This window comes from Pantoea sp. Taur, from assembly GCF_009830025.1.
Lineage (GTDB): Bacteria > Pseudomonadota > Gammaproteobacteria > Enterobacterales > Enterobacteriaceae > Pantoea > Pantoea communis.
The window spans coordinates 57,672-115,342 of the sequence record NZ_SZZZ01000015.1 but is presented as its reverse complement, the minus strand read 5'-3'; the positions used below and the strand labels follow the sequence as shown (position 1 = coordinate 115,342).

The following is a 57,671-nucleotide window of genomic DNA, read 5'->3' as shown; positions in this document are numbered from 1 at the left end:
AGTGTGTTTTGTTGAAGATGTGCTGCAGATTGAACGCGTTAACGACAAGCAGGCAGTCGCCATGCAGCAGCAGCTGATGCAGCAGTTAAGTGATATCAAAAACAGTTCGGACGTGCAGGCGCCGCTGGTGATGCAGCAGTTGGGTTTACTGATTGCCCTGCTGCCAGAAATTGCCCGCCTGCGCCGCACATTATCCAGTCATTAATTTAACGTTGCTCCACCGCATTTTTGGGGTGGAGCGTTTTGACATACCACGCGTAGAGCTCATCTCTAATCGCTGCAGGCAATGCGGCCTGGTGATGTCCGGAAATCGCCCCTTCCAATGCCATTAACGTTTTCAGCCCGATATGTTTGTTAACGGCACGCAGTTTGAGCCAGCTCTGGCGCGATCCCATTTCATGCAGCACTTTCACAGAACTGATGCCCACTTTATGCAGCATCATCTCCATGCGCAGGCTAAGGTTAGGCAGATCCTTTAGCCGTAAGGTCACTGTCCGGTTTGCTAACTCATGCTGTGCTGCGTGCAGCGCACTGGCCGACAACCGCAAGAGTTGCTCAGGATCCTGCCAAAGCTTCGCATCCACTTTGAAGTAATTCAGTTGCACTGGTATGCCGCGTTTGCGATAGACCAGCGGTTCAAGAGCACGTTGGGTGTGGTAAGTCTGCAATGCCTCACTGGCACGCAGGTAAAGCGCGTCTTCATTGATATACGCAAAAATGACCTTTTCTACTGTCAGAGCATAGCCACCAAATTGCGTTCGGGATTCGATCTTTCCCAGCGGCGCCAGCTGTGTTTTGGATTGTTTAACGAGTGGATTGTTGGTTTTCATTACAGCTCCTTTCCGTGAATTCTCATTCGAGAAAATTCCTTAAAATCCTGGGTTTTCATCTGGTTAGAAGATAGAAAAAACCCATTAGCTGTTCAATGAATAAAAGCATTTGCTGTGTGCGATGTGCACAATTTGCGAGGTGTTTTCAGAAATTGAGGTTGATCTTTATCCAGGAAGACATTACTGTACATCCATACAGTTCATTACTGAGTGATTAAAACATGCGTACTCAATTCTCTGGCCTTGCTGATCGTTCTCAACGTTTTGCTTCTACAAGCCTGACGCAGCCTTCTCTGGGTGGAATTACTGAACTACGTTACAGCGAACAACCTGGCATGATGCAGTTACTGCTGTTGCCGGTGTTAAAGCAACTCAGCGAACAGTCCCGCTGGCAGCTGTGGTTAACACCAGCGCATAAGCTGAATCGCAACTGGATGCAGCAGTCAGGATTACCGCTTGAGAAAAGTATGCATATCACCGAATCTGAACGACTCACGACAGTGGAAAGTATGGTGAAGGCTCTGCGCACGGGAAATTATAGTGTGGTTTTGGCCTGGATTCCGTACGAATTGAATGATGAAGAGCGGTTTGAACTCGAAATGGCAGCGGCAGAAGGTGAAGCACTAGGTTTAATTATGCGTCCGCAAGGTCACGATCGCGTCTTGTCCAGACAACCAAATACGCCAAAAATTCCCTCAGATTTGTTTCATTAAGTAAAACCAGGAATTTTCTCACGCTTTTTTTTCTTAAGGATGCCGCTAAGCCACTGATTCTTTTCCCGCCAGCTTTGACAATGGTTTAGCCGCATTTTCTCAATTCGCTGGCGAAGATTTTGCCATGTGATTTGTTAAAATGTGTGTATAAATCCCTGTTTTTTTGCTGGCTGGCCTCACATCATACTTGTAACTTTCCAATCTCGTTGTAGACTTTATCTCGCCAGGGTGCTCAATAACCTCCGTTTTTTCGGTAGAGTCAAAAGCGAGCGTTTAGACCCGGCGAAGGATTAACACAAAGAGCAACCTTTTTGCTCATTGCCTATTTGGATGATAACGAGGCGCAAAAATGAAAAAGACAGCTATCGCAATTGCAGTGGCACTGGCTGGCTTCGCTACCGTAGCGCAGGCCGCTCCTAAAGATAACACCTGGTACACCGGTGCTAAACTGGGCTGGTCTCAGTATCACGATACTGGTTACTACGGTAACAACTACGTGAACAACAACGGTCCAACTCACGAATCTCAGCTGGGTGCTGGTGCATTCATGGGCTACCAGGCTAACCCATACCTGGGCTTCGAGCTGGGCTATGACTGGTTAGGCCGTATGCCTAACAAAGGCAGCGTGACCAATGGCGCGTTCAAGGCACAAGGCGTTCAGCTGGCTGCTAAACTGAGCTACCCAATCACTGACGACTTCGACGTGTACACCCGCTTGGGCGGCATGGTATGGCGTGCAGACTCTACTCAGTACAATGGCACCACTGATAGCCGCATCAGCAACCACGACACCGGCGTTTCTCCGCTGGCTGCTGTTGGTGTTGAATACGCACTGACCAAAAACTGGGCGACTCGCCTGGACTACCAGTGGGTTAACAACATCGGTGACGCAGGTACCGTTGGTGCGCGTCCAGACAACAGCATGCTGAGCGTCGGCGTTTCTTACCGTTTCGGTCAGGATGAAGCAGCAGCACCAGTTGTTGCTCCAGCACCTGCTCCAGCGCCAGTTGTTGAAACCAAGCGTTTCACTCTGAAGTCTGACGTACTGTTCAACTTCAACAAAGCAACTCTGAAACCAGAAGGCCAGCAGGCTCTGGATCAGCTGTACAGCCAGCTGAGCTCAATGGATCCTAAAGACGGTTCTGTTGTAGTACTGGGCTTCACTGACCGTATCGGTTCAGAGCAGTACAACCAGAAACTGTCTGAAAAACGCGCTCAGTCTGTAGTTGATTACCTGGTCTCTAAAGGTATCCCTTCTAACAAGATCTCTGCACGCGGTATGGGCAAATCTAACCCAGTGACTGGCAACACCTGTGACAGCGTGAAAGGCCGTAATGCCCTGATCGACTGCCTGGCGCCAGACCGTCGCGTTGAAATCGACGTGAAAGGTATCAAAGACGTTGTAACTCAGCCACAGGCTTAAGTTATCACGCAATAAAAAACCCCGCTCTTGCGGGGTTTTTTTATCTCTTTTCAACTGGCTAACAACACCATCATAGTGCACACATTAGCGCTATTCGTTCTCTGATCCGCCTTTACCCAAAATCGCCTGCAGATCCTGCTTAAGCGTTGACATCTGGCTGGCATACTTCTCTTTGCGCTCGGCATCTTCAATCAACTGCACAATGGTTTCTGATAGCGTGTTGCTGCGACGCTGTGCCAATCCTGCCAAACGCTGCCACACCAGATATTCCAGATCGATCGACTTCTTACGCGTATGCTGATGTTCCGCATTAAAATGCCGCTTACGGCGCGCACGAATAGTCTGCTTCAGACGGTTCTCGAGATCGGGGTGAATGTGCTGAGCTATCCATTCCGCTACCTCTACTGGACTATTTTCCATCGCCAGTAAGGCATCCACCGCAGCCTGCGCGGCGCTGAGCTCAAGATGACGGGTGATCAATTCACCCTCCCGATGCTTTTTCACCAGGTATTTCCACTTCCATCCACTTTCAAGATTTTCGAGTTGCTGGTATTTCATCGGAATCTCATCGTGATCACGTAACAAACTAAGAATAACAGCTTTTTTCCCGGATGCAGCAAGGAAAAACATGTAGCGGTCATCACATTTCGGGCTGGAACTCCACAGTGCTTAACAAGGTTGATTCCTGTATAATCGCGCTTTTCCTAAATCTGACTAATGCGAATATTTTGACCAGCACTCAAATTACGTGGCAAGCCCTGCAGCCGGATAGCATCCGCTACCAATCCATTTTCTCAAACGTCTCACTGGAAGATAGCGATAGTCTTGCCGCGGTTCAGCCGCGTCTGCTGAATGCGCTGGCGCATTTGCATCATCAAACCTTAGGTTTTCCTCTGTTGCTATTACGCAGTCAGGAAAACAGCGATTATCTCGCGTGCATCGCCGAAGCCGCACAGCGCTTCCAGCCCGAAGAGATTGCGCTGTATGGCGGTGACTATCATGTCATGGGCGACACGGTCAGCCTGATGCCGCCCAGCGATGCTAACCGGCCATTCACCAGTCAGGGCGGTGTTCACTTTGCCGACTGGATTGAAGCAGAACAGCTGTTTGGTTGTGTGCGTCAGTACAAAGATCGTATTCAGCCCGAGCCGGGATTGATTCATCAAGCCAATGGCGGCACTTTAATCCTGTCCGTGAATACGCTACTGGCTCAACCACTGCTATGGCTGCGTCTGCGTAAGTGCATCGAGCAAGGCCACTTTGACTGGTATTCGCAGGACGAACGCCAACCGTTGCCAGTGGCCATCCCTTCCCTGCCGCTGCAACTGCGCCTGGTACTTTGTGGCGATCGTGATGCGCTAGCCAGCTTCCAGGAATTGGATGCAGAAGTGCATGAAATGGCACTCTACAGCGAGTTCGAAGAGAACCTGCAGATCACTGATGAAGAGGACATGACCTTCTGGTGCCAGTGGACGCTCACACAAGCTGAACAAGCCGGCCTGGACCAGCCTGCAGCCGATTTCTGGCCGCTCTTGATCAATGAGGCGGTTCGCTTCACGGGTGATCAAGAAACCCTGCCGCTCTGCCCGCGCTGGTTACGCCGTCAGCTGCAGGAAACCGCGCTGCACGGTGACATCATCAATGCTGAAGCATTGAAAGAAGCACTGGAAGCGCGCGAATGGCGTGAAAGCTACCTGGCCGACCGCATGCGTGACGAAATTCTGCTCAATCAGATTATGATTGAAACTGAAGGTGAAGTCGTGGGGCAGATTAACGGTCTGTCTGTAGTGGAGTTTCCAGGTCATCCGCGTCCGTGGGGCGAGCCGTCACGTATCACCTGTGTTGTTCATCCGGGGGATGGTGAATTCACTGACGTTGAGCGTAAAGCCGAGCTGGGCGGTAATATTCATGCGAAAGGCATGATGATTATGCAAGCTTATCTGATCGCTGAACTTGAACTCGAGCAACAACTGCCCTTCTCAGCCTCGTTAGTGTTTGAACAATCCTATTCCGAAGTGGATGGTGATAGCGCCTCACTGGCCGAACTCTGCGCGCTGATTAGTGCACTGGCCAATCAGCCACTAAGCCAGCATATTGCGGTGACCGGTTCTGTGGACCAATTTGGTAATGTGCAGCCTGTTGGCGGCCTGAATGAAAAAATCGAAGGCTTCTTCAGCATTTGCCAGTCACGCGAGCTGACCGGTAAACAAGGCGTTATTCTGCCAGCCAGTAATGTGCGCCATTTGAGCCTCAGCGAAGCTGTGGTTGATGCGGTGAAGCAAGAGCAATTCCACATCTGGGCAATTGAAAGCGTGGATGAAGCGTTACCCTTATTAACCGGCATCGCATGGCAAAGTGAGAGCGGCGAGTCACTGCTCAATACCATTCAAGAACGTATTGCACAGCTGAACCAGCAGGAAATTCGTCATCGTCCGTGGCCATTGCGCTGGCTCAACTGGTTTAACCACAGCTGATTGATTTGCCCAGCGTACAACTGTTCGCTAATATTCGGGCTTCACTAAAAGAAGGCATATTGAGAACATGGTAGATAAACGCGAATCCTATAGCAAAGAAGACCTGGTTGCCTCAGGTCGCGGCGAACTGTTTGGCGAAAATGGACCGCCGCTTCCCTCTGATAACATGTTGATGATGGACCGCGTGGTCATGATGACCGAAGACGGCGGTAAATTTGACAAAGGTTTTGTGGAAGCCGAACTGGATATCCGCCCTGACCTGTGGTTCTTCGATTGCCACTTTAAAGGCGATCCGGTCATGCCTGGCTGCCTCGGCCTTGACGCCATGTGGCAGTTGGTTGGTTTCTACCTCGGCTGGTTAGGCGCTGAAGGTAAAGGACGCGCACTGGGTGTGGGCGAAGTGAAATTCACCGGTCAGGTACTGCCAACCGCGAAGAAAGTCACTTACAAAATTCACTTCAAGCGCGTGATCAACCGCAAGCTGGTAATGGGCGTGGCTGATGGTGAAGTCTTCGTTGACGGTAACCTGATTTACACCGCGACAGATTTGAAAGTGGGCCTGTTTAAAGACACCTCTGCTTTCTAATTCCCCAAACGAAAACCTCCGCATTCAGCGGAGGTTTCTTCCTTCAATTATGGACATCCGACAGTGCTAGGCCACCGCCGACCTGTCCTCCATGGCTTGACGCCAACCTCCCAACCAGTAAGACCGCGCATCGATCATTTGATAGGGGCATATCTCTTTTGAGCGGCCAGTAATACCCGCTTGATAGCCTCGTGAGTGTGCACGTTCCAGGCGGTCTCTTTTCTGTCTCTTCATGCCTCGATTCCCTCATTTCAGGTCTGGTGGATTCTGGGTGGAAAGAAAGAGTGGCGATATAATGTTCAACCACAGTAATGTTCTAACTCCTGGCAGAAGAAAGATCAATGCGCAAAATTCACGCCAATGTCATCATTTTGACGTTAAAACGACATCTATAATTGTCAATTCCGTGTATATCTGGCTGATTAGACGATAAAAAAAGCCCCTGATTTGATGTCCGTCACACAACGGCAAATCAGGGACTTAGCATAAGCATCGAACAAATCTTAATTTAGCGAAATGACACTTTTTGCGATTTGTTGTGCTGTTTGCTGCCAGCCGATAGCCAGAGTACGCACCAGCGCATCATAGCCATCTTCATTTTGCGGCAGAGTCAGATTAAAGCCATGTTTGATTAAGCGCCCTTGATGTTGCAGGAGCCATTCTCCGCTCACCACAACCTGGCCATCATAGCGACCCTGGAAACCGGTCACATTTACCGTCAAAGTATCGTGGCTCTCACCTAATGGAGCACTGGCAACAATTCGGCCCGGCAGTGCTTTGCTGAGGTTGCTGATCAATGTCTGTTGTAGTTGTTGATCCAGCGGACTGGCCCACAAGTTATTGGCAGCAATCACATACTTTACATCGCTGGTTTGATACACCAAACCATTCCCTGCCATATAATCCGGAACCGATACCTGCTCGACCCAAATCATTGGCTGGTTGCCGCTGGATGCGCTGTCTACACGCGCGACATTGCTGCCCGCAGGCAGTTGATAATAGGTGTTTTCGATGGTGCTGCTACACCCTGCCAGGAGCAGCGTCGCAACAATAATCAGCCCTTTTTTCACTGTTTCGCCCTCTTTGGCTGGGAATCCTGGCCCGGTTTGGCTTCAAACACCAGTGCATTGCTCTTGGTATTGAGCGTTTTCAGCACCGGCTGCAACTCGCGTAACACCTGATCAAGTCGCTGCATGTCACCCACCAGTTTGTTATAAGCCGGTGACCCCGGCTGCAAGCCTTTCATGCTGCGATTCAGTTCGCGCAAGGTCTGCTGCATATCTTCCGGCAGCGTTTTCATCGCTGGGCTGGCAGTAATGTGATTGAGGTTATCCAACGTTTTCTGCAGCTGCTGCATCGTACGCTGGCTCTCTTTCAGGGTGCCTGTCGCTTCGGTGATCATCGGGTTCAATGGCAGACCGTTGATCTTATCCAGCGCTGCTGTGAGCTTCTGCTGAATCTGACTTAATCCACCACTGACCGTTGGAATCACCTCCAGGCCCGCAATCTCATTTGGACCTTTATACGCCGGTGCGTTGTCATAGAAGTCCAGATCGATATACAGCGCACCCGATAAGAGGTTACCGGTTTTCAGCGTAGCGCGCAGACCCCGCTTCTTGCCATCCTGCAGATGCTGCTCAAGATTGAAATCTCCGCCCAGACGGCTGATAAAGCGATCCGGTTCGATACGAATCAATATCGGAACACGATAATCGTTATTCAACGCCTGATTGACACCTGGAATGGTGTAAGGCACTTGCGAGACGGTACCCAGACGAATGCCGCGGAACTCAACCGGTGCGCCTACCTGCAAGCCACGAATCGAATCGGTAAAGAACAGCAGGAAATCGGTGTGGGTGGTATATAACGAATCCTGGATGCTGCGCTGATCGTCAAACAGATGGTATTCCGCTTTATTTTCGGCGATCTGCCCCAGCTCCGCGCCATCTGGCACATCAAAACTAACGCCACCGCTAAACAGCGTAGTCAGTGAACCCATTTCCACCCGCATGCCCGAGGCAGACATATCGACGGCGATACCGCTGTCTTTCCAGAAACGGACATTGGTCGTGATCAGACGATCGTACGGAGCGGCGATGAACAGTTGATAGGTCATCATGCGTTTATCGGTATCAAAGGTGCTGGATTCCACCGTACCCACGCGATAGCCACGGAACAGCACCGGATCGCCCGCATTAAGCTGTCCGGCTTTTTTACTGTCGAGTGTGATGCGAATGCCTTTGGCATCCGGCGGTGCCAGAGGTGGCGCATCCAGCAGTTGATAGCGCTCCGGTTGATCGCCCTTCGTACCTGGCTGCAATTCAATATAGGCACCCGAGAGTAATGTGCCGAGACCGGTAATCCCTTCGCGCCCGATTTGCGGTTTCACCACCCAGAATACGCTGTCGCCATGCAACAGTTTTTCCATCCCGGAATTGAGGCGTGCTTTGATCTCCACATGGTGCAGATCGTCAGTTAATACTGCACTTTCCACTACGCCAACATTGACACTGCGGCTCTTAATGGTGGTTTTTCCGGCTTCTATACCCTCAGCGCTTTCGGTGATCAACGTCACCTCCGGACCCTGATGGCTGAAATGATAAAATAAGATCCAGCCACCAATGAATAGCGTGACGATGGGTACGATCCAGACCGGTGACCAGCGTTTAATCTGGTCGACCTTAGCAGTCCCGTGATGGTTGTCCGTCAAGACGCGGCTCCTTTCGTTCAGTTTCCCGTAATCGATCCCAAATCAGGCGCGGATCAAACGTCATCGCTGCAAACATGGTAAGAATCACTACCATGGCAAACAGCAGCGCGCCTGGCGCAGGGTAAACACTCATTAGCTGCCCCATCCGCACCAACGCGGATAACACAGCGATGACAAACACATCAATCATTGACCAGCGGCCAACAAATTCCACCACCTCATACACCACGTGCATCTTCTCATCATCACGCCGGCCACGACCACTGGCGTGCCAGCAAAGCCAGGCAATCGCCAGCATCTTGAGTGAAGGCACCATGATACTGGCGATAAAGATCACCAGCGCCACTGGCCAGGAGCCATCGCTCCACAGCAGAATCACCCCGGCCATAATGTTCGAGGGATACTGCGAGCCAAGCGTCTCGGTGACCATAATCGGCATGATGTTTGAGGGAATGTAGAGCATCACCGAGGTGATCAAAAGTGCCAGCGTCCATTGCAAGCTGTGCTTACGTCGCGGTGCAGCGACCACGCCACAGCGGGGACACTCAGCCTGCCCGACAGATAAGATAGCGGTACAGCAAGGGCAACTGCGCAATCCCTGCTTCAACCCACTGATTCCGGCTTGCGGCACCATCGGCAATGCCGGGAGTGGACCCATGCACTGCCACACCCATCGCCGATCTACACACTGAAATGCGCGCAGCTGTAATACACAGAATAGACACCACGGCCAGAAACTGCTGCCAAGGCCAATTTCGCCGTAGGCCATCAGTTTCACAAAGCTCACCAGCACGCCCGCCATAAAGATTTCGGCCATGCCCCAACTGCGCAGCTGGAATAAAATACGCGCCAGCCCAAGGCGCAGACTGTGCGGCATACGCACGCGATTCACCAACAGCAGAATGGTGATCATGCAGAATGCGGGAATCCCCTGTACAAACAGCAGAAACAGTGTCGCCAGGCTGCGGTAATCTTCACGATCCATCACCGCGGGAATTTCGAGCAGCGAGATTTGGCTGCTCAGCCCGGCCACATGCATATTGATAAAGGGAAATAGATTCGCCAGCACCAGCATAAACAGTGCCGCGAAAGCGTACCCGGTGGGACGTTTTCGCGGCTCATGCCAGTTAGCGGTCAGCGTGGTATGACAACGTGGACAGCGCGCACGACTGCCCACCGGCACGGCAGGCAATTTTACGGTTAAATCACACTGTGGACAGAGCATCCACTGGTGCGCCTGATCCGTTGCACACATACTGACTTCCTCTGTGTTACGCGCCGTTTTTCAGCGCTTCCAACTCTTCCCAGCGCTCAAACGACACTTCCAGCTCTTTTTCCGTCTGCGCTAACGCATCCAGAAGCGGTTGAGTTTTGTCGTGCGGCTGGCTGAAAAAGTCCGGATGGCTCATTTTCGCCTGCAGTTCGCCGATACGTGTTTCCAGTTGCTCCAGTTTTTGCGGCAGCTGTTCCAGTTCACGCGTCAGGTTATAGCTGAGTTTGTTCGCGCTACGTTTTGGCTCCTGATTTTTCTCTGCCGCTTTGGGCGCAGCGGATGCGGTTTTCACCGTAGCGGACTTGGTTTGCTTATAGGCGCTACGCTGCAACTGCGCATCGTGATAGCCGCCGACAAAGGCACCAATCTCACCGTTGCCTTCAAAGATCCAGCATTCGGTCACGGTGTTATCGACGAATTGACGATCGTGGCTCACCAGCATCACGGTGCCCTGATAACCATCCACCAGCTCTTCCAGCAGCTCCAGCGTTTCGACGTCGAGGTCGTTGGTCGGTTCATCGAGAATCAACAGGTTGCTGGGTTTCAGGAACAAACGCGCTAACAGCAGGCGGTTACGCTCACCACCGGATAACGCACGCACTGGCGTCATCGCACGCTTCGGATGGAACAGGAAGTCCTGCAGATAGCCCAGCACATGGCGCGGCTTACCGTTCACCATCACTTCCTGCTTACCTTCCGCGAGGTTATCCATCACGGTACGATCCGGATCCAGTTCAGCACGGTGCTGGTCGAAGTACGCGATCTCCAGCTTAGTCCCGCAGTGCACGCGACCACTGTCCGCTTTTAACTCATCCAGCATCAGACGCAGTAAGGTGGTTTTACCACAGCCGTTCGGGCCAATCAGGGCGATCTTATCGCCGCGCTGCACCTGAGTGGAGAAATCGCGCACCAGCGTTTTGCCATCCACGCTGTAATTGACGTTTTCCATCTCAAATACAATCTTACCTGAGCGAGCGGCTTCGCCGACCTGCATGTTGGCTTTGCCCATCACATCACGGCGTTCTGAACGTTCACGACGCAGCGCTTTTAATGCGCGCACGCGGCCTTCATTACGGGTACGGCGCGCTTTGATGCCCTGGCGAATCCAGACTTCTTCCTGCGCCAGCTTGCGGTCAAACTCCGCGTTCTGCATCTCTTCGACGCGCAGTGCTTCTTCTTTACCCAGCAGGAATTGATCGTAATCGCCCGGCCAGGAAACCAGTTTACCGCGGTCGAGATCGACAATACGCGTCGCCATATTGCGGATAAACGAACGGTCGTGCGAGATAAACACGATGCTGCCGGTAAAGGTCTTGAGGAAGGTTTCCAGCCAGTTGATAGTTTCAATATCGAGGTGGTTAGTCGGTTCATCAAGCATCAGCACGCGTGGATTGCTCACCAGCGCACGGCCCAGCGCGGCTTTACGCAGCCAACCACCGGAGAGTGAGGAAAGCTCAGTGTCAGCTTCCAGACCAATCTGCTGCAATACGTCATTGATACGGCTATCGAGCTGCCACAAATTCTGATGATCCAGAATGGTTTGCAGACGACCCATTTCGTTGAGGTTTTTCTCGCTCGGATCTTCCATCACCAGATGAGAAATCGCGTGATAAGCTTTCAGATGCTCAGCCTGCTCCGCAACGCCCTCCGCCACAAAATCGTAGACTGAACCGGTAATGTTGCGAGGTGGGTCCTGTTGCAGGCGCGCCACCACTAAATCTTGTTCGTAAATAATGCGGCCATCATCCAGCGGTTGTTCGCCGTTAATGATTTTCATTAATGTGGATTTACCGGCACCGTTACGGCCCACCAGACAGACGCGTTCGCCCTCTTCGATGTGCAGTTCGGTGTTATCCAACAGCGGCGCATCGCTGAATGAGAGGTAAGCGCCATGGATACTGATCAGTGACATAAAACTTATTCCTTACCGGCGTGGCTAACCAGCCAGCAGTTGTGAATTTGACGGTTGCGTGCGAAATCTTGCGACAACGTTTTTTGGGTAATTTCCTGCGCCTGTAAGCCCAGAGCGGCTAAACCGTCCAGGTCCATTTTGAAACCGCGCTTGTTATTCGAGAACATAATGGTGCCACCGCGACGCAGCAGACGTTTCAGATTCTGCATCAGCATCATGTGGTCACGCTGCACGTCAAAATCGTCTTCCATTCGTTTGGAATTCGAGAAAGTCGGCGGATCGATGAAGATCAAATCAAATTGTTCGTCACTGTCACGCAGCCAGCTCAGGCAATCGGCGTGCATCAGTCGATGCTGACGTCCGGTCAGACCGTTAAGACGCAGGTTGCGCTCGGCCCATTCCAGATAAGTGCGAGACATATCCACGGTGGTGGTGGTTTTCGCGCCGCCTAGCCCGGCGTGCACGCTGGCGGTGCCGGTGTAGGCAAACAGGTTAAGGAAGTCTTTACCCGCGCTCATTTTGCCAAGCATTTGGCGGGCCAGACGGTGATCCAGGAACAAACCGGTGTCAAGATAATCGGTCAGATTCACCAGCAGACGCGCGTCAAACTCCTGTACTTCGAAGAAGTCACCCTTTTCTCCCAGCTTCTGATACTGATTTTTACCCTTCTGACGCTCACGGGTTTTCATCACCAGTCGATTGGCCGGAATCTCCAGCACGCTCAGCGTCGCGCTGATCACATCAAACAGACGCTGACGCGCTTTGTTGGCATCCACGGTTTTGGGTGGAGCATACTCCTGAATCACCACCCAGTCGCCGTAGCGGTCTACCGCGACGTTGTATTCTGGCAAGTCGGCATCATACAAGCGATAGCATTCAATGTTGGACTGCTTCGCCCACTTCTCCAGCTTCTTCAGATTCTTACGCAGACGGTTAGCGAAGTCCTCTGCAATCTGCGCGCTACCTTCACCGCTGGTTGCGGCCAGCTGATAGTTTTTCTGCACACATTCCAGTGGGCCATTTTTGGCTTTGAACTGGCGATCGGCGCGCAGCTGCAAACAGCTCAGCAATTCCGGTGACGCACTAAACAGAGACAGATTCCAGCCGCCGAACTGCTGTTTCATAATGCGTCCCAGCAGGCTGTGCAACGCAATCAACGCGGGTTCGCTTTCCAGACGTTCGCCGTAAGGCGGGTTGCTCAGCACGGTGCCGGTGATCTCCTGGCCCGCCAGCGGGTTCTTCAGCTTAATCACATCCTGCTGGGCAAAAGTGAACAGCTCGAACACGCCAGCACGACGCGCATTGGCTCGCGCAGATTCCAGCACGCGGCTGTCATTGTCGTAACCGAAGAAGCGCGCGGTTGTGGCCGCCGTCCCCACACGGGCACGCTCTTTCGCCTCAGCCAATACTTCCTGCCACACCGCCTGATTATGGTTTTTCCAGCGATTGAAACCCCAATGAGTACGCAGCAAGCCCGGTGCGCGATCGGTAGCCATCAGCGCTGCTTCCAGCAGTAAAGTACCAGAACCGCACATCGGATCGATCAATGGCGTGCTGCTCTGCCAACCAGAACGCATCACAATCGCGGCCGCCAGCGTCTCTTTCAGCGGTGCCTGGCCGGTTTGCTGACGATAGCCACGCTGATGCAGCGCATCGCCGCTCAGATCCAGTGCGATGCTCACGCGATCTTTGTTCAGCCACGCATTAATGCGAATGCCAGGCTGTTCACGGTCCACGCTTGGACGCTCCAGATTCTGACGCGTAAAGCTGTCAACAATCGCATCTTTAATACGCAACGCGCCGAACTGGCTGTTACGGATCACCTCATTGGTGCCGCTAAAGTGAATCGCAAAGCTGGTGCTGCTGTCGAACATCTCGGTCCAGGGAATGCTCTGCGCGCCCACATACAGGTCGAGATCGCTCCAGACGCCAAATTCTCCCAGCGGCAGCAAAATACGCGAAGCCAGTCGGCTCCACAGCAGGCTTTGGTACATCACACGGTCATCGGCACGGAAGTGGACGCCGCCCTGCACCACCTGCAAATCCTGCGCACCCAGCGCGTCCAGCTCAGTTTTTAACAGCTCTTCGAGCCCACGCGCCGTACTGGCAAACAGAGAATTCATATCGTCACTTTTTACTCTTGCTAAAATTGTTGCGCATTATAGCGAATCAGCGTCCTATGTCATAAAGTTAGCTTCTTTTTGTCCTGTTGGAGTTTCGATGATTACGCTTTCTCGCCTCTATATTCATCCGGTCAAATCGATGCGCGGTTTGCAACTGTCTCATGCACAGGTGCTGGAGAGTGGTCTGGCGTTTGATCGCATCTTCATGGTGACCGAACTGGACGGCACTTTTATTACTGCGCGACAGTATCCGGACATGGTGCGTTTTACTCCTGCGCTGTTACCCGATGGCTTATTTTTAAATGCCCCGGATGGCAGCCAGGCGTTAATTCGCTTCAGCGATTTCACGGCACAATTGTCACCCACTGAAGTTTGGGGGAATCATTTCACCTCGCATATTGCGCCCGCTGAAATCAATGATTGGCTGAGTGAATTCTTTCCGCGTCCGGTGCAATTGCGCTGGACCGGTGTGGCTCCCACGCGACGGGTGAAAAAATTTGATGAGGTATCGCTGAGTTTCGCGGATGGTTTTCCCTTCCTGCTGGTGAATATGTCGTCACTGCAGGATCTGCAGCAGCGTTGCCCGGCCAGCGTTCGCGTTGAGCAATTCCGCCCTAACCTGGTGGTCAGCGGCGCAGCCGCATGGGATGAAGACAGCTGGAAACAGGTTAAAATCGGCGAGATTGTTTTTGATATGCCCAAACCCTGCAGCCGCTGTGTATTCACCACCGTGGGTACCGAAAGCGGGCGCAAACATCCCGAAGGTGAACCCCTGGCCACATTACAACGTTTCCGCAGCGGTCAGGACGGCAGCGGAGATATCGATTTCGGTCTGAATCTTATCGCCCGTAACAGCGGCGTGATCCGCGTCGGCGATGAGCTGACGGTTTTGGCTCGTCAGACACCGCGAGCTTACGGAGCGGGCGTGGTGGTGGAAACTCTCAAACCGGCTGCCAGCCAACAGGCAGAAGTGATCATTGGCTATCAGGGCAGTGAATTTACCGGCGACAACCAGCAAGTGCTGCTGGAACAACTAGAGATGCAGGGCTTTCGCATTCCCTACTCGTGCCGTGCCGGGATATGTGGTAGCTGCAAGGTGACGCTGGTATCGGGCGAAGTGAAAGCGCTGAAACAGAGCGCAGTGCGCGCAGACGGAACGATTCTCAGTTGTAGCTGTATTCCAGCAGGCGATATTGTTCTGGCTTAAACGCTTAAACCGCCCGCGCAAAGTGGGCGTTTTGTTCCTGCTGATGCGGCCGCAAACGATCGTTCATGATCTTAATGGCATCGCCTAACTGCATACCTTTACCGGCTACCGATAATGTATTTTGCGCCAGCAGGCACAACGCCGCATTTTCGCCACTCTCGACCACCAGCAATTGCGCCTGTTCGCCGCTATCGGCCAGCGTCACGGCTACCATATCGCCTGATGCGGGTTGCCAGCTCTGGGCATGGCTGGTGAAATGCCAGCTTTTTGGCATCAGCGGTTTTAAAAAACGACTCGCGACTAATGCGTTTAAGACTAATTCAGCGCGCTGATCGCCTTTTAATCCACTCTGTCGGCAGCGCTCTTCAAACGTAAAATACAGGGCAGCGTCATCGACACAAAAACCACTGACATTAAAGGCATCCGGTGTCAGCATTTTACGCGAGAAGCGCGAACGAAATAGCATGCCATCGGCTAAATCCAGCATCATACGATCGTGCTCTGCGTCAAAATACCAACGCCAGTTATCATCAGGTTTGATTTTCATGATGTGCCCTGTGGTTAATCGCTGCGCTAAATGGCGCTCAATGAAAAAATAAAGCTCTAAGGAAAAGCTGAAAAAAACATCAGCAGGACAAAATATAAACGAGCCGAAGGGATAAATAAACCCCCCGGCGCGGGAAAGTGGGAAATGTCTTAGAGATGGGTCACGATATCTTTAATTAAACCTGGGCCTTTATAAATAAAGCCAGAGTATATCTGCACCAATGTGGCCCCTGCGGCCATTTTTTCACGAGCGGAAACCAGTGAATCAATACCACCGACGCCAATAATAGGTAAGCGACCTTGCAGCTCTTGCGACAAGCGGCGAATCACTTCAGTGCTGCGTGACTGTACCGGACGGCCACTTAATCCACCCATCTCATCGGCATATTTAAGTCCAGCAACTAAAGCACGATCGAGCGTGGTATTCGTGGCAATGACACCGTCAATTTCATGGCGCACCAAACTGTCGGCAACCTGGATCAATTCTTCTTCAGAAAGATCCGGCGCGATCTTCACCGCCACCGGCACATATTTAAGGTGCCGTTCCTGCAGCTCTTTTTGTTTTAATTTGATCGCCGAAAGCAGATCGTCCAGCGCTTCGCCATATTGCAGCGTGCGTAATCCAGGTGTGTTTGGCGATGAAATATTGATGGCGATATAACCGGCATGGGCATACACCTTTTCCATGCAGATCAGATAATCGTCTTTGCCTTGCTCCACTGGCGTATCTTTATTTTTGCCAATATTGATACCGAGGACACCTTTGAAACGCGCTTTTTTAACGTTCTCGACTAAGTGATCGACGCCGTGATTATTAAAGCCCATGCGATTAATAATCCCTTCCGCTTCCACCAGACGGAACATGCGCGGCTTATCATTGCCAGGCTGTGGACGTGGCGTCACCGTCCCGACTTCCACGAAGCCGAAACCCATCGCACCAAAGGCATCAATGCACTCTGCGTTTTTATCGAGGCCTGCAGCAAGCCCCAGCGCGTTAGGGAAAGTCAATCCCATGCAGGTCACCGGGCGTGACGGCAGCGACTGGCGAATCAGTCCTTCCAGCGGCGTTCCGCTGATAAAACGTAATTGTTGAAAGGTGAGTTCGTGCGCACGCTCTGGATCGAGCTTAAACAGCGCCGGCCGGACGATAGGATATAACATGCACTCTCCTGAATGGCGGAAGCGAAGAAGTCGGGTGCACGGAAATTTGTGCGCCAGAATGGTAAAGGCCTCTGGCGCAAAAGTAAATTTAATCAGCAGCGGGAGAATTGATCACGGTCAGCGACGTGCAGAATAGCGCCCGACCTGTTCACGAACATTTTGCAATCCGAGGTAAATCGACGGGCAATACCACAGCAGCTTCAGGCGCGCATCCTGTTGCAGCATCTTACTTACCACTTGATTCACCGGAGCCTGCCATTCATTGGGCACGGTCATGTGATTTTTACGGATTTGCGCGAGACAGCCCTTCATCACCGTCTGGTAGTAATCATCCAACAGCAACTCATCAACGGGTTGCTGCTGGTCGCGTAAAAACTGCTCGCTGCTTTGTCGCGCAATGAAGTAATTTTTTACCCACGAAAAGTCACGCGTGCTCTGTGACAATGAACTGAGCATGAAGCGCTTGTAATAGTAGCTTTGGCTGGTGCAGTAGATTTGACGCGCGGCCATATAGAGCGCAAACATCCAGGGCGCATCTTCGTGGTTCTGAATGGGAAGGAACTGCAACGCCAGCTGATCGATTAAACGTCGCGACATGATCGAGCTCCACACCACGCGATGTGCCGACTGGTGTTGCAGCAAAATGTGCAGACTTGCCCTGCCCCCGGGCAATAAACCACTGACATGACGTTGATGAATACGTTGATACTGGCGCTGCGCCACAGGCAGATCAAGAAACATCTTCGCGCCAAAACAGAACAGATCAATCTCCTGATGCCTGGCCTGTACCCGTCGAAAATCAGCAAACAGTTCAGTCGAAACGAAATCATCCGCATCCATGAAATAGACAAAATCACCGGTGGCTGCGGCGAGTCCTTTCATACGCGCCGCGCTGACGCCGCCGCGTTCACCGCTCAGCAGTGTGACCTGCGGATGCGCAGCAGCGAAAGCGGTGAGCCAGGCAACACTGCTATCACTGGAACCGTCATCAATGATAATGATCTCATCGGGCGGTGATGATTGACGTAACAACGAACCCATCGCTTCTGGCAGCCACGTGGCACAGTTCCAGTTTGGCACGATGACAGAAACGGTCGGCACGCGGCGAGATGTCAACATTCTCATCCTCTCTCCTCAACATTGAATAACGGCAAGCGCAGACGCTTTAGCACCAGGCTATGCAGCAAACAGCACACACCAAGATTGATTGCGCCAATCAGGCCTAACCACAGCAGGTTGATCCAACGGTTTTGATTCCAGTCGATAGGCAAGAAGGTGCTTAACCAGGCCATCAGCGCGGATGCCGCCCAAATCAACATCACATCACGCGTGAGCCAGGTGAAATGCAGACCGGGCGCGAAACGGCGGTGTACCAGCCATGCCCAACCCACTAAATAGAAGATGTTTTGCCCCAGCCACAACCATCCGGTACCCAGCGCGCCAAAATGCATCGCGCACCAGATGTTGAGCGGTACCAAAATCAATGCGAACACGCTGAAGCCTTGCATATGCAATTTGAGATTGCCGTTGATGTATTGCAGGTGATAAAGCAGGCCACAGATGGCCTGAATGCCGCTGCCCAGCGCGTAAAGGCTGAGCACAAATGACATCTCATCAACAATCTGGGTTTTCTGTGTCCAGGCCCAAAGCAGCGGTCCGGCATAGCAGGCAATGGTCATACTGAGCGGCGCCATAAATATCGCGACGGCCTGAGTGGTATAGCGATAGAGTTTGAGCGCTTCCGCATCGCCTTCATTACGGGTTTTCATGCCGGTCATGCGCGGCACAATCGCCTGCATGATCGGGCTGCTGAGCAGCAGAATGCCGGTAGCCGCAGTCGCCACCACGGTAAACGAACCGTATTGGCTCAGCGGCAGGGTTTTGGACAGGACCAGTCGGTCAATCTGTGAAATAAAGGTCCAGACCGCACTGGAGTAGGCCGCGCTGAGCGCAAAACGAATAAAGGGCCGCAATACTCCTTTCAGGTCATCACGCTTCTCTTTGCGCGCGGAACGTGGGACCAGTTGGCAGGATTTGTAGATACAGCATGCCGCTTCGGCAATCGATACCAGCAATTGCCAGATAAAGAAGGTCAGCAAAGGGTTAGGGAAAAACTGAATCACCACCACGGCACCAAAAGTACGCAAAGTGGTGATGATCAGGTTAACGCCATTTAGCCAGACCTGATGTTCAAATCCGACAATCACGCTACGATACGGGCTGGTACGCCAGCGTATGGCCGCGGTAATGACCATAATGCCAACCGCAATCACCACATCCCTGGCTGGCAGATGTTGCGCATTGAGCCAATGAGCGGCAATCCACGGCGTGGCAAGCCAACCCAGTAACACAAGGATCAGCGTTGAAATCAGAAAGAATCGCGTCAAGGTGGCAAACAGCGCCGGGAACCAGACAAATTCGGCTTGATTGGCACGATAGCGCGCAGCTTCACGCATCAAGGTAGTAGAAACCCCGGCATCCAGCAGTTGTAACCACGTCAATAAAATAGAAAAGAAGCCGACCAGACCGTAAGCTTCCATTCCTAAATGTTGAATATAAAGTGGTACCACCAAAATACCTGACAGCGTCAGATAGATTTGGCCAACATAGTTGGCAATCGCGTTACGTTTAATCGACATAAGTGTTTTGGTGTCAGGTTTTTCTCAAGGAGAATTAGCGTGGCATAAAAAAAGCTCGGCGCACACGGGACTAATTCTTAAAACCAACGTTGGTCTCATACAACAGAGGTTTTTCTGACTTTCATCAGATTGAAATAGATGTCTGGTTGTTTCAACATGAGTTTTTCCATGACCCCCTGTGCAGGAAACTGCTCTGAAAAATAGTGAATGGCGTGCCGCACATTATCAGAGAGCTTGTCTGTGTGATTTAAATCCTGCTGAATCAGGTTCAATAATCCGCCCCTTAAATAACTTTGCCGATAAGCATTCCTTTCAGGCAGATAATGCGTCATTCGGGTCAATTTTTCATACTCTTGCATAAACTGTTGATAGCTTAACGTGGCACACTCTTTTTCGTCACTGGCGCTATTTAAGGTATCCAGTACCCAGACGGACTCCGTATTAATCAACCCGGCAAGCATCACATCCCGCATGCGATTCAAAGGTGTTGCGGCGTAAACAAGCGCAACACGCAGGATGACGAGGTAATGTTGACACCAATGCTGCCCGGTCTGTAACTGCTGAAAGAGTTGTAATGAAGACTGCAATCCCGTCTTAAGGGTGTGCTGAGGGGACAGAGGTTGGATAAAACAGTTCAACTCAGGACGCTGATCGTTGCATTTAGCGACCTCCAGCAACAGTGCGTCTGCAGGCGTAAAGCCAGCGGGTGCAAACAGTAAGAAGTCATCCTCATTCAAACCTGCAATCCTGTCAGGGTCTGTATTGACCAAATTAAAGCGTTGAGAGGTGATAACCGATTGGAGCTCATAGCAGCGAAGGGTTAAATCTGATAGCAGTCGATCTTCATGCCCTGCGTTCATCGCTGGGCCAGACACATCGTGATCCGGAGAAAAGCGTTCCATATTTTATATCCCCAATAAAAGATGAAAACCTGAACCTTTCCCAATGAAATGCTCAAGTAAAAAATAACAGACAAGCTGATGAAGATTTTTAGCGCAATTAATCTCAACAGATTATAAACAGGCTAAGGGCAGAGAATTCATTTTTTATCGGCCTTCCAGACGTCACCCTAATCTTAATTGTTAAAACTTTCTGCACCAGGGCTAAAGCATCGAGAATAAAGATAACGATTTTTAGCCAGAACAGGAGTAAGGCATGCCTTGTTTTTAATGTTTGCACGCTTTTGGAAACACTTAATCACGAATTAATCCATTATTTACCAGAGTGAAACACCCCTCCTGAAATGACTTACCGCTCAAAAAAAACACTTCGGTCTGTTCACTCCCCCACTACTCTTTCATTCGTAAAAGAAAAATATTCTTTTATCGTTTGAAAGATTCATTCATCCTTCATTTTCTCTCTCAAACACTCTATTAATAAGAAACTTCATCCAAATTAATCATTCCCCTGAGTGATACTCACGCCCGTGCTTAAGTGAGAAGCATTCACCTCACTGAGTTTTCAGAATATCCTTAGCCCAGAACACGGCATGCCATTCTCATAAATATCTCTCTCCCGCCTATCCCATATTTCGGCTTAAGTTTGCCAGATAAATCATTTATACCCGCGCACGCGCTCTGCCAGTATTGAACGTATCAGTTCTCAATTTCAGATAATCAATAACTTTCAGTTATAAGGAGTGACCATGCGAGTTATTACGCTGGCGGGCAGCCCTCGCTTCCCATCGCGCTCTACTGCACTGCTCAGCCTCTGCCAACACGCGTTGGAAGCACGCGGTGTTGAAGTCATTCCCTGGAATATTCACAACTTTCAGGCGGACGATCTGCTCTATGCGCGCTTTGACTCCCCAGCCCTCAACGCGTTGAAAGCCGACCTGGCGCTGGCGGACGGACTGATTGTTGCCACCCCTATTTATAAAGCTTCATTTTCGGGTGCGCTGAAAACCCTGCTTGATTTACTACCAGAACGTGCCCTGGAACACAAAGTGGTGTTGCCATTGGCCAGCGGCGGTAGTGCATCCCATTTACTGGCCGTGGATTACGCGCTCAAGCCGGTATTGAATGCGCTGAAAGCCCAGGAAGTGCTGCATGGGGTGTTTGCCACCGATACGCAAATAGTGAATTACGACCGCCAGCCAGAGCTGGATCAACAACTGGCCGATCGCATTGATGATGCGCTCGACACCTTCTGGCATGCACTGCATCGTCGCCATCAACCTTACGCTCAAGCGGTATAAAGGAAGAATCATGAAAAGGATGTTTACGGGTTTACTGCTGCCAGCCTTTGCTGCGCTATTTGCCCTGAGTGCCAACGTCGTTGCCGCTGATGCCCCGGCGCAATTGCGTGTGGGTTATCAAAAAGGGTCGGTGAGCATGGTGTTAGCGAAATCTCACCAGATGCTGGAACAGCGTTTTCCCCATACACAGATCAAATGGATTGAATTTCCCGCGGGCCCGCAGATGCTGGAGGCGCTGAATGTCGATAGCATTGATTTAGGCAGCACCGGTGATATTCCACCGCTGTTTGCACAGGCAGCAGGCGCGGATCTGCTGTATGTCGGTTCCGAACCACCGAAACCTCAGGCTGAGGTGATTCTGGTGCCCAAAGACAGCCCGATTAAGCGTGTTGCCGATTTGAAAGGTCATAAAGTGGCCTTTCAGAAGGGCTCCAGTTCACACAACTTATTGTTGCGTGCGCTGGAGCAGGCTGGCCTGAGCTTTAAAGATATCCAGCCCACCTATCTGACCCCCGCCGATGCGCGAGCCGCTTTCCAGCAGGGCGATGTCGATGCCTGGGCTATTTGGGATCCCTACTACTCTGCCGCCTTACTGCAAGGCAACGTGCGCGTACTGGCTGATGGCAGCAAGCTCAACCAGACCGGTTCCTTCTATTTAGCCACACGCAAATATGCCGAAGCCAATGGTCCATTTATCCAGCAAGTGCTGCAAACCTTCAGCGATGCTGACGCGCTCACCCGCAGCCAACGCGAGCAAAGTATTGATCTGCTGGCACAAGCGATGGGCTTACCCAAGCCGGTGATTGCCAGCTATCTCGACCATCGTCCACCCACCACGATTACGCCGGTCAGCGCACACACTGCGCAGGCCCAACAGCAAACGGCCGACCTGTTTTATGCCAATCATTTGATGCCGGTAAAAGTGAACATCACTGACCGCATCTGGCATCCGCAGTCCGCCCAGCCATAAGGAATTGAATCATGAGCATATCCGTATTTTGGTTTCTCCCCACCCACGGTGATGGGCACTATCTTGGCACCGCCGAAGGTTCGCGTCCTGTCGATCACGGTTATCTGCAGCAGATTGCTCAGGCCGCCGATCGCCTTGGCTTTGGCGGCGTGCTGATCCCCACCGGCCGCTCCTGCGAAGATGCCTGGCTGGTGGCCGCGTCACTGATTCCGGTGACGCAACGTTTGCGCTTTCTGGTGGCGCTGCGTCCGGGCGTGATTTCACCGACGCAGGCAGCGCGCCAGGCCGCGACGCTTGATCGTCTGTCCAACGGGCGCGCGCTGTTTAACCTGGTCACAGGCGGCGACCCTGAAGAGCTGGCGGGGGACGGCGTGTTCCTCGATCATCGGGAGCGTTATGAAGAATCAGCGGAGTTCACCCGCGTATGGCGTCGCGTTTCAGAAGGTGAAACCGTGGATTACGAGGGTAAACACGTCAAAGTGCGCGGTGCACGCCTGATGTTTAAACCGGTACAACAGCCACGTCCACCGCTGTGGTTTGGCGGTTCATCCGATGCCGCGCAGGATCTCGCCGCTGAGCAGGTCGATGTTTATCTCACCTGGGGCGAGCCTCCGGCATTAGTCAAAGAGAAAATTGATCAAGTGCGTGCCAAAGCGGCGGCACAGGGCCGTAAAGTGCGCTTTGGCATTCGTCTGCACGTCATCGTGCGTGAAACCAATGAAGAAGCCTGGCAGGCAGCGGATCGCCTGATTGCTCATCTCGACGATGCCACTATTGCCAAAGCGCAGGCGGCCTTTGCCCGTACCGATTCTGTCGGACAACAGCGCATGGCTGCGCTGCATGGTGGCCGCCGTGACAAGCTGGAGATCAGCCCGAACCTATGGGCAGGCGTGGGTTTGGTGCGTGGCGGTGCCGGTACTGCGCTGGTGGGCGATGGCCCAACCGTGGCTGCACGTATGCAGGAGTACAGCGACCTCGGCATCGAGACCTTTATTCTCTCAGGCTATCCGCATCTTGAAGAAGCCTATCGTGTCGGTGAGCTACTGTTCCCACACCTTGATTTGGCCATCCCAGAAGTGCCGAAACCTCGTGTGGTGCAAGCGCACGGTGAAGCGGTAGCCAATGATTTCACCCCGCAGAAAGTGTCTCAGAGCTAAGGAGTTCAGGATGGCAAAGTTTCAAAAACAGCTGAGTAATGCCCTACTGCCCTGGGCTTTACCGGTGCTGCTGGTTGCGGTGTGGCAGCTTGCCTCTCAGGTGGGCTGGCTCTCAACACGTATTCTGCCATCACCGGAAAACATCATTATTACGTTCTGGAAGCTGACGGTGAGTGGTGAACTGTGGCGAAACCTCGCCATCAGTGGCTGGCGTGCGGCGATCGGCTTTGCCATTGGCGGCTCGATCGGTTTGGTGCTTGGCTTGATCACCGGCACCTCACGCGTGGGCGAACGTTTGCTGGATACCTCTGTGCAGATGCTGCGCAATGTGCCGCACCTGGCATTAATCCCGCTGGTGATTCTTTGGTTTGGCATCGATGAGTCAGCCAAGATTTTCCTGGTAGCACTCGGCACCTTATTCCCAATTTACCTCAACACCTATCACGGCATCCGCAATATTGACCGTGGATTGGTGGAGATGGCGCGAAGCTATGGCCTGTCTGGCTGGAGTCTGTTTATTCAGGTGATTCTGCCAGGTGCGCTGCCCTCGATCATGGTCGGCGTGCGCTTTGCGCTGGGTCTGATGTGGCTGACGCTGATTGTGGCTGAAACTATCTCGGCCAACTCTGGCATTGGCTATCTGGCGATGAACGCACGTGAGTTTCTGCAAACCGATGTGGTGGTGGTTGCCATCATTCTCTATGCCCTGCTCGGCAAACTGGCCGATGTCGCCGCTCAACTGCTGGAGCGCGTATGGCTGCGCTGGCATCCGGCTTATCAATTGAAGGAGAACGCATGAGCAACGCAACTTTAAGCCCGTCGCGTCTGAACAGCGGCACCCCGGTTGGCGTTAACGGCGTCAGCAAGCAATATGGTGATCGCACCATCCTCAACAACATCAATCTGCATGTCCCGGCAGGGCAGTTTGTTGCGGTAGTGGGCCGCAGCGGATGCGGTAAAAGCACCCTGCTGCGCCTGCTGGCGGGACTGGAATCCACTTCGCGCGGTGAGCTGCTGGCAGGCACTGCGCCGTTAGCGCAAGCGCGCGAAGACACGCGTCTCATGTTCCAGGATGCACGTCTGCTGCCGTGGAAGAAAGTTATCGATAATGTGGGTCTGGGTTTAAAGGGGCGTGAATGGCGGGCTGCCGCACTGGAAGCTCTGGAGGCGGTGGGTTTAGCCGATCGCGCTAACGAGTGGCCAGCGGCACTATCGGGTGGGCAAAAACAGCGCGTGGCGCTGGCTCGCGCGTTGATTCATCGACCCGGTTTATTGCTGCTGGATGAACCCCTCGGAGCGCTGGATGCACTGACGCGTATTGAGATGCAGGGGTTGATTGAATCGCTATGGCAACAACATAACTTCACGGTGTTGCTGGTCACCCATGATGTCAGTGAAGCCGTGGCGATGGCCGATCGCGTATTGCTGATCGAAGAGGGGCAGATTGGGCTGGATTTAACCGTGGACCTCGCGCGACCACGTCGACGTGGATCGGCGCGACTGGCGGAACTGGAAGCAGAAGTGCTGGATCGTGTGATGAAGCGCAGTCCGGCAGATCAGCCGCTGAAATTCGCCCAGCAGCGTTAGTCGAAGTCGAAGTCGAAGTCGAATTCGAAGTCGAAGTCGAAGTCGAAGTCGAGCGGGATATTGCCACTGTTACTCCACGCAACCAGAGGAAGTGGCAGCGAGTTCAGCAAAAAAAGCCGCATCATCGTGATGCGGCTTTTACCTTATCAGGCGTTCAACGCTTTGGTGATCTTCTCGTACAGATCGCCCGACAGCTTATCCAGACCTTTCAGGGTTTCCAGCGCCTGACGCATCAGCGCCTGACGATCGGCATCGTAACGCTTCAAGCGAATCAGCGGCTCAATCATGCGCGCAGCAACTTGCGGATTACGTGTGTTGAGGTCGGTCAGCATCTCTACCAGGAACTGATAGCCACTGCCATCTTTGGCATGGAATGCCGCTGGATTGCCCGAGGCAAAGGCACCAATCAGAGAGCGGATACGGTTCGGGTTGCCCATGGTGAAAGAGCGGTGATTGAGCAGCTTACGCACATTACTCAACACATCCTCCGCTGGACTGGTCGCCTGCAATACAAACCATTTATCCATCACCAGACCATCCTGATGCCACTTCTCATCATAAGCCTCAAGTAAGGCTTCACGGCAAGGCAACTGTGCAGCCACCGCCGCCGAGAGCGCCGCCAGCGCATCCGTCATATTGTTGGCATTATGGTACTGCGCCTGCACCAGCTTATCCGCTTGCTCCACATCAGCGAACGCCAGATAGCTCAGGCAGACATTTTTCAATGCACGCTTGCCGATTTCCGCATGCTCAACCTTATATTCGTGACTCTGATTCGCCAGATACACCGCATACAGTTCATCGCTCAGTTCGGTTGCCAGCGCATGCACCAGCGCCGCACGCACCGCAGAAATCGCCAGCGGATCGATCACCTCAAACAGCTCGGCGATTTCATTCTCGCCAGGCAGTGACAAAATCAACGCGGTTAACGCCGGATCGCCCTGCTCTTCCAGCAACACCGCGCGGAAGGCATCCGCCACGTGCAACGGCAGCGACAGCGGTTGTCCCTGCTGATGGCGCGCGACATTCAGACGAATATAAGTCGCCAGCAAACTTTGCGCCGCATCCCAGCGCGAGAAATCATTGCGGGCGTGACGCATCAGGAAGGTCAGCTGCGCATCGCTCCATTTATAATCGAGCTTCACGGGCGCCGAGAATTCACGCAGCAGCGAAGGCACCGGCTGGAAGTGCACGTTATCGAAAATAAAGGTCTGGAACTCCTCGGTGACATTCAGCACATGATGCACCGGATGGCCGTTATGCTGCAGCGGAATCACCTTGCCTTCGTTGTCGTACAGTTCGATATCCAGCGGGATATGCAGCGGCAACTTCTCTTTCTGCTCGGCCGTTGGTGGCGTGTGTTGTGTCACGTGCAGCGTGTACTGCTCCAGTTCAGGATTGTAGTCATCACGCACCGTCAGCACCGGCGTACCCGCCTGGCTGTACCAGCGGCGGAACTGTGACAGATCAACATTGGAGGCATCTTCCATCGCCTGAACAAAATCGTCGCAGGTGGCCGCACTACCATCGTGACGCTCAAAATAGAGCTGCATGCCTTTCTGGAAATTGGCTTCGCCGAGCAGAGTATGCATCATGCGAATCACTTCAGAGCCTTTTTCGTACACCGTCAGGGTATAGAAGTTGTTCATCTCGATCACCTGATCCGGGCGGATCGGGTGCGCCATTGGGCTGGCATCTTCGGCAAACTGTGCGCCGCGCATCACGCGTACGTTGTCGATGCGGTTAACCGCACGCGAGCCCAGGTCAGAGCTAAACTCCTGGTCGCGGAACACGGTTAGGCCCTCTTTCAGGCTGAGCTGGAACCAGTCACGGCAGGTGACGCGGTTACCGGTCCAGTTATGAAAGTATTCGTGACCAATCACTGCCTCAATACCGAGATAATCTTTATCAGTGGCGGTCTCGGCTTTCGCCAGCACATATTTGGAGTTGAAGACGTTGAGGCCTTTGTTCTCCATTGCGCCCATATTGAAGAAATCCACCGCAACGATCATAAAGATGTCGAGGTCATATTCGAGGTTAAAGCGCTCTTCATCCCATTTCATGCTGGCTTTCAAAGAGGTCATCGCCCAGTCGGCACGATCGAGATTGCCACGATCGACGAAGATCTCCAGCGCCACATCACGGCCGGAACGCGTGGTAAAGCTGTCGCGCAGCACGTCGAAATCGCCCGCCACCAGCGCAAACAGATAGCACGGTTTCGGGAACGGATCCTGCCACTTCACCCAGTGGCGACCATCTTCATGACGACCGCTCTCTAATTTATTGCCGTTGGAGAGCAGGAACGGATATTTTGCCGCATCGGCAATGATGGTGGTGGTAAAGCGCGCCAGCACGTCCGGGCGATCCAGATACCAGGTAATATGGCGGAAACCTTCCGCTTCACACTGGGTACAGAGTGCATCACCCGACTTGTACAACCCTTCCAGCGCGGTGTTGGTATCCGGATGGATGTCATTAATTATGGTCAGGGTAAAGTTGTCGGGCAGTTGGCTGATGACCAGCGCGCCCTCTTCTTCACGATAGTGTGACCAGGGATGGCCATCCACCGCCAGCGACACCAGCGTGAGGTCTTCGCCATCCAGACGCAGTTCGGCATCCGCAGCACCGAGACGCTTCACCTGGCTCACCGCCGTCACGCGCGTGCTGGCGGCATCGAGGTCAAAAGTCAGGTCGATATCGGTGATGGTGTAATCCGGCGCACGGTAGTCGTGGCGATATTTGATTTGCGGCTGTTGCGTCATAAGTCCTTCTCGCATCGTTAATATGTTGACCCGTCAAAGTCTAAGCGGGTTGTGCCTTCGTTGCCACGCACAATGCGTGCCTTCGTGCAAAAGGCTACAATTCATTAACAATGGCACAAATGACCCTCGACCTGCCACCCGCAATTATGGTGTGATCGCGGTCATTACTGTTTTATACTCCTGCGTCTTTATGACTTTGTTGACACCGGGCTCTGCTCCGCGGAAGAGGATGCTGAAACGCACCATGACTGGACATGCTTCCCCGATTTTGACCACGCTGCTTGATACCGATGCGTATAAGCTTCATATGCAGCAGGCCGTTTATCATCGTTACTACGATGTCCCGGTAACGGCAGAATTTCGTTGTCGCGGCGATGAATTGCTCGGCCAGTATGCCGATGAAATTCGCGCGCAACTCGATACGCTGCCTTCTCTTGCCCTGAGCGACAACGAATATCACTATCTCAGCGGCTTACCTTTCTTTGAATCCGATTACCTCAACTGGCTGCGCCAATTCCGCTTTGATCCCTCTCAGGTCAGGGTGCGCAATGAGAATGGCCGTTTGTCTATTCAGATCAGCGGGCCATGGCGCGAAGTTATTCTTTGGGAAGTGCCGCTGCTGGCGCTGATCAGTGAAGTGGTGCATCGCCATCGCACACCGGAGATCGGTGTGGAACAAGCGGTCACTCAGTTACAGCAGAAGCTGGTCGATTTCCGTCAGCAGGTGGGCGATCTCGATATGTCCCGCTTCCAGTTGATGGATTTTGGTACCCGTCGCCGCTACTCCAAAGCGGTTCAGGAAGCGATCGTCAGTACGCTAAAAGCGGAATTCCCGTGGTTAGTGGGCACCAGCAATTACGATCTCGCCCGGCGCTTACAGCTTAATCCGGTGGGCACTCAGGCCCATGAGTGGTTCCAGGCACATCAACAGATCAGCCCGGTGCTGGCGAATAGCCAACGCGCGGCGCTGCAATCCTGGCTGGATGAGTATGATGACCAACTCGGTATCGCGCTGACAGACTGCATCACCATGGATGCCTTCCTGCGTGATTTCGGCCCGGGCTTTGCTCATCGCTATCAGGGTTTGCGCCATGACTCGGGAGATCCCGTGGAGTGGGGTGAAAAAGCCATTGCGCACTATCAGCGTCTGGATATCGATCCGAAGAGTAAAACGTTGGTGTTCTCAGATAACCTCAATCTGGATAAAGCGCTGGCGTTATATCGTCACTTTGGTCAACGCGCCAACGTGGTGTTTGGCATTGGTACGCGCCTGACCTGTGATATTACTGGCGTCACACCACTAAACATCGTGATTAAACTGGTGAGCTGTAATGGCAAACCGGTGGCGAAACTCTCTGACAGCCCAGGTAAAACTATCTGCCAGGACAAAGCCTTCGTGCGCGCCCTGCGTAAAGCATTCGACCTCCCTCTGGTGAAAAGAGCCAGCTAATCATGGATGCAGGGTGCCCGCACCCTGCTCTTTCACAACAAATCTCCCTTTTTCCCCTGCAAAATTGCTTGTTTCCTGATGGCTCGCAAGTAACATAGCAAAACCCCGAAATGGGGCTTTTATCCACTTCTATATATAGAGAGATATTTATGAGCGTAGTGCCTGTAGCGGATGTACTGCACGGCCGTGTCGCGGTTGACAGTGAAGTCACCGTACGTGGTTGGGTGCGTACCCGAAGAGATTCCAAAGCCGGTCTTTCCTTTATCGCCGTTTATGACGGTTCCTGCTTTAATCCCGTTCAGGCCGTCGTCAATAATTCTCTGAATAATTATCAGGATGAAGTGCTGCGTCTGACCACGGGCTGTTCTGTGATTGTCACTGGTAAAGTGGTGGAATCACCGGGCGAAGGCCAGGCCTTTGAACTGCAGGCGACCAACGTAGAAGTCACCGGCTGGGTAGACGATCCGGATACCTATCCAATGGCGGCAAAACGCCACAGTATCGAATACCTGCGTGAAGTCGCACACTTGCGTCCACGCACCAATCTGGTCGGTGCCGTGGCGCGTACACGTCATACTCTGGCGCAGGCGCTACATCGCTTCTTCCACGAAAATGGTTATTTCTGGGTTTCTACCCCGCTGATCACCGCATCGGATACAGAAGGTGCGGGCGAGATGTTCCGCGTCTCTACGCTGGACATGGAAAACCTGCCGCGCGATCCGCAGGGCAAAGTTGACTACGACAAAGATTTCTTTGGTAAAGAAGCCTTCCTGACCGTTTCTGGCCAGCTGAATGCCGAGACTTATGCCTGTGCATTGTCAAAAGTCTATACCTTTGGCCCGACCTTCCGCGCAGAAAACTCCAACACCAGCCGTCACTTAGCGGAATTCTGGATGCTGGAGCCGGAAGTCGCTTTCGCTAACCTTGACGACGCTGCTGCACTGGCTGAGGCCATGCTGAAGTATGTGTTCAAGGCGGTGCTTGAAGAGCGTGCTGACGATATGGCGTTCTTCGCTGAACGCGTAGACAAAGATGCGATTGCTCGCTTAGAACGTTTTGTCACAACCGATTTCGCCCAAGTAGACTACACCGATGCGGTCGACATTCTGCTGAAAAGCGGCCAGACATTCGAAAACCCTGTGTCCTGGGGCGTGGATCTCTCCTCCGAACATGAACGTTACCTGGCCGAGAAGCACTTCAAAGCGCCGGTGGTGGTGAAGAACTATCCAAAAGATATCAAAGCGTTCTATATGCGTATGAACGAAGATGGTAAGACCGTGGCGGCAATGGATGTTCTGGCGCCGGGCATTGGTGAAATCATCGGTGGTTCACAGCGTGAAGAGCGTCTGGATGTCCTGGATGCGCGTCTGGCTGAAATGGGTCTGAATAAAGAAGATTACTGGTGGTATCGTGACCTGCGCCGTTACGGCACCGTGCCACATGCTGGCTTCGGATTAGGTTTCGAACGATTAATCGCCTATGTCACCGGCGTACAAAATGTAAGGGATGTTATCCCCTTCCCTCGTACTCCACGTAACGCTAATTTCTAAAATTCGCGATTAAATATAAGTAATTCATATATATAACGAGGTCGGCACTGCCGGCCTTTTTTTATTTTTGTAAATTTAGAGTTCTCTCACAAAGTTCCCGATATTTTACAAATTGTAATACAAAATTTCTTTTTGATACGTAATTGCGAGATTTGAATCATTTTCGGGCTAGAAATAGCAACCCTGTGATGGAAAGATGCGTGCAGACACAGGAGACATCAAACTTCTTTCAAGGTTCCCGTAAAGGTTTCTTGACGGCAGTGGCAGATGTCCAAATAACTCCAATGAGGGTAATAAAAAATGATGAAGCGCAACATTCTTGCAGTGGTTATCCCTGCTCTGTTAGCTGCCGGCGCAGCAAACGCAGCAGAAATTTATAACAAAGACGGCAACAAACTGGACCTGTACGGTAAAGTAGATGCACGTCACACTTTCTCTGACGACGCTAGCAACGACGGCGACGCCACTTATGTTCGCTTTGGCTTCAAGGGTGAAACTCAGATTACTGACCAACTGACCGGTTACGGCCAGTGGGAATACAACATTCAGGCTAACCACACTGAAGGCGGTGCCGATGTTCAAGACGGTAACAAAACTCGTCTGGGCTTCGCAGGTCTGAAATTCGGTGACGCAGGTTCATTCGACTACGGTCGTAACTATGGCGTTATCTATGACGCAATGTCTTACACTGACCAGCTGCCAGTATTCGGTGACGATACCCTGTACCAGGAAAACGACAACTTCATGATTGGTCGTTCAAGCGGTCTGGCTACCTACCGTAACAGCAACTTCTTCGGTCTGGTTAACGGCCTGAGCTTCGCTGTACAGTACCAGGGCAAAAACGAAGGCAGCCGTGATCCACTGTATCAAAACGGTGATGGCTGGGGTACTTCTGTAGCCTATGACACCGGTATGGGCATCAGCGCTGTTGGTTCATACTTCTCTTCTGACCGTACTTCCGACCAGGTTGCTGACGGTAACGGCGATAAAGCTGACGCATACGCTTTCGGTCTGAAATATGACGCGAACAACGTGTACCTGGCAGCCTTCTACGGTGAATCACGTAACACCACCGCATACGGTAGCACTGCTCGTCAGACCGCTAACAAAACTCAGAACTTCGAAGTGGTTGCACAGTACCAGTTCGACTTCGGTCTGCGTCCGTCCATCGCTTACCTGCAGTCTAAAGGTAAGGACCTGAATGGCAACACCGCTAACGGTGCTACCTTCGCTGGCGGCGATGCTGATCTGGTTAAATACATCGAAATCGGTACTTACTACTACTTCAACAAAAACATGTCTACCTATGTTGATTACAAAATCAACCTGCTGGACGACAACAACTATACCCGTGCTCAGGGCGTAAGCACTGACGACGTGGTTGGTGTTGGCCTGCAATACCAGTTCTAATCTTCGATTAGAGACTTGTTTTGCTTAAAAGCGGAGCCTTCGGGCTCCGTTTTGCTTTTCAGTGATCAGCTTCTCAATTAGCGCCACTACTTTATACACGCGGCTTATTTCTTTTTTATGTCAGCGGTTGGCAAGCGTATCATCTGACGCTAACCTGATAGCTCATTTCGCTAAAGTTCACCCAAACGGAACTGACTCATGTTTGAATCGATCTCTGCCGCACCCGCCGATCCTATTCTGGGACTGGCTGACCTGTTTCGCGCCGACGACCGCCCGAATAAAATCAACCTTGGCATTGGTGTCTATAAAGATGAAACCGGTAAAACACCGGTACTCACCAGTGTTAAAAAAGCTGAGCAGTATCTGCTGGAAAATGAAACCACCAAAAATTATCTGAGCATTGATGGTCTGGCCGACTTTGCTCGCTGCACTCAGGAATTGCTGTTCGGCAAAGAGAGCGCGCTGATTTCAGCGGGCCGCGCGTGCACAGCACAAACCCCAGGCGGCACCGGTGCATTGCGCGTCGCTGCGGATTTCCTCGCGACGCAGACCAATGTGAAGCGCGTGTGGGTGAGCAACCCTAGCTGGCCGAACCACAAAAACGTATTCAACGCGGCGGGTCTGGAAGTTTGTGATTACCAGTATTACGACGCGGCCAACCATAGCCTCGATTTCGCAGGCATGGTCGCTTCGTTGCAGGAAGCCAAAGCCGGCGACGTGGTTCTTTTCCACGGCTGCTGCCACAACCCGACTGGCGTCGATCCTTCCGCGGACCAGTGGCAACAGCTGGCGAAGCTATCGCAGGAAAAAGGCTGGCTGCCACTGTTCGACTTCGCTTACCAGGGCTTTGCACGTGGCCTGGATGAGGATGCAGAAGGTCTGCGTATTTTCGCCGCGTCTCATCAGGAGCTGATTGTTGCCAGCTCTTACTCCAAGAACTTTGGCCTGTACAACGAGCGTGTCGGTGCACTGACGCTGGTTGCCGCCAACAGCGATGTCGCGAAAACCGCCTTTAGCCAGGTGAAATACAGCATCCGTGCTAACTACTCTAACCCACCTTCACACGGTGCCGCTGTGGTCGCCACCATCCTCGGTAACGACGCGTTGCGTACCATCTGGGTGCAGGAGCTGACAGACATGCGTCAGCGCATCCAGCGCATGCGTCAGCTGTTCGTGAATACCCTGGCAGAGAAAGGCGCGAAACAGGACTTCAGCTTTATCATTAAGCAGAATGGCATGTTTTCGTTTAGCGGCCTGACCAAAGATCAGGTTGTGCGCCTGCGTGACGAGTTCGGCGTGTATGCCGTTAACTCTGGTCGTGTGAACGTGGCTGGGATGACGCCAGACAATATGTCTGCGCTCTGTGAAGCGATTGTCGCTGTACTCTAAACAAGTCAGTAGAATGAGAAATGGGCCTTAATGGCCCATTTTTTATTGCAGGAACGGATTACTGATACGCTCCCGACCCAAGGTGGAAATCGGACCGTGGCCCGGCACAAAGGTCACATCATCACCCAGCGGTAACAGCTTAGTGTTAATCGCATTGATTAAATCGCTGTGGCTGCCCTGCGGGAAATCGGTACGTCCGACACCGCCATTGAAAATCACATCACCCGATATCAATAAGCGCCCAGCCCGGTCGAAGAACACAATGTGTCCCGGCGTATGACCCGGGCACAGCAGCACTTCCAGCGTGACATTCCCAACCTGCACCGTTTCGCCCTCTTCCAGCCAGCGATCCGGCGCCAGTGGCGCACATTCCGGCAGGCCAAACATGCGGCTTTGCGTCGGCAAATTATCCAGCCAGAACGCATCCAGCTTGTGAGGGCCAACAATAGGAATTTGATAATGTGCGGCGAGTTCAGCGGCGGCCCCCACATGATCAAGATGACCATGCGTCAGCAGAATTTGCGCGGGGGTTAATCCTCGCTCAGCCAATACGGCAATAACCGTCTCGGCATCACCGCCGGGATCCACCAGCGCTGCCTGCTGGGTTTCGTCATCCCAGATGACCGAGCAGTTCTGAGAAAAGGCCGTAACCGGAATAATGTGGTAATTCATAGCGCTCCATGACCGACACACGCAGCGCTGCCGGTATCAGGACCAGTGCCTTGCAGGCCCGGTATCTATGTGTACGAAGTTGCTGCGCGGGTAATATCCTACACCACCGGCGCGCATAGATAACGCCGCTTTGCGAACATTGCTTAATGAAATTCCCTCGATATGGAAATCCATTGCCTGCCCTTTGGTGTGATAGCTGTGTTTGGCCACGCCAGGACCCGATTCGCGCAGCATGTTGTTAGTGGCCAGCGTACGGTAGCCTGAGATCAGCTGCACCGGTTTGCGGGTGTTGAGCACCATCTGTAAGCGATAGAGCTGATCAAACAGATGCGGATCGATGTGTTTCACTTGATTGGCGCGGTAATCACGGAAGAAGTGATTTAAGCGGGCTAACTCATCCTTGTCATAACTCTTGCCGTTAAAAAACTCCGTTTTAAGGGTTTCACCGGTGTGAAGGTTATTAAGCGTCAATACTCGGGGGCGCGAGGTGGAAAGCGAAGCCAGCGCTGAACCAGGAAGCAGAGACAAACCTGCCGCTGCGCCTCCAATCAGGAGCAATCGACGACGTTGAGAATCAAAATTAGCCATGTAGCGGGGTTACCTAATCTAAAGCGATAAAAAAATGTGTAAAAAGTACACAAGGCCGAACAGTAACCGCAGCCTGGAGGTCAGTCAACCCGCAATGTGTCACAGAATGACCAAAACCCGCGCAAAACCGAAATTTTGCGACGGGCCCTGATCTTTTCGAAGAGAGGTGAAATCTGGAAAATCAATGACTAGAGGAGAAGTTTTCCTGCTTTTGACAGAACCTGGCTACCGGAGCGCGCAGGGTTATCATAATTGTAAATATCTGTACGATATTGCGGCTGTCCATCCGCCGCGACCCATGCGGTTAAATAATAGAGATTAACCGGGATGCGGTGGCGAATCGGCACATAGCGCGTGTCGCCCTGTTTCAGCGTGTCGGTGATGCGGCTGTCATTCCAACCCACATCCTGCAGCAGCAGGTCGGCCAGTTCAGAGGCCTTATTCACGCGCACACAACCAGAGCTCAGTGCGCGAATATCGCGCTGGAACAAGCCATGGTTAGGCGTGTCGTGCAAATAGATGGCATCGGAACTCGGCATATTAAACTTATATCGACCCAGCGAGTTCATCGCGCCTGGAGCCTGACGAATGCGATACGGGAAACTGGCTGCCGAAACCATATGCCAGTCAATCATCGACGGATCGATCACTTCGGCATCCGCACTCCAGCCCGACAGTAAGGTATAGCCGTGCTTGTAGAGGTATCCGGGATCTTGTTTGACCTTCGGCACGATATCCTGACGCACCAGCGTGGTAGGCACATTCCACGGTGGATTGAGCACCACATTGTTCAACGCACTGCGCATCAGTGGCGTTTTACGATCGGGACGACCGACAATCACCCGCGATGACAAAATCGTGGCTCCGTTGTTGTAATAGGTGAGTGAATAGTTGGGAATGTTCACCATAATGCCGTTATGCATATCATCCGGCAGCAGACGCAGGCGCTGGATATTCAGTGCCAGTAACGATGCGCGCATCTGCGGTGACACATTCAACCACTCACGCGTGCGAGGGCCTATCGCCCCATCATCCGCCAGACCTTGCCAGTGCTGGAAGCGTTTTACCCCTTCCACCAGCGCGGCGTCATACACATTGTCACCAGCAGGCGTGGTATTCGCCACCACGTTGCCGGTTGCAGCTGGTGCCTGTGCAGACAAATCATTGACGCTGGCCGCCGATGGACTCACCGCGATCGGCTGATTGCTCTGGCTGACCGGCACAGGTGCTGTCGGCACGGCATCATCAGCTGGCGTCGGTGTGCTGCTGTGCGTTGCTGCAGTCAGCATGCCGGTCCGCTGCAAAATCTCTCTGAGCGCAGGCACATCGTTGCTAATTTGGCCGGGGCGGAGCGTCCCGCTGTCGCGCAGTTGTGGCCATGGGCGGTTATCGGTCAGCAGCGCTTTGAGCGCACTGTGCATCGGCGCATATTGAGGATGTTGCGGTGCCAGCGAGATGATAAACGCGCGACTGCCACCACCGTTTACCGCATTTTGCCACTGGTTAATGGCAGCTACGCCCGGCATCGTCAATTTGTAGGGAACATTACTGTACAGCCAGGTTTCACCCTGCGTCGGCACATTGGCGACAAACTGCAAATAGCCTAACATGGCATCGCTCAGCACGATGTCGCGCGCCATGCCGGTAATCGTGGGATTAGTCAGTAATTCAACCCAACGAGTAAACTGTGGCTGGACGCCGGAAAGCGCCACCTCCGCCAACTGTTGCTGGAAAGCCTGCACCGCTTGCTGATCCTGCCAGAGTGGCGCCATATTACGCGCGGCGTAGATACCGGCTAATCCCGGCAGATAGAAAGGCTGCTGACTGGGGCTAAAAGCCTGCTGAATTTGATGCTGACTCGCCGCCACTGACATGGCGCTATGTGAAGTTCCGGGTAAAGCGGCAATGATCGCGGCATGGCTGGTGGCCAGCGGCGACAATACCAGTGAAACACTGAGTGCGAGTACCGCACGATTCATTCTGCTTCTTCTATTCAGCCACATCCCTGCCCCCTTCTCACCTAAGACACAGCGCCCTGTTTTCGCTATGTACAGCCTTACTCTTATTGTTGAGTATACAAATAAAAAACGGCATCTGCCTCAGTGTGCAGATGCCGCTTACAGATTAAACGGTGCGCTGTTTTTTAACCAGATTCAGCGTCAGGTATTTTCTGTTTCTAAATCGATATCACTGGTGTCGCGTTTTGCTGGCACAGGATCTGCCGAGAATCCACGCAGCCCCACCACATGCACGTGTTCAGTGTTGTTAAACACTTTACGCACCAGCTTGTAGGTGGTGCCTTTCTCCGGGCTGATGTTCTCTGGCGCAGCAATCACCAGCTGCATCTCCAGACGCTCACACAGTTCGAACAGGGTGGCGATGGAGCGGGCATCGAGACGCGCCGCTTCATCAAGGAACAGCAGTCGGCATGGCGAAATATCTTTACCGCGCAGACGACGTGATTCCTCTTCCCAGCTTTGCACCACCATCACCAGAATTGACATACCGGTACCGATCGCTTCACCGGTTGACAACGCACCACTCTCCGCGCGCAGCCAGCCATCGGAGCCGCGGTTCACTTCCACTTCCATCTCAAGATAGTTGCGATAGTCGAGCAGCTCTTCACCGATGGTCTGTGGTGTGCGCTGCCCCATATCAATTTGTGGATTCAGACGTTGATAGAGTTTCGCCAGCGCTTCGGAGAAGGTCAGACGATTGCTGGTAAACAGATCCTGATGCGCTTCATGTTCTTCAGACAAGGTATCGAGCAGCGTAGAGTGCGCTTCACGCACGTTAACATTCAGACGTACACTGCGAACCTGACCAAAGCTCACGGCCTGCAAGCCCTGGTTCAGCTGACGAATACGATTCTGCTCACGCTGAATGGTTTTACGAATGATATTCGCCGCGCTGCGTGAACTGATGGCCAGCGTCTGCTCGCGTGCCGTCAGCTCTTCCGTCAGACGATTCAGCTCAATTTCCATCTGCTCAATGGCTTCAACCGGATCGTCAGTACGAATGATGTCCTGACGAATACGTTCGCGCAGATGCTGATACACTGCGATAAAGAACTGTACTTTGCGTTCTGGACGTTTTGGATCTTCCGACATGCGCAGTACATCACGCAGATGTTCGTTATCCGCCACCGCCAGACGCAGTGCACCCAATGCCTTATCCGACATTGAACGCAGTTCATCTCCGCCCAGATAGGCCATCTCACGACGATGCAGGCGACGCTCCATGCCGTTCTCTTTGACCAGACGCAGCACCGTACACCAGCCTGCTTTAGCGCTGACGACCTGCTCACGAATCTGGTGATAATCACGCTCCAGCTTGCGCAGTTTCTTCTGCAGGCCGTCCATTTCGGCTTCGCAGAACGTGAGCTGTTTCTCCAGCTGATTACGACGAGCACGGTTATGGCTTAATGCGGTATAAAGTTCGTCGCGTCGGGCGCGGGCGCGCTCTTCGGCGCTGGCATCGGCATGCACGCCGATGTCCTGCATCTCCTGCTGCAACTCTTTCAGCATGTCACGCTTGGCGTCATAGGAACTTTTCAGTGATGCCAGCACTTGTGAATATTGTGTCAGCTGCGCCTGATGTTCGCGCAGACGTTCACGCGCACGACTGCGCTCGCCCTCCGCCTGATCCAGACGCTGGCGCAGTTTTTCATTGAGATCGCTGTTGCCGGTCAGCATGCCGGCAGAATCTTCATAGCTAAAGTGGGCGCGACGTTGCACCACCTCCGTCAGGGCAAAGGCCTGCTGACGCGCATCACGCTGCTGCTGCTGTGCTTGCTGGTAATCGCGCTCCAGCTGATCGTGCTGCTGCGGATCGCTTTGCAACACCGACACCAGCGGCTCCAGCTTGCTGATTTTAGCGCCATGCTGATGCAGGAAGCGCGCCGCTTCCTGAGCTTCTTCGACGCGTTCACGGATCTCTTCGCAGCGATCGCCAAGTGAATCATCCAACAGTAGATTCACGCGTGGCAGCAGGCGGTTGAGCTGGCTGACACCCTCTTTAGCCTGCTCAAACTGGGCACGCTGCTGCTGGTTATCATTCTCATGCTGTGCCAGACCCCGTTCCAGCTCGCCACGACGGCTGTTTAGCTGGCGGATCAGCGCTTCAGGATCCTCATCAAAGGCCACCGCTAAATGGCTACCGATAAAGCGGCTGAAGGATTGATGCAAGCGCTGCGTTTTCTGCACGTCAAAGGACAAAGTGGCAAACCGTTCTGCCAGCTGGTCGCGTTCATTGTTCAGCAGTTCCAGCTGGTTTTCACGCGCAGCGCGGCCAAACAGCGGCACTTTAGGGAAGCGAGAGTAGCGCCATTGACGCTCAGCCACTTTCACTACCACGGCGTTTTCCAACTCATCAACACTGAAGACGCTGTCATCAAACGCCTGCGGATCCCCTTCAATCAGATAGAGGTCTTCCGGGCAATCCTCCAGGCCATCCAACAGTTCACGCACCAGAGATAAATCGGGTACCACAATCGCATGACGCGATGGGCCATACAGCGCCGAGAAGTACGGTGCGTCATCCAGTGTGACGTCATCGTAAATTTCCGACAGCAGTACGCCGCCAAATCGTTCCGCTAGTTGCGTCAGGCGAGCATCTTCCGCACCACCAGGTTGACTTAAACGCTCGATCTGCTGCTCGACTTCACGTTTACGTGCCGCCACATTGTCACGTTCAACGGTAGTTTCACGCTCACGCTCCAGCAACTGCTGCATGAACTCAGTGATCTGCTGGCTGTTAGTCAGCGCCTGACCCGTTTGCTCGCTAAGCTGCGTCAGGATTTCCTGCGCGGCCAGCCAATGTGGCGCACGCGCCGTCAGTGCAGTGATGCGTTCACGCAGCTGTTCCAGTTCCTGGCGCATCAGCATGCGGCGTTCACCGGCATCGGACACGCTTTCGTTCAGCTGTTCAATCTGTGCTTCCAGCTCGCGCTGCAGCCCTTCCAGCGCGTCGGCATCGTACTGTTGCCCCTGACGCTTGCAGAAATCGGCTAACAGGCGCTCGGCATCATGCTGCTCGCGCAGGCGCGTTTCCAGCTCATTGAGACGCAGGCGCAGCGAAGAGAGCTGATCGGCATGATGACGCTGGTTAGCGGCATCGCGCAATAAGTCGCGTCCCACTTGCCATGCATCCTGACGGCTCACTTCGCCGGCGATACTGGTCACCAGCGCTAATGCCTGCTCAAATTGACTGTGCGCCGCTTCGGCCACGCTGAGTTTCTGCTCCAGACGTAAAAGTTGCTCGGTGGCTTCTTCTTCGCGTGCCTGGAAGGTTTCCTGCCACTCCGTCGCATTATCGATGGTCAGATCGGGCAACTGACACTGCGCGCGCGCTTTATCCAGCGCCTGCAATGCTTGCTGATACTGAATTGCCCGCGTTTGTTGCACATCGAGCGCCTGCTGGAAATCGGCTAACTGGCTTTTAAGCTCATCCACTTCAATTTCAGCCGCTTCGGCACGCGCTTCATTCTCTTCCTGTACTTCGCGGGCTTCCGCCACCACTTCATTCTGTTCTTCGAGGCGGTAAGTCAGCTCTTCGAGATCGGCATCATAGCGCTCGATCTTCTCCTGCTGACGCATGGCTGTCTGGACCAGATTCAGGTGATCGCTGGCGCCTTGATAGTCGGTTTCCAGATCGCTTTCTGCACCGTTGTGCTCAGAAAGTTCACGCGCCATTTCGATGTGGCGATACTGCTCCGAAGCCAACTGGTTACGGCTGGTAAACAGCTCATTGCGCAGTTGCAGTGCCCCATCGAGGTGAATGCGACGCTCGTTGGCGTGACGCATATAATCTGCCGACACATAGCTGGTGGCTTCAGAGATCAAATGCTTAAACAGGTCGCGATCGGACTGCGTAACGCGAATCGCTTCCAGCGTCATGCGGTTTTCACGCAGCGCGGCTTCCATATCCTGGAAGGCTTTGCGCACGCCACCATTTTCTGGCAACAGATAATCACGCAGTGAACGGGTGATAGCGCTGGAGATACCGCCGTACAGCGAGGCTTCAATCAGACGATAGAACTTACTGCGGTCGCTCGCGGTGCGCAGACGACGCGGCACCACGCCCAGCTCGAACAGGACGGCGTGGTAATCCGTAACCGAGTTGTACTGACGGAACTGCACGCCTTCCTGCGCTTCAACGCGTTCTTTCACTTCCGCCAGCGGTAATACGCGCGCCTGGCGGCTGTTAAGGATTTCGGTCAGCATATCGGTCGGCTGCGAATCGGTCGGCAGGCCATGAATACTGAAGGGTTTGATATCGACTTTTTTATCGCGTCCAGCAACCTGTTGCAGACGCACGCCGACTACCACGCGCTGATGGCGCGAATTGACCACATCCAGCACCGCATAACAGACACCCGCGCGCAGTTTACCGTGCAGACCTTTATCGCGAGAGCCCGAGGTGGCCCCCGCTTCTGTGGTATTACGGAAATGCAGCAAGGTGAGGTCGGGGATCAGCGCCGTGACAAAAGCCGCCATGGTGGTGGATTTACCCGCACCGTTACCGCCGGAGAGCGTGGTCACCAGCTCATCGAGATCAAAGGTACGGGCAAAGAAGCCGTTCCAGTTGATCAGCGTTAGCGAACGAAACTTACCGCGTTCAATCATTCCTGTTCATCCTCCGCGTTATCATTCGCATCGCTTTCAACGTCATTGTCGTTATCTGCATCATCACTCTCGTTGGCCGCGGCTTTGTTCTCCAGCGTCATGGCTTCGCCGTCGCGGATCAGACGCAGCTGTGCTTCACGCGCATCGTCACCGCTGCGCACATCCGCACCGAAGCGGAATACCGACTCCATGATGCGGAACTTGCTGCTGTCGTTGCCCATGTACCACACCATACCTAAGCGGCGCAGGCGGCTGATCGAAGCACGCATTTTTTCCTGCAGCTTGGCACGATCCAGGTCAGAACCGGTCGAACGCTGGTTTACCAGCTTGAGCAGTTTGCTCTCATCCGCCAGTGACAGCAGTTCGTCATACAGCTCCTGCTGGGTGAAAATCCCCTCATTGGCCAGACGCTCCGGGCTGAGGTAGAGGTAACACAGGATCTTACCGACCATCATATCCAGCTCGGACAGCACCGAGCGTGGAATCAGCGTGGTGGAACGTGGACGCAGATAGAAGAAACCTTCCGGCGCGCGCATCAGCTCAACGTTGTAGCGCGCATAAAACTCTTCCAGGTACTCCTGGTAATCCATCAGAAAAGCGTGATTATCCAGCTCTTCAATACCAATGTGGCGTCCCGCGCGTAACTGGCTATCAAGCGCCGGGAAAATCGGGTTTGCCAGTGCCAACGCCAGTTTAACTGGCATCACTTGTTCAATATTTGTCGATGACATGTGCCTGCACCTTGGCTCCGTAATCATTAATAGTCTGCCATTCTGCCGGCAGACCGGCTAAATCAGCTTCGGCGACACCGAGGCGTACTGCCTGATCGATGACGATACGCGCCAAATCAAAGTGGCGCGCACGCGGGTATTGCGCCAGGTAATCGCGCATCACCGTAGCGAGATGGAGCGGCTTTTGCTCCAGCTTATAAATCTGCAATGCTTCTTCGATCATCGCGGCAAGCTGCTCACGAATCTCGTTAAACTCTTCGTACTCCATCTCTGGCGGCAGTTCGCCCATCACTTCGTCATTACGCAGCGTCATCTCTTCATCGCGCATATCGTAAAGACGGTCGGCATTCGCGTAGGTCAATGCCCAAGGCTGGTCGAAGTAGTTCTGCACCGACAGGCGTAAACGTTGCGCGAAGACGCGGTTCTTATCCATGTCGATAGCGGTACGGATAAATTTATGTACGTGGCGGTCGTAGCCAATCCACAAATCGATGGCCTGCTGCCCCCAACTGATGATGCGGTCCAGCTTATTTTGCAGGTCAAAAACCAGCTTATCGACAAAGCCCAAATCCGGGCTGCTCAGCGTAGCATCCTGAATGCGCAACAGATTGGCCTGCAATTTGTCACCCGCCGCTTCCAGCGTATCCTGCAGTTCACGCAGTGTGCCGGAGGTTTCGGACAGCAGCAGTTCACAGCTTGAAATCGCGGCACGCCAGTCTTTGTTGAGCAGGTCCGCAATATCGGTTTTCACCGCTTGTTGCTGCTCATCCATCAGACGTTGCGTCATGTCGATGCTGTCAAAAATCTCGGCCACGGAATATTTCAGCGGGGCAAAGACATTGCGATGCCAGTGGAATTCATCACCGTCTTCTTCAGCGGCATCCGCAGCGCGCTTCAGTTCCTGCGCCACAATCGACAGCTGCATTGACAGGCGCAGCGTGGAAAATTCACGCTGGCGAATGTAGTAGTCGGTAATGCCGATGGCCAGCGGCGTCAGACGGTAAATCGCGTGGCCTTCAGTGAGCTCACTGGTAAAGCGATTGAGCAGACGCTGACGCACCATGTCATTGATGGCGTTGTTGGCACGCACCTGCACGGTTTCATGGGTTTGCTCAAAGGCTTTACTGACGTGACGAAACGCATCGATCAGTTCACCTTCACTCATTTCACCGTCCATGCGCTCACCGTTTAAGGTGGCGATAGCCAGCAAAAAGGCCAGACGTTCTACCGGCAACGCAAGTGAAAAGTCATTCTTGCGCGCCCATGCCACCAATTCGGGGACCGTCTGGGAAAATTCGCTCATAGTTGATCCTTCTACCTGGGTTTGCGCGCGGTCACGTGGATATAGCGCCCTAAACTTAAAAAGGGCTCCTGACGACAGTAGCGCCGTTCCATCTCAATAATCTCTTCAACGCTTTTGACGACGCCGGGCGGTGGCGGTTTCATGTAATCACAAAACACGCGAATGCCTGCACGCTGTTCAATCTCAAAGCCCGCATCACTTAACCAGCGATTAACGTCCTGAGGATCGCGCGGGAAATCCGGTGACAGCGTACGCTTTTTGCGTTTAGTCATATTGGCACGCAGATAGCCGAAATTGCCGAGTTGCAGGGTGCGGAACGTCAGGGCATGCGCATTGTAAAACATCAACGACAGCACGCCACCGGGCTTCAGCGTGTGCCACAAGGCACGCAGCACCGCTTCCGGTTCTGCCACCCACTCCAGCACAGCGTGAAACAATACCAGATCAACCGGCTGATCCAAATGTTCGCCCACCTGCTGCGCGCTAATTTGTTTGAATTGCATGTTGTGGCTCACACCCTCGGTGTGCGCATGCGCTTCAGCCAGCTTCAACATCTCCGCGGAGAGATCGCACAACAGCACCTGATGGCCACGTGCCGCTAATCCACAGGAGATTTGTCCTACGCCACCGCCGGCATCCAGCACTGACAGTGCGCCTTCAGGCAGTGTCGGTAATAGCGCATCCAGTTCGTCCCACAGGATCGCCTGCCGTACCTGCCCTTTGCGGGTGCCATAAATGTTCTGCGAAAATTTGTCCGCCAGATCGTCAAAGTTACGATCCTGCATGATGATGGCTCCACTGTGCTGCATTCAACTTGTGCTATTTTGTCACAGGCTCAACAAGAATGAACCTTTCACGCCACAGTAACTGTCTGGCTGCTGTTTTTTCGGACAAAAGGAGCAAATTTCGATGTTTTTTGCCTTAAAGAAATGGATTGGCGCGATGTTATTACCTTTACCACTGCTGTTGTTGCTCATGGCGGTAGGACTTTTACTTCTCTGGTTTAGCCGTTGGCAAAAAGGCGGCAAAATCCTGATCTCTATTAGCTGGTTGCTGCTTTTATTGCTCAGCTTGCAACCCGTTGCCGATCGTCTGTTGCGCCCCATCGAACAGCATTATCCAACCTGGAACGGTAGCGAACCGGTGGATTATATCGTCGTGCTGGGCGGTGGCTACACCTTCAATCCGAATTGGGCACCAAGTTCTAATTTGCTCAACAACAGCCTGCCGCGCGTAACAGAAGGTGTGCGCCAATGGCGTCGGAATCCACAAGCAAAAATGATTTTCACTGGCGCTGCTGCTGGATACAACCCCCGCAGCAACGCCAGCGTGGCGGCAGAGGTAGCCGAAAGTCTGGGAGTGCCACGTTCGGCGATTATCACGCTGGACCAACCACATGATACGGGCGAAGAAGCGCTGGCCGTCAAACAAACTATCGGCAATCACCCTTTCCTGCTGGTCTCATCGGCGAACCACTTGCCACGTGCGATGCATTTCTTCCTGAGCGCAGGTCTGAACCCCATCGCCGCACCGGCCAATCAGCTCGCGATTACCTCGCCAATCAGCGCCTGGGACCGCATGTTGCCATCGCCAATGTGGCTGGGTCACAGTGAACGTGCGATTTATGAAACCCTGGGCCAGATTTGGCAACGGCTGCGTGGCGATGATTTGCTGTCATCCGAGCCAGGGAAGTAACTGCTCGCGGGCATGATCAAAGCGCGGACGGTCAAACTGTCCGCTGCTTACCAACGTATCGACACAATCCCATAGCTGATACAGCCAGCGCCGCCAGATAAAGCCTTCAGAAACCGGCGCGCGTTGCAGGTAATGCTGCAGCAGTGAGGCTTCAGCCCCGCTATCTGCCAGCCGGATTAACTCATACTCACGCGGAGCCCAGAGAATATTGCCTGGCTGCATCATCGCTATCAGTTGGTCACTGCGTGCATCTTTCAGCATGCTGGATAAACGCAGGTTGCCGTGCATCAGCACGCAGGGATCGTCGAAGTCTTTGAAGAGATTAGTTAACTGCTGTCGGCTGCGGTACAGGATCTGCCGATCTTCCAACGTGAAAAATGGCGGTGACAGATAGCCCAACGTGGCCCACAGCACCTCGATGCGCTGGCGATACCAGGCTGGCCAGTTGTTTTCCTGGACACTATCAACCCTTCCCACTAATCCGTGGCTGTCGATACGGTGCCAGCCGAGTACACCCTCGACAATCTGCTCACACAGTTGCTCCCAGCGCACGGCGGTGCGCGCTGGCGCTTCGGCGGAGACGCCATTGAATCGCGCCATCAGTAGCATTTCATGTACCGGCGGCTGCTGACTCAGCACCAGGCCAAAAACCGCAGGTACTGTGACCAGTCCATCATGGCCCAACATGGTGAGTTTTTTGGCTTCCAGCGCCGCACGGCCTTGATGACGAAAATACTTCGCCACCAGCGGCATCGGTTTACCGTCGTTGTCATAGAGTGCGTACAGCCGCGACTGCGCCTGTTCGCTAATGGTTTCGAGGCGGCTGATACCTTCACCCAGTATCAACGCCAGTTCTGAACGGAGCTGTTCCATGCGTTATCCTCCGCAGTCAATTGACTTCACTATCCTGGAGGTCATGGTGGCGCGAAACTTAGCGCCAGATCAAACTTTATGGCCAGCGCGAGCGGCTGGCCGGTCAGGCGTTAACCCCGCATGGCCGCACGGACACGGACCAGATCCTCTGGCGTATCCACGCCAACACTTGGCACGGTTTGCGCTACGGCAACGTGGATCTTCTCGCCGTACCACAGCACGCGCAACTGCTCCAGCAATTCAATGTGCTCTAACGGGCAAGGTTCCCACGCAATGTAACGACGGATAAAGCCAGCGCGATAGGCGTAAATGCCAATGTGACGCAGCAAAGTGTCACCGATCTGTTCGCGCGATTTCGCATAGCGCTCGCGATCCCACGGAATGGTGGCGCGTGAGAAATAAAGCGCATAGCCTTTCGCGTCCATCACCACTTTAACCGCATTGGGGTTAAACGCTTCTTCAGCGTCGCTAATCGGCACGGCTAATGTCGCCATCCCTGCATCAGCCTGCGCCAGATTATCGGCGACCTGACGCACGATCTCTGCCGGAATCATCGGCTCGTCACCCTGCACGTTGACGATAATGGTGTCATCGGCAAACTGATATTTCTCAATCACTTCTGCCAGGCGCTCGGTGCCCGACTGGTGATCCGCGCGCGTCATGCACACTTCGCCACCGGCAGCGGTTACCGCTGCAGCAACCTCGGGGTGATCGGTCGCCACAATTACGCGATCGGCGCCCGACTCGCGTGCGCGCTCCATCACGTGTACGACCATCGGCTTACCGTGAATATCCACCAGCGGTTTGCCAGGGAGGCGCGTTGATGCGTAACGCGCCGGAATAATGGCGACGAAACTCATGGATGGATCTCTTCAACAGACAGCGTACGCGCTTCCACTTCGAGCAATACCGGAATGCCATCGCGCACCGGGTAAGCCAGGCCGTCTGGTTTACAAATCAGCTCCTGCTGCTCTTTGTTGAAATACAGTTTTCCGTTGCAAACCGGACAGGCAACAATCTCAAGTAAACGGTGATCCATAATTTTCTCCTTTCAGCACCGATTTGTCAGGCGCCTAGCATACCATAGCGCACCCGAAGCACAGTGCGCCGGGCGCGGCATTATTACGATGAACTCAATCGCTGATAACCCAACGATGCGTCCAGGCAGCAAGCAGTTCGGCAGGGACATTTTCAACGATGACCTCATCGGCACCTTGCCACTGTGCAAAGCGACTGATGGCTTTTTGCACATCATTCAGAAAGGCCTGGGTAACACGCACGCCGGGCTCTAGCCAAAATGCACGGATAATCAGCTGCTGTGCCTGGCGGTCCATCTTTGCATCAATACGCGCTTTGAGTGCACCTCGGTGTAACACCGGCAGAACAAAGTAACCATAGACGCGCTTCTCAGCAGGGGTATAGCACTCAATGCGGTAATCGAAATTAAACAACTCCAGAGCGCGACGGCGATCCCATACCACCGGATCGAACGGTGACAACAAGGCCGTGTGGGTGGCGCTGGGCATTTTATCCAGCAGAGGTAACAAGCTCTTATGCAGCCACATCTCACCGAGTTGTTCCACCTCAACGCACACGATTTCGCCTTGTGCTTCGGCATCCTTAATCCAGGATTGCAGGGGTGCACGCTTCAGCCGATAGTAATCGGCCAACCAACTGGCACGAAAAATACCGAGACTGCGGGCACTGTGTCGAAGCATCGCCAGTACCGCATCAGATTCACTCACTGCATGCTGTTCGTCATCCCAATCAGGCATCACGCGGGTGCGCAGATCGTACACCCGCTGGAAGTTACGTCGTTCGACCACCATCAACTCACCCGCGCTGAACAGGTTTTCCAGATGCCGCTTGTGTGGCTTCCAGGCCCACCAGCCGGGTTTGGTGTGCTTATCACTGGCAAAATCGGCCGCGCGTACCGGGCCATTTTCAGCGATATGATTCAGCAAGGCGGCGATTTCCTGCTGATGTTCTTCAACCCACTGCTCGTTATATTTCCATCCCAGCCGCTGCGGCTCCAGCATGCGATGGCGTAGCAACGGGTAATCTTCGAAGGGGATGAAACAGGCTTCGTGCGCCCAATACTCAAAAAGCGCACCGGAGGCCAATGTTTCTTCCAGCCACTGTGTGGGATAAGCGCCAAGGCGGCTGAACAGCACCAGATAAGGACTACGGGCGACGACATTGATGGTGTCGATTTGCAGTAGTGACATCTGCCGCACGCAGGCATGGATATCGGCCAGGCGGGCTCGGCGGCTCGGTGGGCGTAACAACCCCTGAGCAGCCAGGTGTAAATGACGAGCAGTTTGGAGTGAAAGGGACGATGTTGTGGTCATGACTCGATTCCCTTTGAGCAGGTTTAGCGCGAACGGGTGTCGCGCGCAGTCGTGCAGAGTTGGGTCACATCGGCGAGTAAAGCATCAAGGGACGCCCCCGACAGATCGGCATCAACCGGTAGATACCACCAGTTGTCACGTGCAAAACTACGGCATTTCACTGCGTCTTTTTCGGTCATCAGCAGGCATTGATGAGTCTGCGTCAAACGCTGTAACTCTTCTTCGCTATAAGCATGGTGATCGGCAAACGCGATTTCCGCCACCGGCTTGATGCCGTGCTGCTGCAACGTTTTGAAGAATCGCGGCGGATGTCCAATGCCGGCCATCGCCACCGTTTCTGGCAATTGATCGAGGTTCGCTGTCTCACCGTTCACCAGATTGATCGCCTTACCGGGACGCAACGTCATGGCTATCTCACCGGCTTGCGCCTCTCCACCATTGACGATGATGGCATTGACGCTTTGCAGCCGGGATGCGCGCTCACGCATCGGACCTGCGGGCAGCCACCAGCCATTACCGAAGCGACGGACACCATCCACTACCACAATTTCACGATCGCGCTGCAACGCGTAATGTTGCAGCCCGTCGTCGGTAATAATCACATCCAGTTCCTGTGCGGCCAGCAGTCCTTCTACCGCCATACGGCGTTGAGGCGCGACGGCTACCGGCGCCTGAGTACGCTGCGCGATTAATACCGGCTCGTCGCCGGCTTGTGATGTCGGGGTATCGGCCGTCACCAGCAGTGGATACCGCTCAGCCTTTCCACCATAGCCGCGTGAGACAACGCCAACGCGCAGGCCACGCTGTTGCAGTGCCTGAACCAGCCAAATCACCACCGGCGTTTTACCGTTGCCGCCAGCCGTCAGATTACCTACCACAATCACCGGACAGGGCGCACGCCAGCTTTTACGCCAGCCACGCTGATAGCTGAGGCGAATCAAACTGCTGATTACCCCATACAGCAAACTCAGTGGCCACAATAGCAGCCACAGTGGCGAGCGCCCGCTCCAGATGCGTTCAATCATTGACCAAACTGCAGTTTGTGAAGCTGTGCATAGGCACCCTTTTCGGCCAGCAACACGCTGTGCGTACCGCGTTCAACGATACGACCATCCTCAACGACCACGATTTCATCGGCTTTTTCGATGGTCGACAGGCGGTGCGCAATCACTAGCGAAGTACGGTTTTTCTGCAGCTCATCCAGTGCGGCCTGAATGGCGCGCTCGGATTCGGTATCCAGTGCTGAGGTCGCTTCATCAAGGATCAGAATCGGGCAATCACGCAGCAATGCGCGCGCGATGGCAATACGTTGACGCTGGCCACCTGACAGCAACACGCCGTTCTCACCAATCACGGTATCCAGACCGTTATCCATCTTCTTAATAAAGTCCATGGCGTGCGCCATAGTCGCTGCCTGTTCAATCTGCTCGCGGGTGTATTCTCCATTGCGTGCATAAGCAATGTTATTGGCAATGGTGTCGTTGAACAGATGAACATTCTGAGATACCAGCGCCACCTGATTACGCAGCGAACGCAGGGTGTATTCACGCAGATCGTGGCCATCCAGCAGAATTTCACCGGAGTCGATATCGTAGAAACGGGTCAACAGGCTCGCCATGGTCGATTTACCCGATCCTGAGCGTCCTACCAATGCCACGGTTTTGCCCTCGGGCAGTGACAGATTGATATCACGCAGCGCCGGGACTTCACGGCCAGGATAGGTAAAGGTCACATTGCGGAATTCCACATCACCTTTGGCACGTGTGATTTCACGTTTACCGTTATCGATTTCCTGCTCGCTATCCAGAATCGAGAACAGTGTCTGACAAGCCGCCATGCCGCGCTGGAACTGGGCATTAACGTTGGTCAGCGACTTCAGTGGGCGCATCAGTGCGATCATTGATGAGAACACCACGGTGATGGTACCGGCAGTCAGTGTTTCCATCACACTCGGGAAGCTGGCGGCATAAAGAACAAATGCCAAAGCCAGTGAGGCGATCAGTTGAATGACCGGATCCGAGATAGAAGAGGCAGATACCAGTTTCATGCCCTGCTGGCGCATTTTATTACTCACCTGCGAGAAACGCTGCGCTTCAACATCCTGACCACCGAAGATCAGCACTTCTTTATGCCCTTTCAGCATCTGTTCAGCACTGGTGGTGACTTGTCCCATGGTGTTCTGCATGTTTTTACTGATGCTGCGGAAACGTTTTGAAACCGTACGAATCGCAAAGGAAACAATTGGCGCAAGGACAATCAAAATTAATGACAGCTGCCAGCTGTAGTAGAACATCATGATAAACAGGCCGATGATCGAGGCGCCTTCACGTACGACCGTCACCAGTGCACTGGAAGAGGACGAAGCAACCTGCTCGGAATCATAAGTGATGCGTGACAGCAATGTGCCGGTTGATTGCTGGTCAAAGAACGCCACGGGCATGCCCATCATGTGACCAAACAAGCGGCGGCGCATATTCATGACCACGTTGCCCGATACCCAAGAGAGGCAATAACTGGAGATGTAGCTGGTCACGCCACGCACCAGCATCAGGCCAATCACCACCAGAGGCATCCAAAGCATGACGGAACGATCGGCCTTACCGAAGCCATCATCCAGTAAAGGTTTCAACAGCGACAACATTAAGGTATCGCCGGCCGCATTGAGAATCAGCGCCACCGCAGACACAAACAGTCCTGCTTTGTGCGGCGCAATCATCGGCCAGAGTCGGCGGAACGTTTGCCACGTTGAGAGATCTTTGTCTTGATGCATTATTTATTCACGCTGTTTGAAATAGCCGCTCATTCTACCTGGATTCACCTTTGACGCCAAACCACTGATGATACCAGCGAGGTTTTATTTGCTCCCTCAATCCCTTAATCTGCCATTCACCCTGCCGAATACCAATGTGGACCTGCCCGGATTGTGCCGTGTCATACCAGATATAGCCCTGTTGGCGATAGCGTTCCACCACGGCGGCGGCTGGCATGCGCCAGGCGTTATAGCGCGCTACCGATGCCACCGCGCCCTTTCCTGCAACACTACGTAACAGTAATGGCCCCGAAGAGGTTCGGCTACCATGATGAGGGACCTGCATTAACGTGCTGGTGAGCTGGGTTTTCTCTAATGCCACCAATTTTCTTTCTGCTTCTAACTCAATATCCCCGGTGAGCAGCAGGCTGACCGCTCCATCGTCTACGCGTACGACACAAGAGTCATTATTTTGCCCTTGCGTATTCCCTGCGGGCGGCCAGAGTGCCGTAAAGGTCAGTTTGCCCCATTGCCACTGCTCTCCTCGCTGACAGGGTAAATGTCCCGCTTCACCCAATGCACTGCGGATCATCATATTGGGATTGGCCTGATGCAGTGAATTCAGCCCACCCCGATGATCCAGATGCTTATGACTTACCACCACCGTGTTTAGCTGTCGTCCCTTATACAGTAACCATGGCAGTATCACGCGCGCGCCCGCATCATCTTCATTCCAGCGTGGACCCGCATCGTACAACACCACTTCATTACCCTGTGTAATCGCGATCGCCAGACCATGGCCCACATCCAGCACGTCAATCTGCCAGTCATCTTGTTCAGACTGATGACGCCATAACAGAAATGCCAATGCGCAGCCGCAGCAAAGCATCAGCGTGTTATTCAGCAAACCACTGCGCCACATAAATAAACCGCCCCATAGCAGGGCCACTGCCTGCAAGGCATCATTTAACGGCCACCATCCTGCTGGCAAGTATGCCAGGCCCTGCATCACCTGATTGACAGAAAAATCCGCCAACCGCCACAGTACCGAAGCGATGGGTTGTATGGGCAGCAAAAGCGCCAGCAGTATCAATGGCACGGTGAAAAGCGATACCACCGGCACCGCGATGAGGTTAGCGACCAGTGCACTGAGGCTGATTCCCTGAAATAAAAAAATCTGCAGAGGAGCCATCAGTATCATCATGCCAAGTTGTAAGTGCAGCAATCTCAGCGGCAGCCAGCGCCAGGCCTGACGGTATCGATCCGGCAAGGAAAACCACTGGAACCAGATGATTAACATGGCGACGGCAAGAGCAGAGAGCCAAAAGCTTTCAGATAAGACGGTGAGGGGATCAAGCCAAAGCAGTACACCCATGCACAGTGTCCAAATCTGCCAGCCTGTTAACTGCCAGCCAGCGATTCTTATCGTTGTCCACAGTAGTAGCGCGACCAGCGCGCGCTGTGCTGGTGCATGGCTGCCCGACAGCCAGCAGTAGATTGTCGCGGTAATGATGCTCCCCATCAGCGGCAGCAGATAACCGATGGTGTGCGCAGGCTGCAGCAGCTGCAAGCCACGTACTATCATCCAGCCAACGCTGGCCGCTAGCGCAATATGCATACCGGAAATCGCCATTAAGTGTGCGGTTCCGGTCTCACGTAATAATTGTCGCTGAGTTTTGGTCATGTTCTCACGTTCGCCAAAAGCCAGCGCCTGCAAAATGGCCGGTTGTTGCAGGTGTTCAAAAAGAGGTTGATGATGGCGCATAACCTGCGTTCGCAAATTACAATCTACCGATTCCGCCAGCTGGTTAATGATTCTCCCCTGCAAAGGTGTATGGTTTGCCAGCGCAAAACGTTGGGCATCAAACCCGCCTTCATTCAATCGACCATGCACTGCACGCAAGCGTAAGGTCATTTTCCAGCGTTGCCCTGCACAATACCCCGATTCACTTGGCTCCACATTGATACTGACAAACAACGGCGGGAACTGATACCGCTCACCCACACGGATAATCTGGGCTTTAAATTGCTGTTGATTTTCCTTCACATCAACAATACGCAGCGTCACTTCGGCTGGCGCCATTGAAAGCTGGTCAATCACATTCAGCATCTGTCTCGCTTCCAGTAGCGCCCACGCCAGAAGCAGGATACCCATGCCAATAAGACGCAGCCCAGCCCAAGGCAGGGATGCCACAATAAGTGCTAGTAGCACCATCACAGCGATCATTTCCATGGTCGATATTTGAGGTAACAAACCCAATGGTAGCGCCGCCAGGATCATGATTCTGGCTACTGCAATCCCTGTTATACGCATCACTTTTCTCCCGCAATGGGCACCAGTTTGCGTGCAATTGGCAGGAATAGCTTTCAGGAATGGGGAGAGCTGGATTGCGGATGCCAAAAAATCGAAGTGGCTTTCATTGTTGATGTGGGTTTAGGAATCAGATTCACAACAACGAATTTAGAGCAAAAAAAAACGACACCCGGAGGTGTCGCTTTGTCGTTCGGTAACGGCTTAGCCGTAGATATTTGCACGGTCACGCAATTCTTTGCCCGGCTTAAAGTGGGGAACGTATTTACCTTCCAGATCCACTTTGTCACCCGTTTTCGGGTTACGACCAGTGCGCGGTGCGCGGTAGTGCAAAGAAAAGCTGCCGAATCCCCGGATTTCAATGCGCTCGCCCTGTGCCAACGTGGTGGCCATGTGCTCGAGCATCTCTTTAACTGCATCCTCAACGACTTTCGCCGGAATATGAGTATGCTGTCCAGCAAGTCTTTCAATAAGTTCTGACTTGGTCATGTAACCTCCGGTTAATCCTTAATGGGAAAGGTATGACAGCTTTTACCGAAACCGGACGACTTACATCGTCCGGTGCCTCGGGTCGATTACTCGCCTTTAGCCGCTTTGAACGCTTCAGCCATAGCGCTAGAGAAGTTGCTTTCTTCCTGTTTGGTGTTAACAGTGTTGATAGCTTCTTTCTCATCAGCCTGGTCTTTAGCACGAACAGACAGGCTTACAACGCGGTTCTTACGGTCAACGCCGGTGAATTTAGCTTCAACGTCGTCACCAACACTCAGAACCAGAGTTGCATCTTCGATACGGTCCAGTGAAGCTTCTGAAGCGCGCAGGTAACCTTCAACGCCATCAGCCAATTCTACTGTAGCACCTTTAGCGTCTACTGCAGTTACTTTACCGTTAACGATAGCGCCTTTCTTGTTCAGGGTGATGTAGTTGTTGAATGGATCTTCAGCCAACTGCTTCACGCCCAGAGAGATGCGCTCGCGCTCTGCATCAACCTGCAGTACAACAGCAGCGATTTCGTCGCCTTTTTTGTACTCACGAACGGCTTCTTCGCCAGTCGCGTTCCAGGAGATGTCTGACAGGTGAACCAGACCGTCGATGCCACCGTCCAGGCCGATGAAGATACCGAAGTCAGTGATTGACTTGATTTTACCTTCAACGCGATCGCCTTTGTTGTGGGTCTCAGCGAACTGCTGCCATGGGTTGTTTTTGCACTGCTTCAGACCCAGGGAGATACGACGACGTTCTTCGTCGATGTCCAGAACCATAACTTCAACAACATCGCCCACGTTAACAACTTTAGATGGGTGAATGTTTTTGTTGGTCCAGTCCATTTCAGAAACGTGTACCAGACCTTCAACGCCTTCTTCGATTTCAACGAAGCAGCCGTAATCAGTCAGGTTGGTTACACGGCCAGTCAGCTTGGTGCCTTCTGGGTAACGCTTAGCGATAGCAACCCATGGATCTTCGCCCAACTGTTTCAGGCCCAGAGATACACGAGTACGCTCGCGGTCGAACTTCAGCACTTTAACAGTGATTTCGTCGCCCACGTTGACGATTTCGCTTGGATGCTTAACGCGTTTCCAGGCCATATCGGTGATGTGCAGCAGGCCGTCAACGCCACCCAGGTCCACGAATGCGCCGTAGTCAGTGAGGTTCTTAACGATACCTTTAACTTCCATGCCTTCCTGCAGGTTTTCCAGCAGCTGATCGCGTTCAGCGCTGTTTTCAGATTCGATAACTGCGCGGCGAGAAACCACCACGTTGTTACGTTTCTGATCAAGCTTGATAACTTTGAACTCAAGCTCTTTGCCTTCCAGGTGCAGGGTATCGCGAACCGGACGAACGTCAACCAGTGAACCTGGCAGGAACGCACGAATACCGTTCAGCTCAACTGTGAAGCCACCTTTAACTTTGCCGTTGATAACACCGGTAACAGTTTCAGCTTCTTCGTAAGCTTTTTCCAGCGTGATCCAAGCTTCGTGACGCTTAGCTTTCTCACGGGACAGCAGGGTTTCACCGAAGCCGTCTTCAACTGCGTCAAGCGCAACGTCAACTTCGTCGCCAACCTGGATTTCCAGTTCGCCGGCTGCGTTCTTGAACTGCTCTGCAGGGATTGCAGACTCAGATTTCAGACCCGCATCAACCAGGACTACGTCTTTGTCGATAGAGACAACAACGCCACGAACGATGGAACCCGGACGGGTTTCGATTTCTTTCAGTGATTCTTCAAATAGTTGAGCAAAAGATTCAGTCATATTGATAATCTTAGGATTCTTCAATTTAACGTCCACCTGACGTCATTGTCGGATGGGGTTGTTTCACATGCCCAGCACCGGATCCGTGGTACAGGGTTACTTCAATTCAGTTACCGAATAGATTAAATGCCCAGCTTGTGGCGGGCATAATCAAGTGCCTTTTCAATCACTTGCTCAATGGACATACTGGTTGAATCCAGCACCAGAGCATCAGCGGCAGGCACTAAAGGCGCAATTGCACGATTACGATCGCGGTCGTCGCGTTCCTTTATCTCGGATAAAAGGCGATCAAAGTTAACATTAAAGCCCTTCTCCTGCAACTGTAGCATACGACGGTGAGCACGCTCTTCTGAACTTGCATCAAGGAAGATTTTTACCGGTGCATCGGGGAACACGACTGTGCCCATATCACGGCCATCTGCAATTAAGCCCGGCTCTTCACGGAATGCTCGCTGACGACGCAGCAGCGCTTCACGCACGCGTGGGAAGGCAGCAACCCGCGAAGCCGTATTACTCACTTCCTGCGTACGGATTTCACCGGTCACATCCTCACCTTCTAAAATGACCTGCATCTCACCTTCTACGGACAAGAAACGCACGTCGAGGTGAGCGGCCATAGGCACTAATGCTTCTTCGGATTCGATATCCACCTGATGATGAAGTGCAGCCAATGCAAGTACGCGATAAATGGCACCAGAATCCAGCAAGTGCCACTGCAATGACTCCGCCATCGCTTTACACAAAGTCCCTTTACCTGCGCCACTTGGGCCATCAATGGTAATTACCGGGGCGATTGCCGTCATTGTTCTCTCCTGTTGCTGCGTGCTTATTATCAGCCTTCTTGGCTGTTTGAATGCGCGGCATTATACGCTGCCCGCGTCAGGTTAGTTACCCTTTAGCGTAGACAGCGCCAGAATTTTCGACAGATTCAGAAGAATTTCCGCCCAACAAGACCAGAAGAGAGCGAGGAAACCCGGCACAAGCGTACCGGGTAGCGTGATCAAGAGGTCTGGCTGATTTTCGCCAACTGCTGGAAGTAATCCGGGAAGGTTTTCGCCGTGCAGCCAGGATCAAGAATGGTGACAGGCGTGTCCGATAACGCCACCAGCGCAAAGCACATCGCCATGCGGTGATCGTTATAAGTGCCAATATCCGCATGCTGAAGCTGAGCCGGTGGAGTGACACGAATGAAATCGTGACCTTCTTCTACTTCCGCACCCACTTTGCGCAATTCGGTCGCCATCGCCGCTAAGCGGTCAGTCTCTTTCACACGCCAGTTGTAGATATTTCGCATCAAGGTGGTGCCTTCCGCGAACAACGCCGTGGTGGCAATGGTCATCGCCGCATCTGGAATATGGTTCATGTCCATATCAATCGCGGTCAGAGAACCTCGTGTGCAGGCAATATAGTCATCACCCCACTCGATCACCGCACCCATTTTTTCCAGCACATCA

General features: G+C 53.2%; 49 protein-coding genes (2 of these 49 cut by a window edge). 16 read left to right on the top strand and 33 right to left on the bottom strand.

Features of this window, described 5'->3' with window-relative positions; translation table 11 throughout:
- Positions 1–205: the 3' portion of a YccS family putative transporter gene (gene yccS / locus FD744_RS18915; RefSeq protein ID WP_160868979.1), read on the top strand. It extends 1,934 nt beyond the left edge of the window; only the last 205 of its 2,139 coding nucleotides appear in the window; its start codon lies off the left edge, out of view; the stop codon is at positions 203–205.
- A gap of 1 nt (position 206) precedes the next feature.
- Here yccS and FD744_RS18910 read toward each other — a convergent pair whose 3' ends face one another.
- A complete protein-coding gene (locus FD744_RS18910; RefSeq protein WP_038647753.1) occupies positions 207–830 on the bottom strand; it encodes a TfoX/Sxy family DNA transformation protein in 624 nt (207 codons plus the stop codon).
- A 221-nt stretch (positions 831–1,051) separates the two neighbouring features.
- Between FD744_RS18910 and sulA the strand changes: the two genes are divergently transcribed.
- Both sulA and ompA read left to right on the top strand, forming a co-directional pair.
- Positions 1,052–1,543 (top strand): SOS-induced cell division inhibitor SulA, encoded by a 492-nt coding sequence (gene sulA, locus FD744_RS18905; RefSeq protein ID WP_097119300.1) that lies wholly within the window; start codon positions 1,052–1,054, stop codon positions 1,541–1,543.
- Positions 1,544–1,892: 349 nt separating this feature from the next.
- Complete coding sequence (gene ompA / locus FD744_RS18900; protein ID WP_160868973.1) at positions 1,893–2,966, top strand: porin OmpA; 1,074 nt, start codon at positions 1,893–1,895, stop codon at positions 2,964–2,966.
- A 90-nt stretch (positions 2,967–3,056) separates the two neighbouring features.
- On the opposite strand, the gene matP is transcribed toward ompA, so the two are convergent.
- Positions 3,057–3,524: a macrodomain Ter protein MatP gene (matP, locus tag FD744_RS18895; RefSeq protein WP_141399037.1), complete on the bottom strand. Its 468-nt coding sequence runs from the start codon at positions 3,522–3,524 to the stop codon at positions 3,057–3,059.
- Positions 3,525–3,577: 53 nt separating this feature from the next.
- On the opposite strand from matP, the gene FD744_RS18890 reads away from it, so the two are divergent.
- Together FD744_RS18890 and fabA are read left to right on the top strand one after the other, a co-directional pair.
- Entirely contained in the window at positions 3,578–5,440 is a 1,863-nt protein-coding gene (locus tag FD744_RS18890; protein ID WP_160868972.1) for a Lon protease family protein, read from the top strand.
- Positions 5,441–5,507: 67 nt separating this feature from the next.
- Positions 5,508–6,026, top strand: coding sequence for a bifunctional 3-hydroxydecanoyl-ACP dehydratase/trans-2-decenoyl-ACP isomerase (gene fabA / locus FD744_RS18885; protein WP_034820448.1), 519 nt, complete (start codon positions 5,508–5,510; stop codon positions 6,024–6,026).
- 66 nt (positions 6,027–6,092) lie between these two features.
- Here the strand turns inward: fabA and rmf are convergent, their stop codons facing one another.
- From rmf to rlmKL, 6 genes are all read right to left on the bottom strand, one after another.
- On the bottom strand, positions 6,093–6,260 hold the full coding sequence (gene rmf / locus FD744_RS18880) for a ribosome modulation factor (protein ID WP_007887362.1): 168 nt from the start codon (positions 6,258–6,260) through the stop codon (positions 6,093–6,095).
- A gap of 269 nt (positions 6,261–6,529) precedes the next feature.
- Positions 6,530–7,096 carry a membrane integrity-associated transporter subunit PqiC gene (gene pqiC, locus FD744_RS18875; protein WP_160868971.1) on the bottom strand — a complete coding sequence of 189 codons (567 nt, stop codon included), beginning with the start codon at positions 7,094–7,096 and terminating at the stop codon, positions 6,530–6,532.
- Complete coding sequence (gene pqiB, locus FD744_RS18870) at positions 7,093–8,736, bottom strand: intermembrane transport protein PqiB (protein WP_160868970.1); 1,644 nt, start codon at positions 8,734–8,736, stop codon at positions 7,093–7,095. The genes pqiC and pqiB overlap by 4 nt, the downstream gene beginning before the upstream one ends.
- Positions 8,708–9,991 (bottom strand): membrane integrity-associated transporter subunit PqiA, encoded by a 1,284-nt coding sequence (gene pqiA, locus FD744_RS18865; protein ID WP_160868969.1) that lies wholly within the window; start codon positions 9,989–9,991, stop codon positions 8,708–8,710. The genes pqiB and pqiA overlap by 29 nt, the downstream gene beginning before the upstream one ends.
- 16 nt (positions 9,992–10,007) lie before the next feature.
- A complete protein-coding gene (locus FD744_RS18860; RefSeq protein ID WP_160868968.1) occupies positions 10,008–11,921 on the bottom strand; it encodes an ABC transporter ATP-binding protein in 1,914 nt (637 codons plus the stop codon).
- Between the two features lie 5 nt (positions 11,922–11,926).
- Complete coding sequence (gene rlmKL, locus FD744_RS18855) at positions 11,927–14,044, bottom strand: bifunctional 23S rRNA (guanine(2069)-N(7))-methyltransferase RlmK/23S rRNA (guanine(2445)-N(2))-methyltransferase RlmL (protein WP_160868967.1); 2,118 nt, start codon at positions 14,042–14,044, stop codon at positions 11,927–11,929.
- Between the two features lie 97 nt (positions 14,045–14,141).
- On the opposite strand from rlmKL, the gene FD744_RS18850 reads away from it, so the two are divergent.
- A complete protein-coding gene (locus FD744_RS18850; RefSeq protein ID WP_160868966.1) occupies positions 14,142–15,251 on the top strand; it encodes a YcbX family protein in 1,110 nt (369 codons plus the stop codon).
- A gap of 4 nt (positions 15,252–15,255) precedes the next feature.
- On the opposite strand, the gene FD744_RS18845 is transcribed toward FD744_RS18850, so the two are convergent.
- The 5 genes from FD744_RS18845 to FD744_RS18825 all read right to left on the bottom strand — a co-directional run bounded on the left by FD744_RS18845 (position 15,256) and on the right by FD744_RS18825 (position 20,499).
- On the bottom strand, positions 15,256–15,798 hold the full coding sequence (locus FD744_RS18845) for a cell division protein ZapC (protein ID WP_160868965.1): 543 nt from the start codon (positions 15,796–15,798) through the stop codon (positions 15,256–15,258).
- 149 nt (positions 15,799–15,947) lie between these two features.
- Positions 15,948–16,958, bottom strand: a complete 1,011-nt coding sequence (pyrD, locus tag FD744_RS18840) for a quinone-dependent dihydroorotate dehydrogenase (protein ID WP_034820474.1) — start codon at positions 16,956–16,958, stop codon at positions 15,948–15,950.
- Positions 16,959–17,075: 117 nt separating this feature from the next.
- The gene (locus tag FD744_RS18835) at positions 17,076–18,077 is read right to left on the bottom strand and encodes a glycosyltransferase (protein WP_237449420.1); all 1,002 of its coding nucleotides are present in this window, start codon (positions 18,075–18,077) and stop codon (positions 17,076–17,078) included.
- Between the two features lie 2 nt (positions 18,078–18,079).
- Complete coding sequence (locus FD744_RS18830) at positions 18,080–19,597, bottom strand: lipopolysaccharide biosynthesis protein (RefSeq protein WP_160868963.1); 1,518 nt, start codon at positions 19,595–19,597, stop codon at positions 18,080–18,082.
- Between the two features lie 95 nt (positions 19,598–19,692).
- The gene (locus FD744_RS18825; RefSeq protein WP_160868962.1) at positions 19,693–20,499 is read right to left on the bottom strand and encodes a hypothetical protein; all 807 of its coding nucleotides are present in this window, start codon (positions 20,497–20,499) and stop codon (positions 19,693–19,695) included.
- A 743-nt stretch (positions 20,500–21,242) separates the two neighbouring features.
- Here FD744_RS18825 and ssuE point away from each other — a divergent pair.
- From ssuE to ssuB, 5 genes are read left to right on the top strand one after another with little or no spacing between them, the layout of a single operon-like run.
- Positions 21,243–21,794 (top strand): NADPH-dependent FMN reductase, encoded by a 552-nt coding sequence (ssuE, locus tag FD744_RS18820; protein WP_097119308.1) that lies wholly within the window; start codon positions 21,243–21,245, stop codon positions 21,792–21,794.
- Between the two features lie 10 nt (positions 21,795–21,804).
- The gene (locus tag FD744_RS18815; RefSeq protein ID WP_160868961.1) at positions 21,805–22,764 is read left to right on the top strand and encodes a sulfonate ABC transporter substrate-binding protein; all 960 of its coding nucleotides are present in this window, start codon (positions 21,805–21,807) and stop codon (positions 22,762–22,764) included.
- An 11-nt stretch (positions 22,765–22,775) separates the two neighbouring features.
- The gene (ssuD, locus tag FD744_RS18810; protein ID WP_034820486.1) at positions 22,776–23,921 is read left to right on the top strand and encodes an FMNH2-dependent alkanesulfonate monooxygenase; all 1,146 of its coding nucleotides are present in this window, start codon (positions 22,776–22,778) and stop codon (positions 23,919–23,921) included.
- A 10-nt stretch (positions 23,922–23,931) separates the two neighbouring features.
- Positions 23,932–24,720 carry an aliphatic sulfonate ABC transporter permease SsuC gene (gene ssuC, locus FD744_RS18805; RefSeq protein ID WP_160868960.1) on the top strand — a complete coding sequence of 263 codons (789 nt, stop codon included), beginning with the start codon at positions 23,932–23,934 and terminating at the stop codon, positions 24,718–24,720.
- Positions 24,717–25,508 carry an aliphatic sulfonates ABC transporter ATP-binding protein gene (gene ssuB / locus FD744_RS18800; RefSeq protein WP_160868959.1) on the top strand — a complete coding sequence of 264 codons (792 nt, stop codon included), beginning with the start codon at positions 24,717–24,719 and terminating at the stop codon, positions 25,506–25,508. Before ssuC ends, ssuB begins: the two co-directional genes overlap by 4 nt.
- On the opposite strand, the gene FD744_RS25850 is transcribed toward ssuB, so the two are convergent.
- Together FD744_RS25850 and pepN are read right to left on the bottom strand one after the other, a co-directional pair.
- Entirely contained in the window at positions 25,505–25,633 is a 129-nt protein-coding gene (locus FD744_RS25850; protein ID WP_255492455.1) for a hypothetical protein, read from the bottom strand. The genes ssuB and FD744_RS25850 overlap by 4 nt on opposite strands.
- Positions 25,634–25,654: 21 nt before the next feature.
- Positions 25,655–28,270, bottom strand: coding sequence for an aminopeptidase N (gene pepN, locus FD744_RS18795; RefSeq protein ID WP_160868958.1), 2,616 nt, complete (start codon positions 28,268–28,270; stop codon positions 25,655–25,657).
- Between the two features lie 244 nt (positions 28,271–28,514).
- Between pepN and pncB the strand changes: the two genes are divergently transcribed.
- From pncB to FD744_RS18775, 4 genes are all read left to right on the top strand, one after another.
- A complete protein-coding gene (gene pncB / locus FD744_RS18790; RefSeq protein WP_166932039.1) occupies positions 28,515–29,720 on the top strand; it encodes a nicotinate phosphoribosyltransferase in 1,206 nt (401 codons plus the stop codon).
- A 149-nt stretch (positions 29,721–29,869) separates the two neighbouring features.
- A complete protein-coding gene (gene asnS, locus FD744_RS18785; RefSeq protein WP_034820510.1) occupies positions 29,870–31,270 on the top strand; it encodes an asparagine--tRNA ligase in 1,401 nt (466 codons plus the stop codon).
- Positions 31,271–31,570: 300 nt separating this feature from the next.
- Positions 31,571–32,680 carry a porin OmpC gene (ompC, locus tag FD744_RS18780; RefSeq protein WP_304622138.1) on the top strand — a complete coding sequence of 370 codons (1,110 nt, stop codon included), beginning with the start codon at positions 31,571–31,573 and terminating at the stop codon, positions 32,678–32,680.
- Between the two features lie 198 nt (positions 32,681–32,878).
- A complete protein-coding gene (locus FD744_RS18775) occupies positions 32,879–34,069 on the top strand; it encodes an amino acid aminotransferase (protein WP_034820516.1) in 1,191 nt (396 codons plus the stop codon).
- 42 nt (positions 34,070–34,111) lie between these two features.
- Here FD744_RS18775 and FD744_RS18770 read toward each other — a convergent pair whose 3' ends face one another.
- From FD744_RS18770 to cmoM, 7 genes are all read right to left on the bottom strand, one after another.
- Positions 34,112–34,741, bottom strand: a complete 630-nt coding sequence (locus FD744_RS18770) for an MBL fold metallo-hydrolase (protein WP_058961771.1) — start codon at positions 34,739–34,741, stop codon at positions 34,112–34,114.
- Positions 34,742–34,777: 36 nt separating this feature from the next.
- Positions 34,778–35,329, bottom strand: coding sequence for a YcbK family protein (locus FD744_RS18765; protein WP_034820522.1), 552 nt, complete (start codon positions 35,327–35,329; stop codon positions 34,778–34,780).
- A 188-nt stretch (positions 35,330–35,517) separates the two neighbouring features.
- Positions 35,518–37,308 (bottom strand): L,D-transpeptidase, encoded by a 1,791-nt coding sequence (gene ldtD / locus FD744_RS18760; RefSeq protein WP_370662141.1) that lies wholly within the window; start codon positions 37,306–37,308, stop codon positions 35,518–35,520.
- 180 nt (positions 37,309–37,488) lie between these two features.
- A complete protein-coding gene (gene mukB, locus FD744_RS18755) occupies positions 37,489–41,955 on the bottom strand; it encodes a chromosome partition protein MukB (protein WP_160868956.1) in 4,467 nt (1,488 codons plus the stop codon).
- Entirely contained in the window at positions 41,952–42,686 is a 735-nt protein-coding gene (gene mukE / locus FD744_RS18750; RefSeq protein ID WP_034820531.1) for a chromosome partition protein MukE, read from the bottom strand. Before mukE ends, mukB begins: the two co-directional genes overlap by 4 nt.
- Positions 42,667–43,989 (bottom strand): chromosome partition protein MukF, encoded by a 1,323-nt coding sequence (gene mukF / locus FD744_RS18745; RefSeq protein ID WP_034820534.1) that lies wholly within the window; start codon positions 43,987–43,989, stop codon positions 42,667–42,669. Before mukF ends, mukE begins: the two co-directional genes overlap by 20 nt.
- An 11-nt stretch (positions 43,990–44,000) precedes the next feature.
- Positions 44,001–44,774, bottom strand: a complete 774-nt coding sequence (gene cmoM / locus FD744_RS18740; RefSeq protein WP_034820537.1) for a tRNA uridine 5-oxyacetic acid(34) methyltransferase CmoM — start codon at positions 44,772–44,774, stop codon at positions 44,001–44,003.
- 124 nt (positions 44,775–44,898) lie between these two features.
- Between cmoM and elyC the strand changes: the two genes are divergently transcribed.
- On the top strand, positions 44,899–45,684 hold the full coding sequence (elyC, locus tag FD744_RS18735) for an envelope biogenesis factor ElyC (RefSeq protein ID WP_058961776.1): 786 nt from the start codon (positions 44,899–44,901) through the stop codon (positions 45,682–45,684).
- Here the strand turns inward: elyC and FD744_RS18730 are convergent.
- From FD744_RS18730 to aroA, 11 genes are all read right to left on the bottom strand, one after another.
- The gene (locus FD744_RS18730) at positions 45,664–46,557 is read right to left on the bottom strand and encodes a YcbJ family phosphotransferase (protein ID WP_160868955.1); all 894 of its coding nucleotides are present in this window, start codon (positions 46,555–46,557) and stop codon (positions 45,664–45,666) included. The two genes, elyC and FD744_RS18730, sit on opposite strands and share 21 nt — an antisense overlap.
- Before the next feature lie 110 nt (positions 46,558–46,667).
- Complete coding sequence (gene kdsB, locus FD744_RS18725) at positions 46,668–47,417, bottom strand: 3-deoxy-manno-octulosonate cytidylyltransferase (RefSeq protein WP_160868954.1); 750 nt, start codon at positions 47,415–47,417, stop codon at positions 46,668–46,670.
- Positions 47,414–47,596: a Trm112 family protein gene (locus FD744_RS18720; RefSeq protein ID WP_007887424.1), complete on the bottom strand. Its 183-nt coding sequence runs from the start codon at positions 47,594–47,596 to the stop codon at positions 47,414–47,416. The genes kdsB and FD744_RS18720 overlap by 4 nt, the downstream gene beginning before the upstream one ends.
- Before the next feature lie 94 nt (positions 47,597–47,690).
- Positions 47,691–48,908, bottom strand: coding sequence for a winged helix-turn-helix domain-containing protein (locus tag FD744_RS18715; protein ID WP_160868953.1), 1,218 nt, complete (start codon positions 48,906–48,908; stop codon positions 47,691–47,693).
- 23 nt (positions 48,909–48,931) lie between these two features.
- On the bottom strand, positions 48,932–49,933 hold the full coding sequence (gene lpxK / locus FD744_RS18710; RefSeq protein WP_160868952.1) for a tetraacyldisaccharide 4'-kinase: 1,002 nt from the start codon (positions 49,931–49,933) through the stop codon (positions 48,932–48,934).
- Positions 49,930–51,678 (bottom strand): lipid A ABC transporter ATP-binding protein/permease MsbA, encoded by a 1,749-nt coding sequence (gene msbA, locus FD744_RS18705; RefSeq protein WP_160868951.1) that lies wholly within the window; start codon positions 51,676–51,678, stop codon positions 49,930–49,932. The genes lpxK and msbA overlap by 4 nt, the downstream gene beginning before the upstream one ends.
- Before the next feature lie 34 nt (positions 51,679–51,712).
- Positions 51,713–53,971 carry a DNA internalization-related competence protein ComEC/Rec2 gene (locus FD744_RS18700; RefSeq protein WP_160868950.1) on the bottom strand — a complete coding sequence of 753 codons (2,259 nt, stop codon included), beginning with the start codon at positions 53,969–53,971 and terminating at the stop codon, positions 51,713–51,715.
- A 201-nt stretch (positions 53,972–54,172) separates the two neighbouring features.
- Positions 54,173–54,457 (bottom strand): integration host factor subunit beta, encoded by a 285-nt coding sequence (gene ihfB, locus FD744_RS18695; RefSeq protein WP_003849360.1) that lies wholly within the window; start codon positions 54,455–54,457, stop codon positions 54,173–54,175.
- Positions 54,458–54,543: 86 nt separating this feature from the next.
- Complete coding sequence (rpsA, locus tag FD744_RS18690) at positions 54,544–56,217, bottom strand: 30S ribosomal protein S1 (RefSeq protein WP_034820570.1); 1,674 nt, start codon at positions 56,215–56,217, stop codon at positions 54,544–54,546.
- Positions 56,218–56,339: 122 nt separating this feature from the next.
- Complete coding sequence (gene cmk / locus FD744_RS18685; protein WP_038647821.1) at positions 56,340–57,020, bottom strand: (d)CMP kinase; 681 nt, start codon at positions 57,018–57,020, stop codon at positions 56,340–56,342.
- 197 nt (positions 57,021–57,217) lie between these two features.
- On the bottom strand, positions 57,218–57,671 hold the end of the coding sequence (gene aroA, locus FD744_RS18680) for a 3-phosphoshikimate 1-carboxyvinyltransferase (RefSeq protein WP_160868949.1). Its footprint extends 833 nt past the window's final position; the window shows 454 of its 1,287 coding nt (coding positions 834–1,287); its start codon lies beyond the right edge, outside the window; the stop codon is at positions 57,218–57,220.

Coding starts and splice junctions, on each gene's coding strand:
- msbA (WP_160868951.1), bottom strand. CDS start 51,678: ATGCATCAAGACAAAGATCTCTCAACGTGGCAAACGTTCCGCCGACTC.
- FD744_RS18890 (WP_160868972.1), top strand. CDS start 3,578: ATGCAGCAAGGAAAAACATGTAGCGGTCATCACATTTCGGGCTGGAAC.
- FD744_RS18765 (WP_034820522.1), bottom strand. CDS start 35,329: ATGGCTAATTTTGATTCTCAACGTCGTCGATTGCTCCTGATTGGAGGC.
- ssuC (WP_160868960.1), top strand. CDS start 23,932: ATGGCAAAGTTTCAAAAACAGCTGAGTAATGCCCTACTGCCCTGGGCT.
- FD744_RS18830 (WP_160868963.1), bottom strand. CDS start 19,597: ATGTCGATTAAACGTAACGCGATTGCCAACTATGTTGGCCAAATCTAT.
- FD744_RS18730 (WP_160868955.1), bottom strand. CDS start 46,557: ATGGAACAGCTCCGTTCAGAACTGGCGTTGATACTGGGTGAAGGTATC.
- rpsA (WP_034820570.1), bottom strand. CDS start 56,217: ATGACTGAATCTTTTGCTCAACTATTTGAAGAATCACTGAAAGAAATC.
- pqiA (WP_160868969.1), bottom strand. CDS start 9,991: ATGTGTGCAACGGATCAGGCGCACCAGTGGATGCTCTGTCCACAGTGT.
- pepN (WP_160868958.1), bottom strand. CDS start 28,270: ATGACGCAACAGCCGCAAATCAAATATCGCCACGACTACCGTGCGCCG.
- FD744_RS18715 (WP_160868953.1), bottom strand. CDS start 48,908: ATGACCACAACATCGTCCCTTTCACTCCAAACTGCTCGTCATTTACAC.
- ssuD (WP_034820486.1), top strand. CDS start 22,776: ATGAGCATATCCGTATTTTGGTTTCTCCCCACCCACGGTGATGGGCAC.
- pncB (WP_166932039.1), top strand. CDS start 28,515: ATGACTGGACATGCTTCCCCGATTTTGACCACGCTGCTTGATACCGAT.
- mukB (WP_160868956.1), bottom strand. CDS start 41,955: ATGATTGAACGCGGTAAGTTTCGTTCGCTAACGCTGATCAACTGGAAC.
- kdsB (WP_160868954.1), bottom strand. CDS start 47,417: ATGAGTTTCGTCGCCATTATTCCGGCGCGTTACGCATCAACGCGCCTC.
- lpxK (WP_160868952.1), bottom strand. CDS start 49,933: ATGATTGAACGCATCTGGAGCGGGCGCTCGCCACTGTGGCTGCTATTG.
- FD744_RS18720 (WP_007887424.1), bottom strand. CDS start 47,596: ATGGATCACCGTTTACTTGAGATTGTTGCCTGTCCGGTTTGCAACGGA.
- ldtD (WP_370662141.1), bottom strand. CDS start 37,308: ATGAATCGTGCGGTACTCGCACTCAGTGTTTCACTGGTATTGTCGCCG.
- cmoM (WP_034820537.1), bottom strand. CDS start 44,774: ATGCAGGATCGTAACTTTGACGATCTGGCGGACAAATTTTCGCAGAAC.
- ssuE (WP_097119308.1), top strand. CDS start 21,243: ATGCGAGTTATTACGCTGGCGGGCAGCCCTCGCTTCCCATCGCGCTCT.
- FD744_RS18770 (WP_058961771.1), bottom strand. CDS start 34,741: ATGAATTACCACATTATTCCGGTTACGGCCTTTTCTCAGAACTGCTCG.
- rmf (WP_007887362.1), bottom strand. CDS start 6,260: ATGAAGAGACAGAAAAGAGACCGCCTGGAACGTGCACACTCACGAGGC.
- pyrD (WP_034820474.1), bottom strand. CDS start 16,958: ATGTTATATCCTATCGTCCGGCCGGCGCTGTTTAAGCTCGATCCAGAG.
- FD744_RS18860 (WP_160868968.1), bottom strand. CDS start 11,921: ATGTCACTGATCAGTATCCATGGCGCTTACCTCTCATTCAGCGATGCG.
- ompC (WP_304622138.1), top strand. CDS start 31,571: ATGATGAAGCGCAACATTCTTGCAGTGGTTATCCCTGCTCTGTTAGCT.
- asnS (WP_034820510.1), top strand. CDS start 29,870: ATGAGCGTAGTGCCTGTAGCGGATGTACTGCACGGCCGTGTCGCGGTT.
- mukE (WP_034820531.1), bottom strand. CDS start 42,686: ATGTCATCGACAAATATTGAACAAGTGATGCCAGTTAAACTGGCGTTG.
- ihfB (WP_003849360.1), bottom strand. CDS start 54,457: ATGACCAAGTCAGAACTTATTGAAAGACTTGCTGGACAGCATACTCAT.
- ompA (WP_160868973.1), top strand. CDS start 1,893: ATGAAAAAGACAGCTATCGCAATTGCAGTGGCACTGGCTGGCTTCGCT.
- FD744_RS18850 (WP_160868966.1), top strand. CDS start 14,142: ATGATTACGCTTTCTCGCCTCTATATTCATCCGGTCAAATCGATGCGC.
- FD744_RS18845 (WP_160868965.1), bottom strand. CDS start 15,798: ATGAAAATCAAACCTGATGATAACTGGCGTTGGTATTTTGACGCAGAG.
- ssuB (WP_160868959.1), top strand. CDS start 24,717: ATGAGCAACGCAACTTTAAGCCCGTCGCGTCTGAACAGCGGCACCCCG.
- FD744_RS18910 (WP_038647753.1), bottom strand. CDS start 830: ATGAAAACCAACAATCCACTCGTTAAACAATCCAAAACACAGCTGGCG.
- elyC (WP_058961776.1), top strand. CDS start 44,899: ATGTTTTTTGCCTTAAAGAAATGGATTGGCGCGATGTTATTACCTTTA.
- FD744_RS18835 (WP_237449420.1), bottom strand. CDS start 18,077: ATGTTGACATCTCGCCGCGTGCCGACCGTTTCTGTCATCGTGCCAAAC.
- FD744_RS18825 (WP_160868962.1), bottom strand. CDS start 20,499: ATGGAACGCTTTTCTCCGGATCACGATGTGTCTGGCCCAGCGATGAAC.
- matP (WP_141399037.1), bottom strand. CDS start 3,524: ATGAAATACCAGCAACTCGAAAATCTTGAAAGTGGATGGAAGTGGAAA.
- FD744_RS25850 (WP_255492455.1), bottom strand. CDS start 25,633: ATGATGCGGCTTTTTTTGCTGAACTCGCTGCCACTTCCTCTGGTTGCG.
- rlmKL (WP_160868967.1), bottom strand. CDS start 14,044: ATGAATTCTCTGTTTGCCAGTACGGCGCGTGGGCTCGAAGAGCTGTTA.
- sulA (WP_097119300.1), top strand. CDS start 1,052: ATGCGTACTCAATTCTCTGGCCTTGCTGATCGTTCTCAACGTTTTGCT.
- fabA (WP_034820448.1), top strand. CDS start 5,508: ATGGTAGATAAACGCGAATCCTATAGCAAAGAAGACCTGGTTGCCTCA.
- cmk (WP_038647821.1), bottom strand. CDS start 57,020: ATGACGGCAATCGCCCCGGTAATTACCATTGATGGCCCAAGTGGCGCA.
- FD744_RS18700 (WP_160868950.1), bottom strand. CDS start 53,971: ATGCGTATAACAGGGATTGCAGTAGCCAGAATCATGATCCTGGCGGCG.
- mukF (WP_034820534.1), bottom strand. CDS start 43,989: ATGAGCGAATTTTCCCAGACGGTCCCCGAATTGGTGGCATGGGCGCGC.
- FD744_RS18775 (WP_034820516.1), top strand. CDS start 32,879: ATGTTTGAATCGATCTCTGCCGCACCCGCCGATCCTATTCTGGGACTG.
- FD744_RS18815 (WP_160868961.1), top strand. CDS start 21,805: ATGAAAAGGATGTTTACGGGTTTACTGCTGCCAGCCTTTGCTGCGCTA.